Genomic DNA, 57,671 nt, shown 5'->3' on the forward strand with positions numbered 1-57,671 from the left:
TCCATCCGCCGTCGTCCTGGGACACGGGGATAAGTCGGTGATGGCCGATGTTAGTGGCAGCTGGTTCCTGTGGGTGGTCGGCACTCAGTCCGTGGCGACATCCGCAGCCATCGCCGCGGGCCGCTGGCACCCGGAGATCATGGGATCGATCGCTATCGGTCTATGGGGTGTTGGAATTGCCCTTTACCTGCTGGTCGCGACCCTGGTTACCCTCCGCATGCTCGTGCGCGAGAACGTTCCCACCGGACTGAGCCCCACTTACTGGATCTACATGGGCGCGACGGCGATCTCGGTGCTGGCAGGATCCCGCATCCTCCTGCTGCCCGCGGACCTTCCCATCATGCAGGCGACCCGGCACTTCGTCGCGGGAATGAGCTATGTGCTGTGGTCGCTCGGCTTGTGGTGGATCCCCCTGCTGCTGATTTTCGGGCTGTGGCGGCACATGGTCCGGCGCGTGCCGCTGAAGTATGAGGCGGCTCTGTGGAGCATTGTTTTCCCGCTCGGGATGTATTCAGTGGCGAGCATGCTCTACGGCGCCACGCAGGATATTGCCTTCATGATCCGCATCGGCCAGACCGGTATTTGGATTGCGGGGGTGATCTGGATGGTTTCGACTGTGGTCATGGTCAGGAGCGGACTGCGGTGGTTTGCCGGCGGGCAAGCCGGCGGTTAATGCCCGCTGCCCAGAAGGGACCCTCATAGAGGAAAGCGGTGTAACCCTGGACGAGGGTGGCCCCTGCCCCCAACCGCTCGGCGACATCCTCCGCTGTCTCCACACCGCCGACGGAGATCAGGGTTAAGTCCTCACCCGCGGCCTGTCGCAATCTCCGCAACACCTCGAGTGAACGGTCTTTCAGCGGCGCACCGGAAAGACCTCCGACGCCGAGGGCGGTCACCGCATCGGCGTCGGTCGTCAGATTTTCGCGGGTAATAGTCGTGTTCGTGGCGATGACGCCGTCAAGGCCCATATCAACTGCAAGCCGGGCGACGTCGTCAATATCGGAATCTGTTAGGTCCGGTGCGATTTTGACCAGCAACGGGACATGGCGTCCCGCCTCCTGGTCGGCGCACTCCCCCACCCTTTTCAACAGTGGCCGCAGCGAGTCAACGTTTTGGAGCAGGCGCAGCCCCGGCGTATTGGGCGAGCTGACGTTGACGACCAGGTAGTCCGCGACTGGGGCCAGCGCCCGGGTGCTGACGAGGTAGTCCTCGATGGCATCGCGCAGATTCACTTTTTTTGTCTTGCCGATGTTGACCCCGATTACAGGGCGGACGGCCCCGTAGCGGTTCTTCAAGGCACGGCCCGCCTTGGCAAGCCGAGGCGCAATGGCTGCGGCGCCGTCGTTATTGAACCCCATCCTGTTAATGACGGCGCGGTCCTGGACCAACCGGAACAGCCGCGGCTGGGGATTTCCCGGCTGGGCCTGGCCGGTAATGGTTCCGACTTCCACGCAGCCGAAACCGAGGTCCGTCAGCGCTTCAACGCCGCTGCCCTCCTTGTCGAACCCCGCTGCCAGACCGAATGGGGACGGGAACGTTAGCCCCATCGCTGTGGTCTGCAAAACCCGGGGCGGACGGGTGAAGCGGCGAAGTACCCCGCCCGCCCCGATGCGGTGTGCAGTCCGGATCAGGACGAAGCCGATGCGGTGTGCCCGTTCGGCGTCCATACCGGAAAAAACCACACGGAAGAAGGCAGGATAAAGGCGCATGGGTTAAGTGTTGCCGTTCGCACGCCTGCTGCCAAACCGGGCCGATAGGATGGCCGGATGGAAGCCGGGCAAAGCATGGAGTCACCCTCATGGGAACCTGACTTCCTGGGACACGGATTCGAGAAGCTGGACCTTCCGCTCGGCACCGATGAAGAAGGAGAAGTCCTCGCCACCCTGGTCCGCTATCGGCCAACCGCCGCCGTTGAGCCGGCCGGAGAGGATATGCCGCTCCTCCAGCAGTTACGCACCTGGTGGAACGGGAACGGGGACAACCCCACCGGGCCCGCGCGGCCGGCTCCACAGGCAGTTCTGTACGTCCATGGCTGGAACGACTATTTCTTCCATGTTGAACTGGCGCAGTTCTGGGCCAGCCTCGGAGTCGCGTGTTACGCCGTGGATCTGCGCAAATTCGGCCGGAGCCTGCGACCGCATCAGACCCCGGGATACATGACCTCACTGGAGGATTATGATGCTGACCTGGAAGCCGCTATTAAGGCAGTCGAAACGGACCAAAGAACACTCCACGGGCAGGCCAATATTGAGGGCGGTTCCGCCGAGGTGAATGTGAACCTGATGGCGCACTCCGCTGGCGGGCTGATAGCGGCGCTATGGGTTCATCGGCATCCCGGAAGGATCAGGAGTCTGATCCTGAATAGTCCGTGGCTGGAGTTGTATGGCAGCTCGATCGTGCGCAACGCGACCGCTTCCCTGGTGGAGCCCTTGGCGCGCGTAAGACCCAAGGCGAGGCTGAAACTGCCGGAATTCGGGTTGTACTGGCGGAGCTTGAGCAATCAGGCCGATGGCGAATGGGAGCTGAACAGTGACTGGCGGTGGGAATACGGCTTTCCGATCCGGGCCGGGTGGCTCCGGGCCGTGCTCGCCGGTCATTCCCAGATTGCGGCCGGCCTGAAGATTGATGCTCCGGTGCTGGTACTGATCTCGGCGCGCTCCGTGGTCAGCCCCACCTGGACGGATGATGCGATGCAGACGGACATCGTGCTCGATGTTGAGCAGATCGCCCTGCGCGCACCCGGACTAGGCCGAAGGGTGACGATAGTCCGGACCGAGGGTGCGCTGCACGATGTTCTGCTTTCCAGCAAGTCGGTGCGGCATCAGGTCTACCAGGACCTAGAGCAGTGGGCGCGCTGCTACCTGCTTGAGGCCTAGGAGGATGCAGGCCCGCCAGCCGCGTCCACAGCCGCACCATACCGCCGGTCGCGGCGGGCAAAGATCTCGATGGCCTCCCAGAGGGTCCGGCGGTCGACGTCGGGCCAAAGCGTGTCCATGAAGACCATCTCCGCGTACGCGGATTGCCACAGCATGAAGTTCGACATCCGCTGTTCGCCCGAGGTCCGCAGGAACAAATCGACGTCGGGGAGATCCGGTTCGTCGAGGTACTTTTGAATCGTCTTTTCGGAGACGCTTTTCGGACGCAGCCGTCCGGCGGCAGCATCTTCGGCGATAGCCGTCACCGCGTCGGCGATTTCGGCCCGGCCACCATAGTTCACGCACATGGTCAGGTGGCAGGTGTCGTTGTTCCGGGTGCGCTCCTCGGCTATCTCAAGTTCATTAATGACCGATCGCCACAGCCGTGGCCGGCGGCCGGACCAGCGGACCCGGACGCCCCATTCGTCGAGTTGGTCGCGCTGGCGCCTGAGAACGTCCCTGCTGAAACCCATCAGGAATCTGACTTCTTCGGGCGAGCGTTTCCAGTTTTCGGTGGAAAAGGCGTAGACGCTGACGTATTTGACGCCGATATCGATAGCGCCGGCCATCACATCCAGCAGGGCCGCTTCTCCGGCCCGGTGGCCCTCAATCCGCGGGAGTCCACGGCGGTTGGCCCAACGCCCATTGCCGTCCATGACGATGGCGACGTGTTCCGGGATGAGTTGGGCAGGAATTTCCGGCGGAATGGCACCGGAGGGGTGCTGCCAGGGCTTGATGGGGGTCCGGGCGGTACGGCTCACACACGCTCCACAAGTTTCATGGACCTCACGGCCCGTTCGAGATGCCACTGCAAATATGCGGCCACCAGAGTGGAGGCCTCCTTACGGTGTTGCGGATCGGAGCGGACTGCCTGGTTCCAGTCGCCGGCCAGGAGGGCAGCGAGCAGCACCACTGTTTCCGGAGCGGGCGAGGCTGACCCCGGCGGACGGCATTCGTGACACACAACGCCGCCCAGCGCAGGAGAAAAGGCAGAATGTGGTCCAGGTTCGGAACACCGGGCACAATCCGTAAAGTTCGGTGCCCAGCCCGCCGTCGACAATGACCGCAGAAGGTAGGAGTCCAGGATCATTTCCGGCGCATACTGTCCACGGCTCAGCGCAGCCAGTCCGCCCACGAGCAGCAGATATTGTGCCCGCGCCGATTCGCCATCGACGTCGGTCAGTCTCTCCGCCGTTTCAGTCATGGCAGCGGCCACTGTATACCGGCCGTAGTCGGCAACAATCTCCCGGCCATAGGATCCCAACGACACCGCCTGGGTGATGATGTCGAGGTTCCGTCCGGAAATCAGCTGCAGGTCTGCCACCATGAACGGTTCCAGCCGCGCGCCGAACTTGCTGCTGGTGCGGCGGATCCCTTTGGCCACCGCACGGATCTGGCCGTGATCCCGCGAGAGGAGGATGATAATGCGGTCCGCCTCACCCAGCTTGTAGGTGCGCAGCACCACGGCCTGGTCCCGGTACGTACGGGAGGCGAATGACTTGGACACGCCTCTATTGTCTCATTTGCTTTCGTCGCGGATGGCCCGGTTGACCGCTGATATGACGGCTTTCAGCGAGGACATCGTGGTGTTGGCGTCCATTCCAATGCCCCACAGCACCCGCTCCCCCACGGCACATTCGACGTAGGCCGCGGCCCGCGCGCTGCCGCCGGAGGACAACGCGTGTTCCGAGTAATCCAGCACCCGGACATCCACTCCGTCACGGCTGAGAATGTCGAGCAATGCGTCTATCGGGCCGGTCGCAATGGCAGTACGCCGGACTGCAACGCCGTCCACCAGCATGGACGCCGACAATGATGTGGCGCTGCTTTCCGTGGTCTGTGTATTGACGGAATTCAGCGTGTAGTGGCCCCACTGGCGGGCGGGATCCTTCGACTCACCCGGCAGATACTCGTCAACAAAAACGTTCCATAGTTCGGGACCGCTGATTTCACCGCCCTCAGTATCGGTGCGCCGTTGCACGACTCCGGAAAATTCAATTTGGGCGCGGCGCGGCAGATCGAGGCCATGCTCCGACTTGAGCAAGTAGGCTACGCCTCCCTTGCCGGACTGCGAGTTGACCCGGATAACAGCCTCATAGCTGCGGCCCAGGTCCTTGGGATCGACCGGCAGGTACGGGACCGCCCATGGGATCTCGTCGACAGTTTTGCCAACTGCAGCAGCATCGCGTTCCATCGCATCAAAGCCCTTTTTGATGGCATCCTGATGCGAGCCGGAGAAGGCCGTGAAAACCAGGTCGCCGCCATAGGGCGAGCGTTCCGGTACCGGGAGCTGGTTGCAGTATTCGACCGTCCGGCGCACCTCGTCTATGGAGGAGAAGTCGATCTGGGGATCGATGCCCTGACCGAATAGATTCAGGCCGAGGGTCACCAAGTCAACGTTCCCGGTGCGTTCGCCGTTGCCGAAGAGACAGCCTTCAATCCGGTCTGCTCCAGCCAGATAGCCCAGTTCGGCCGCCGCGACGCCCGTACCCCGGTCGTTATGTGGATGCAGCGACAGGATGACGTTCTCCCGGTTGTCCAGATTCCGGCTCATCCACTCGATCGAGTCGGCGTACACGTTGGGGGTAGCCATCTCCACGGTCGCCGGGAGGTTGATGATGACCTGCCGGTCTTCGGAAATCTCCAGGACATCCGTCACCGCGTTGCAGATGCGGGAGGCGAACTCGAGTTCAGTTCCGGTGTAGGACTCGGGTGAGTATTCGTACGTTATGTGCGTGTTCTTGAGCTGTTCCTCGAACTTCCGGCACAGCCGGGCCCCGCTGAGGGCAATGTCGACAATGCCGTCCTGGTCCTGGTTGAACACGACGCGGCGCTGCAGGGCGGACGTCGAATTGTAGAGATGGACGATGGCGCGGTCTGCGCCCTCCAGGGACTCATAAGTGCGCTCGATCAAGTGCTCACGAGCCTGGGTCAGCACCTGGATCGTCACGTCATCAGGAATGTGATCGGACTCAATCAACTGGCGGACGAAATCGAAATCCAGCTGCGAGGCGGAAGGGAAACCGACTTCGATTTCCTTGTACCCCATCTGCACCAGCAGATTGAACATCTTCAGTTTGCGCTCAGGCGTCATCGGATCGATCAGCGCCTGATTACCGTCCCGAAGGTCGACAGCACACCAGCGTGGTGCCTTCGTGATTCTCTTGTCCGGCCAAGTGCGGTCAGGAAGTTCGACGGTGATCTGGTCCTGGAACGGCACATATTTGGAAATGGGCATTCCGGACGGTTTTTGTGCATTACGCAATGTGTTGGCCTTTTCTGTTGGGTTTTCTAGAAGGTTGGCCGGCAACACAAAACTCCGCAGCGAGGGATCGGCCTGTCACTTTGGTGAGTGTGTGGCCCCGCTGCGGCAGCTAAGAAGGAGCATTCCTGCGCGCACAATTCCAGCCTAACATGGCGCGTAGGATGAGGGTGAAACGCGCCATAGGAGCCGCAACGCAGGGTATTTCCCGGCAGCGCGGCCCATGGCATCAGTCAATTGGGGCCCGGCCCCGGATAGTGGAGAAGCAGTGCCGAAATCGGGAATCGACTTAGCCAACATGGACCGTGCCATCCGTCCGCAGGATGATCTGTTCCGAAACATAAATGGACGGTGGATAGCGGAAACCGACATCCCCGACGACCGTCCGCTGGAAGGTTCGTTCACCTTACTCCGGGACGCCGCGGAGGTGGCAGTGCGCGCCATCATCGAAGAAGCGGCGGCGACCGGGCCGGATGCCACGGATCTTCAGCACAAAATCGGAGATATGTACTCAAGTTTTATGGACGAACGCCGGATAGATGCGCTCGGGGGCAGTCCGGTGTCGGCTGATATCGAAGCCGTCTATGCCACTTCCACTATTAGTTCGCTGATGGGTTTGATGGGCAGACTCGGCCGGGAAGGTGTTAGCGGTCTGTATCAGTTCTACATCAATAACGACGCCGGCAATCCGACCCGCTATTTGTTCCACTTGTTGCAGGGCGGGCTGGGCCTTCCGGACGAGTCGTATTACCGCGAGGAGCGGTTCGGGAGTGTCCGCTCGGAGTATCAGCAGCATCTCGGCCGTCTGCTTGAGCTGGCCGGCGTCGAAATTCCGGAGGCGGCGGCGCACGTGATGGCATTGGAGACCAAGCTGGCCGCCCATCATCTCGACAGCGTTTCCTGCCGCAATCCGCAACTGACCTACAACCTCACGCCGGCCGCTGAGCTGGCCGGGATGTCGCCGCAGCTGGAAACGTGGTTAACGAACCTGGGAGTCGGAAACGTGCAGCGGGAGGAAGTCGTGGTCGCGCAACCCAATTTCATCCGCGGCGCCGAAAGTCTCTTGAACGAGATTCCGCTGGAACATTGGCAGCATTGGCTGGCCACCCAGATTCTGCACAGTGCGGCGCCGTTTCTCGCCTCCGGATTCGTTGCGGAGAATTTCAGCTTCTATGGCTCGACTCTCAGCGGGACACCGGTGAATAGGGAACGCTGGAAGCGCGGCGTGGGACTTGTTGAAGGCGCACTGGGCGAAGCCATAGGTCAGCTCTACGTCGAGAAGCATTTTCCGCCCCGGCACAAGGAGCGGATGGAGGAACTCGTCGCGAATCTGCTGGAGGCCTACCGGCAGAGTATCTCGGAGCTGTCATGGATGAGCGGGGAGACGATTACCAAGGCGCTGGAGAAGCTTTCGAAATTCAAAACCAAGATCGGCTATCCCGAAAAATGGATCGACTACAGTGCGTTGAAAATCCAACCAGGTGATCTGCTCGGCAATATCCGCCGGGCCTCGGTGTTCGAACTGGAGCGGCAACTGGCAAAAATCGGATCGCCCATCGATACCCAGGAGTGGCTGATAACTCCTCAAACAGTGAACGCGTACTACAACCCCACGATGAACGAAATCGTCTTCCCGGCGGCGATTCTACAGCCGCCCTTCTTTGATGCGGATGCCGATCCGGCGGCGAACTATGGCGGTATTGGTGCCGTGATCGGGCATGAAGTCGGTCATGGTTTCGATGACATGGGATCGCAGTTTGACGGTGATGGAGCTCTCCGCAACTGGTGGTCGGATGAGGACCGGGCCGCCTTCGAGTCACTGACCGCGCGGCTGGTCGACCAGTTCAACGAGCTCAGTCCGGACGTTGCACCGGACCACACGGTCAATGGTTCATTGACACTGGGCGAAAATATCGGCGATCTGGGCGGAATGACCATCAGCTATAAGGCTTATGGGATTTCACTTGATGGACAGGAGCCCCCTGTCGTTGACGGGTTGAGCGGTGCCCAAAGGTTCTTCGCGTCCTGGGCGCAGGTCTGGCGTCAAAAGATCCGGGCCGAAGAAGCCATTCGGCGGCTGACTATAGACCCGCACTCCCCCAATGAATTCCGGTGTAACGCGGTGATCCGTAATCTGGACGAGTTCCATGAGGCCTTTAGCGTAAAACCCGGTGATCAGCTGTGGCTGGACGAAGAGGAACGCGTGCGGATCTGGTAGCAAGTCTCCGTTGCTGCCCCTCCTGCTCCGTCCCGAATCGGGCGGGGCAGGAGCTGCCCGGCGCTAGGCCTGGCAGGTAACCTGATCCGCCGTCTGTCCCACAAGTCCCGGCGGCAGGTTGTTCCCCTGGGAGAGCTGCGATCCTTCGGTGAAGTCCTGGCCGACGGACAGCTTTACCCCGGATAGAGAAGCCGACGCGACGACCTGTGAATCGGGGATTCCCAGTTCACTGGCGACCTGAAGGGCCATCTGCTCTGAAACAATGCCGCCATAGAACAGTTGAGTACCGGGAAGGACAGCAGCCCGCGGGCCGATGGAAGTCATCGTGTAGCCCTCGGACTGCAACACCTCCAGCAGCTCGGCGGCGCGTCCGCTCGTTCCTGAAGCATTGACTATCTCGATCGGGATGGTGGCCGGATCAAACGCGGGAGGTTCGCTGGCGGATTCCGATGGCGGGGGTGACGCCGGGGTGGAAGGTGCTGGGGAGCTGGCGGCACCAGTAGGCGATGGGCCGTCCTTGCGGTCATCGGCGGTGACGTCGCCATCCTGGCGGAGGGTCTTGAACAGCTCGTTGGCCGCAGGTTGCTGGAGCTGCAGTCGTGCAGGGTTCTGCGGCCACGGCTCGTTTGGAACCGTGATGAACGTTACATCGGAGAGATCGACCTCGCTGAGCCGTGTGGCCATGGTGACGAGCGCCGGGATCTTGGATAATCCTTCATCAACGGTTAGATTGCGCGTGACGGTCTCGGCTATCGAATAAAGCTCGGGCAGATTGCTTAGGGTGCCGTTGTCCTTGATCTTCCGGACCATGGAGGAAAGGAAGCCTTGCTGCGCACGAATCCGGCCCAGGTCGCTGCCGTCACCAAAACCATGGCGTGTCCGGAGGAAGGCAAGCGCCTGTTCACCCTTGATCTTGCTGACGCCCGCCGGCAGATTCAAGTTGGACTTTGGATCCCGGACAGGCTGATTCAGGCAGACCTGAACGCCACCGAGAGTATTGGATAATTCCTTGACCGCATTGAAGTCCGCCATCATGAAATGGTCGATGGTAAGACCGGTTATTTGGTTGATGGTGGCCACGGTGCACCCCGGTCCGCCAAAGCTCAGTGAGCTGTTGATCTGGGCGATAGGTTGAGCCGGATAGATGGTGCCCGACTCAGGGTCCTCGCATGCCGGCATCGGCACCACCAGGTCCCTGGGGAAGCTGATCACTGTCACGCGTTCGCGGTCCGCCGACAACTGCACCAGCATCATCACGTCGGCGTGTCCATAGCCTTGCGCCAGTTCGGTGGAACCGTAGCCGGAATTCCCCGTACGGGTATCCGTGCCAATGACCAGGATCTGGATCGGATCGGTTTCCTTGTCGACAGGAGGCTCGGAGACCTCTTCGGTTCCCAGATTCAACGGAGCGGTTGCCAGATTCGACTGCAGCCGCCACAACTGGACGCCGACGAAGGCAAGTCCACCGATGAGGACGACCGTCAACGATACGGCGACAATCTTCAGCCAAAGGGATGCGCCGCGGCGCAGCCGCATATGGCGGCCGGCACCACCTTGACCAGAGGAATTCCAGTCGCCCGCTCCCCCGTTTTGGAAGGTTCCACCCCTGTTCCGGGCGCCGTCGTCCCCACCAGTGCGGCGACTACCCATAGTTTGGACCTCTCAGGAAATACGAAAAGAATTGCGGAATTTCACATATTTTACGCGTTCAATCTGGACGCAGCCTCAATAAGCTCTACCGTTCAGCGTTACACCTTACCTGCTTGATGGGCATCCAAGCATCCGCCCACACCGCCTTACGGCAACGGATTAGAAGCCCAGACGCACCAGCTGTTTCGGGTCGCGCTGCCAGTCTTTGGCAATTTTTACATGCAGATCCAGGTAAATCCTCGTGCCCAGGAGTGCTTCGATACCCTTTCTGGCCGCGGTCCCAACCTCCCTGAGCCGGGCACCGCCGCGGCCGATGATGATCGCCTTCTGCGACGAGCGTTCGACAAAGAGATTGACCCGGACATCAAGCAATTGATGGTCCTCATCCCTGCCTTCGCGGGGCACAATTTCCTCCACTACGACGGCGAGCGAGTGCGGCAGTTCATCGCGCACGCCTTCGAGTGCCGCTTCGCGGACCAACTCCGCGACCATGACCATTTCCGGCTCGTCGGTAAGTTCTCCATCCGGATAAAGCGGAGGGGATTTAGGCATCTGCTGTATCAGGACGTCGGCGGCAGTGTCCACCTGGTATCCATCGGCAGCGGAGACGGGCACGATGTCCGTCCAGCCGTCTGCGCCGAGCACATCAACTCCGAGTTTGCTGACGGCCAGCAACTGTTCGGTCAACGCCGCGCGGGAAACGAGATCTGTCTTGGTAACGAAGGCGACGATGGGCTTACGCCCCAACGCTGCGAGCTGGTTGGCGATGTAGGTGTCCCCCGGCCCGATTTTTTCATTCGCCGGCAGGCAGAAACCGATCGCATCGACTTCGGCGAGCGTATCGGCGACCAGATCATTAAGCCGCTGGCCGAGCAGCGTCCGGGGGCGGTGAAGCCCGGGCGTGTCGACCAGGATCAGCTGGGCATCCTCGCGGTGCACAATTCCGCGGATGGTGTGCCGCGTGGTCTGCGGCTTGGCGGAAGTGATGGCTACCTTGTGTCCGACCAGTGCGTTGGTCAGCGTCGACTTACCGGCGTTAGGGCGCCCCACCAGAACCGAAAAACCTGCGCGGTAGTCGGGATTGTCGCCCGGCGTCATGAGAGTCACGATGCGTTCACCGGCTCATTCTGGTTCACGGGTTCCGAGTCTTCTTCCTTGTTGTTGTCCTGTTCAGGCTGGAAAGCGATGATGTGGCTGATGCGGTTACGCCGTCCCTCGATCCGTTCGCCCCGCAATGAAATCCCATGCACTTCCACTTCGCTGCCGACGATGGGTACTCTGCCAAGCGCCTTGGCCAGCAGCCCGCCAACCGTTTCCACTTCGTCGTCGTCCAGATCGATTCCAAACAGCTCGCCGAGATCATCAATGTTCAGTCGTGCGCTGACGCGGTATTGGCCATCACTGAGCTCCTCGACTTCGGGCGCCTCTGAATCATACTCGTCGACGATTTCTCCCACGATTTCCTCGATCAGATCCTCCAGCGTCACGAGACCCGCGGTACCGCCGTACTCGTCGACAACGATGGCGACGTGGGTGGATTCCCGCTGCAGCTCCTCGAGCAGGTCTGCCACGGGCTTGGATTCAGGAACGTAGCGGACGTCACGGCAGATATCGGCGGCCAGGGGCGGTTCGTCGTCGTCGTGCAAACCATGAATGGTGGCTGCGACGTCCTTGAGGTACATCACGCCAAGAATCTGGTCGGTGTTGTCGCCAATCACCGGGATGCGGGAGTATCCGGAGCGCAGGAACAGCGACATTGCCTGCCGCAGGGTTGCATCCGCGTCGATGCTGACAATATCCATCCTGGGAACCATGACCGATCGGACTTTGGTGTCGCCGAGCTCGAAGACAGAATGAATCAGCTCCGCTTCGTTATCCTCGATCATTTCGGCTTCGCTTGCGCGGTTGACCAACTCGCGGAACTGCTCTTCGGTGAAGAAGACTTCGGCAGTTGCTGCGCCCGGTGTCACTGTATTGCCAAGTGCCACGAGCCACCGGGGCACCGGTCCGAGCACCGTCCGGAGCATCCGGATGGGCCAAGCGGTTGCCTTGACGATCGCTGTGGAACGGACCCGGCCCAGCTGGCGGGGTGAAACACCCACCAGCACAAAGCCAACACCGGCCATTGCGATGGTGGCGACCAGGCCGGCAAGCCAGACGCTGTCCAAAAGGTTCAGGAACAGGATGGCGACGGCGACGGCGGCGGCCATCTCGAACCAGATCCGCCAGAACCGGAGCGCATGGATATGCGAGACCGGATCATCGAGGATCCGGCGTATCGGAGCGTTGCCCGGTTTCTTCAGCAGCTCTTCGGCCTCCTGCCGCGGCAGGAAGCTGAAGGCAGCCTCAGAGGCCGTCAGAATGGCCGCGATCAGGATGAAGGCCAGGGCCATAATGGTCATGGTTACGGTGATCACTGCTTCGTCTCCGTGGGTGCGGCCCTGCCGGTGAAACCGGAGAGCAGGTCGCGCTGCAAGCCGAACATCTCCCGTTCCTCGCCGGGTTCGGCATGATCATAGCCAAGGAGGTGCAGGATCCCGTGGGTGGTCAAAAGCAGCAGTTCGTCACCGGTGCTGTGGCCGGCCTCCGCGGCTTGTTCTTCCGCCACTTGCGGGCACAATACAATGTCGCCGAGTACACCGGCCGAGCTCGGCTGTCCTTGGGTCCCGGGTCGCAATTCGTCCATGGGGAAGGACAAGACGTCCGTGGCACCGGGTTCGTCCATCCACTCGATGTGGAGCTTCTCCATGGCCTCAGTATCGACCAGAATGATGGACAGCTCGGCCTGCGGATGCACATGCAGACGGTCCAGGACGTAACGCCCGAGCCGGGACAGCTCTTCGTCGTCCGCCGCCATCGCCGACTCATTATTGATCTCGATACTCATGAGGCTCACCTGGGCTTCCGGGACGGGCTGTGCCCGTTGCGGCTGCCAGCCCCGCGGGATTCGTAGCTGCGCTGGATCTCGTCCCAGCGGCCGTAGGCGGTGACGATTTCGCTGACCAACTGGTGGCGGACGACGTCGGAAGCGTCAAGCGTGGAGAATACGACGTCGTCGATATCCTGCAGGATCTCCGACACGATACGCAGACCGGAACGGGTGCCCCCGGGGAGGTCAACCTGGGTGACATCGCCGGTGACGACCATCTTCGAACCAAAACCGAGCCGGGTGAGGAACATCTTCATTTGTTCCGGTGTCGTATTCTGCGCCTCGTCCAGAATGATGAACGCATCGTTCAGTGTGCGGCCACGCATATAAGCCAAGGGCGCGACCTCGATGGTCCCCGCCGCCATCAGCCGTGGAATTGAATCCGGATCCATCATGTCGTGCAGGGCATCGTAAAGCGGACGCAGGTAGGGATCGATTTTCTCGTTCAATGATCCAGGCAGGAATCCGAGCCGCTCGCCCGCTTCCACGGCGGGCCGCGTAAGGATGATTCTGTTGACTTCCTTGTGCTGCAGAGCCTGCACAGCTTTCGCCATGGCGAGATACGTCTTGCCTGTACCTGCCGGGCCGATACCGAAGACGACGGTATTGGCGTCGATAGCGTCGACATAGTTCTTCTGGTTGACCGTTTTAGGCCGGATGGTTTTGCCGCGGCTGGACAGAATATTGTGGGTCAGGACATCCGCGGGCCGGCTTGAGGTCTGCTCGCTCAGCATTGTCACCAACTGCTGGAGGAGCTGCGGGGTTATCAGGGTCTGCTTGGCGGCGAGGGTCCGGATCTCTTCGATCAGGCGGACGATCCTGCCTACGTCGGCAGCTGGACCGCCGACAGAGACGTCATTGCCGCGGACGTGAAGACTAACACCGGGGAAGGATTTTTCGATAAACCGCAACGCCTCGTCCTGGGCGCCAAGCGACTGGACCATTTGTTCTGTCGAGTCAAAGGAGACTTTTTCCGTTGACGTGTCAGCCGGGTCGAGGTCGACTGGAAATTCGGTCATATGAGCGGCCGTCGAAGGCCTTTTATCTCCCCTTTAAGTATCGATTAATTAGCAACCGTTGCCACGGTTCAGATTCCACTGCCGTTTCTGCGGCACCGGCTTCCCTTTAATGGTACGGCACAGCCCGCGATTACGCCCGGAGCGAGCGGCAGGTCGGGCCAATAGGTTGCGGTCCGGTTTCAGAAGAATATCAATCAGGTCTCAGTACGGTTGAGATGGGGCAATTAGCCGGTTTTGCCGGTGGACCGTGTGCCAAGCTTGGGAGATCCTCCCGGTGCAAAGGCGCCGGGACTCTGTTCAGGCAAGGAAAGAACGGCACCATCATCGGCAAAATACAGCGGGCACGCGGGGGCGGCACCGGATCAGTGCGCAGCTTCCATGGGTGGCTCGCTACATTGACGATGTCGTCACTTCTGCTGATCGGATGCACCGCAGACGTGGCCGAACCAGTTCAAGAAACTTCGATGCCAGCCCCGTCAGCCGTGGAAGCGCCGGGAGCCAGGTCGTCGGCGCTGTCCAGCGTCCCGCTTGAATCGGCTAAGACTGCAGCGCAGACTCCGGTCTACTGGCTTGGGGAGAGCAGCCGAAGCGTATACCTCTACCGTGAATTCCGGCAGACCGAGAATCGCGGCGATCCGATTACGACCGCCGTTCACGCGATGACAAATCAGCAGCCGCTGGATGAGGATTACTTCAATCCCTGGCGGCCCGCGTCCTCCATCGGCGCTTCCATTTCAGCCAAAAACGTCATCACGGTGGACATCTCCGCCGATGCGTTCGAACAGCCACTTGATGAGGGTATGGCCCGCCGTGCCGTCCAGCAGTTGGTCTATACCGCTACTGCGGCCGCTGCCAGTTTCGGATTGACTGCGCAGAATCAACAGATACAAGTCGTTATCCTGGTCGACGGCCGCACGGGCTATAAGGCGTTCGGGCACATCCGCCTGGGAGAGCCGATGGTGCGTGAGCATTCGCTCGCGGCTCCCGTCTGGATCATCGATCCGCAGGCAGGCACCGTGTACGCCGACAGCAAGGTCGTTGTCAGCGGCCGCGGTGTCTCCCGGAACGGCACTCTTGGCTGGGAGATCAGGGAAGTCGGGACCGGCGCGGAAGAACCGGAATTAGCGGAATACCCGTCCGGTTCCGTGGCCCTTGATGGTGAAGGAATGAACTCCGGTACCTTCAAGTTCTCCGTGACGCTGCCGAGGGGAGCATACGAATTGTCAGTCTTCCAGGGCGAACCCGGTGGCGAACGCGATTTTGTCGACTCCAAGCAATTCAGGGTCGAATAGCCCGGTTTGGACCGGGCGCGTGACGGAACTAGTCCCAGCGGCCCAGCAGATGGCTGAGCACAGAAACGGCTGCGGGGCCGGCTGTCGAGGATCGCAATACATGCGTTCCAAGCCGGACAGGGATGGCACCCGCATCGGTCAATGTCCCGATTTCCTGATTGCTGATGCCGCCTTCGGGACCCACAATGAGCAGGATCTTTGGCACATCTCCTAATCCGGACGTCTCCTGCGGGTGCCCGCTCCGGCCTGCGGCCGCCTGCAGCACCGGCGACGCAGCCGAATCGGCCGACAGTGACGCCATCGTAGCGGTTGCTTCTTCATGCAGTATGAGTGCCAAGTCGGCCAGGGCGGTAAATGCGACGAGTCCGGCGCCGGTTACATGCGGATGCACCTCCGGTACGCGTGCACGGCGCGCCTGCTTGGACGCGGCCTGGACGGTCGCCTGCCATTTGTCCCGGCCCTTGGCCGCTTTCGTGTCTTTCCACCGCACAATGGAACGGTCAGCCTGCCACGGTACGACGGCGTCGATTCCCAACTCGGTGGCCGCTTCAATGGCCAGCTCGTCGCGTCCGCCCTTGGCAAGGGCCTGGACCAGCACCAGTGAAGGCGAAGGCAGAGGTTCATCGAGCACTGACAGAATTCTTACTGGCAGCGCTTCTCCCCCGCCGTCGGCGACTTCTCCGCTGACCCGCCGGCCGGCGCCGTCGACGATGTCCACCGGTTCCCCCGGTGCCAGCCGCTTGACCGTGCGGGCGTGGTGCCCCTCGGGGCCGGCGAGCTGGTAGGTGTCACCGGCCTCCAGCTGCGCCAGTTCAGATGGTGAAGCGAAAAATACGGGGTTGGTCACCCTTAGAGGTTACCGAGCCGGTCCCGGAGTTTCGCGAAGACACCGCTTCCGCTGGATACGAGCTTTCCATCGCTGTACTGCTCATTCCGGGCGGCGGCCAGCTGGCGCAACAGCTCTTCCTGTTCGCCGTCGACCTTGGTGGGGGTTTCCACATGAATATGGACCTTGAGGTCTCCCCTGCCATAGCCGCGCAGGTGGGTGACGCCGAGTCCCTTCAGCGTGATGACTTCGCCGGCCTGGGTGCCGGGCTTGATGCTCAATTCGCGTTCGCCGTCGAAGGTGTCCAGGGTGACGTCGGTACCCAGGGCGGCGGCCGTCATTGGCACGCTCATGGTCGCATGCAGATCATCACCCTCACGGACGAAGTTCTGCTCGCTGTTGACCTTGATTTCAACGTAGAGATCGCCGCTGGGTCCTCCGGCCACGCCGGCCTCGCCCTGCCTGCCCAGTTGGATCCTGGTTCCGGTGGCAACGCCCGCGGGAACCTTCACTGTCAAGGTACGGCGGTTGCGGACACGGCCTTCACCGGCACATTCGTGGCACGGGTCGGTGATGATGGTTCCGAAGCCCTGGCACGATCCACATGGTGCCGTTGTCATGACCTGGCCGAGGATGGAGCGGACCGCGCGCTGGACCTGTCCGCTGCCGCCGCAAATATCGCAGGTGCGCGGGGAGGTGCCGGGGCGGCTGCAACTGCCGTCACAGGTAGGGCAGACGACGGCGGTGTCCACCTCGATCTTCTTGTTGACGCCGAAGACGGCGTCCTTGAGGTCAATCCGTACGGTAATCAGCGCGTCCTGGCCGCGGCGCATACGCGATGCCGGCCCACCGCCTCCGCCGGCGCCGCCGAAGAACGTCTCGAAGATGTCCTGGAAGGCGAATCCTTGGCCGGAGTAGCCGCTGCCGAAGCCGTTGTCCGTACCGTTTTCGTTACCGGTGGTGTCATAAACACGGCGCTTCTGGGGGTCCGAAAGCACCTCGTAGGCATGGGTGACAACCTTGAACTGATCAGCCGCCTCCGGCCCCGAATTAACATCGGGGTGGAGCTTACGCGCCAGCTTGCGGTAGGCCTTCTTGATCTCCTCGGCGCTGGCATCCTGGGACAGGCCCAGTACTTCGTAGTGGTTACTCAACTTCTTTGGTCTCTTCCTGTATTACTGGACACTTGCCTGTGCGGGCCGCGCAGGCATTGCCGTGGAAAGTTCTTCGTGGTCAGCCGGCCAGAATCCTGGACAGATAACGGGCAACAGCACGGACAGCCGCCATCGTGGTTGGATAATCCATCCGGGTAGGTCCGAGGACACCAATTTTGGCCAGTTCATCCGGCCCATAACCAGTGGCCACAACCGAGGCCTCGGTGAGACCGCCGTACCGGTTTTCGTGCCCGATGCGGACGGATACACCTCTGGCGTCCTGTTCCATTTCGGTCAACAGCCGCATCATCACCACCTGCTCCTCCAGGGCCTCGAGGACGGGGCCGATGGAAAGCGGGAAATCTCCGGTGGAACGGGCAAGATTGGCTGTTCCCGCCAATACCATTCTATCCTCGCGGTTGATCCCCGCCAGTTGTTCCAGCGAATTGCCCAGAACAGCTGCGACCGCGCGCTCCGCCGGGGCGCACGTGGCCACTGCTGCGGTAAGCAGCTGGGGCAACGCGACGAGCAGTCTCCCCTTTGTTGCGGACAGGAAAATGCCGCGTAACCGCAGCAGGGTCTCTTCGCCTGCATCGGCCGGCAAAGACACCACACGCTGTTCGACTTTACCGGTGGTCGCGATCAGCACTGCCAGGACCTGACGAGGTGCAAGCAGGACCAACTCTATGTGCCGGACAGCAGCGCTGCCAAGCTGTGGATACTGCACTACTGCGACCTGATTCGTGAGCTGGGACAGCAGCCGCACCGTCCGGTCCAGCACGTCGTCAAGGTCGTCCGCCTGATCCAGGAATGTATGAATGGCACGCCGCTCTGCCGAGGACAGCGGCTTTACAGCCGAAATCCGGTCGACGAACATCCGGTAGCCCTTGTCGGTGGGAATTCGCCCTGCACTGGTGTGCGGGGCGGCGATGAGGCCCTCTTCCTCCAGGGCGGCCATGTCATTACGGATCGTCGCGGAGGAAACACCCAGCTGGTGACGTTCCACAAGGGCTTTAGAGCCGACGGGTTCACGTGAGTGCACGTAGTCTTCGACTATCGCCCGCAGCACTTCGAGCCGGCGCGGTTCACTCACGTTTCACCTCCTCTGACATTGCTTAGCACTCAACATACCCAAGTGCTAAGTCTAATACGTTCATACCCATTGCTAGCATGGGTACGCGCTCGGCTTATTCACCAGGCCGCTGTGGGTTATTGCGGCAAGTAATTCGGTCCGGGCGCACCCCACAGAATCCGGTTCCGGCGAAGAAGGTCGATGATATGTACAGCTATGAATGGGGACCTCAGGACCTGGCCTCCCCCGCCGGCCGTCAGTCCTTGCCGGAGATTGCAGCGGAAAATGGACTAGTGCTGGAAGACGCACAGTCAGGCTGGGTAGGCGCAATCGTCCGGGTGGAAAAGTCGGGCGGCCTCCACGTCCTGACCCTGGAGGACCGCAGGGGTAAAACGCGTTCCTTCCGGCTCGGGTACGGCTTTATGCTCGACGGCAGGCCGGTCAAGGTGGTACCGAAGGCAAAGACCGCGCCGGCGCCGGCGGCCCGAACTGCCTCCGGGTCCGTGAGGGTCGAGGGCCAGCGGGCACGCACAGCCAAGGCCAGCCGGATCTGGGTGGAGGGTAAACACGACGCCGAACTCGTGGAAAAGGTCTGGGGCGACGACCTGCGGATCGAGGGCATCGTCGTCGAACCATTGCACGGTATTGACGACCTTTCGGCGGCAGTGAAGGACTTTGCGCCCGGCCCGCAGCGGCGGTTGGGCATACTGGTTGACCATCTGGTCAACGGCAGCAAGGAGTCATCGATCGCGGCGAAGGCGATGTCCTTGCCGGGTGCGCGAGCCAATGTTCTGATCGTGGGACATCCCTACGTCGATGTGTGGCAGGCGGTGAAGCCGCGGACACTTGGGTTTGCCCAGTGGCCGGACGTGCCTCGCGGCCAGGACTGGAAGACAGGGATCCTGAAGGGCCTGGGCTGGCCGCATGGGGATCATGTAGCGGTCGCCCGCGGTTGGCAGCGGATTCTTGGGTCGGTACATAATTACGCGGATCTGGAGCCGTCGTTGTTGGGCCGGGTCGAGGAAGTTATCGACTTCCTGACCGCAGGTGAGCCGGTCTGAAGTTTGATAGCTTGTCCGCCTTGGCGCACAATAGAGCTTGAGTGCTGTGCGCTTGCAGCTATTCGACAGTGAAGATGTCCGCCGCAAATTGGCGGTCCCTATCAACCTTGAGGTCTGAAAAGTGGCAAATCCCGCACGGGGCGGTTCGCCGGAAGGCAACCAGAGCCGGCCACCCTACGCTCCGTATCAGGGTATGTCGGCGGACGCCCAGCCTTTGACGGCATCCGAAGACCGGCAGTGGGCGACCATGTCCCACTTCGGAGGGATTCTCGGGTTCCTCCCCTCGCTGGTTATCTACCTGGTGATGCGTGACCGCGGACCGTTCACAGCCCAGGAGTCCAAAGAGGCACTCAACTTCACGTTACCGCCAACTATTTTGGCGGTGCTGGCAAACTTGTTGGCCCTGATCGACGGTCTTGGTTCCATTTTCGCCGTCGTTGCGGCTCTGATTTGGCTGGCCTTGACGGTCTTCGCCGTCAAGGCCGGAATCCATGTAAACAAGGGCGAACCTCATCGTTATGCCCTCAACCTGCGGCTGATCAAGTAGTCTCAGGCGGCTGAATCAGTCGGGCAGCAGGCGGCGTACGACAGCGTCGGCCAGCAACCGTCCGTGCAGAGTCAGTATTATCCGGCCGCGGAAAGCCGCCGCCGGTTCGATCAATTCTTCGGCGATCAGCCCAGCGACTTCACCGCGTCCTTCGGCGCTCAACTCCGACATGGGCAGACCTTCGCTCAATCTGGTCTGCAACATCACCCGCTCCACCCGGCGGGTGGATGAATCCAGGGTTTCGCGTCCAGCGGCCGGCGACTGTCCGGCGGCGAGGCGGTTGGCGTACGGAACAGGATGCTTCATGTTCCACCACCGGACTCCACCGACATGTGAATGGGCCCCAGGGCCGATTCCCCACCAGTCATCGCCCCGCCAGTAGGCAAGATTGTGGCGGCATGCCTGACCCGGTTCCCGGCTCCAGTTGCTGACTTCGTACCAATGCATTCCTGCTGAACTGAGCTTCCGCTCGGCAAGCAGATATTTCTCAGCATGGTCGTCCTCATCAATGGCAGGGACCTCCCCGCGGCGCATCTGGGCGGCGAGTTTTGTGCCTTCCTCAATGATGAGCGAGTATGCCGAGATGTGGTCGGGTTGATAGCCAAGGGCAGTATCCAATGACTGCTCCCAATCATCCATCGATTCGCCCGGCGTGCCATAGATCAGATCGATGCTGACTGCCAGGCCGGCCTGACGCGCCCAACCGACGGCTTCGGGAACCCGGCTCGGCTTATGGGTACGGTCAAGAACCTTCAACACATGCGGAACGGCTGACTGCATACCGAACGAGACCCGGGTGAATCCAGCGTTGGCAAGTTGCTGCAGTGATCCGGGAGTTACCGAGTCCGGATTGGCCTCGGTGGTGACCTCGGCGCCGTCTGCCAGCGGCCACAGCTTTGCCGCATGAATGAGCAGTGCTGTCAGGTCCGCCGCGGGCAACAATGTGGGAGTACCGCCGCCGAAGAAGACGGTCTGGAGCGGCCGGCGTGGAAGTCCGGATTCCTCAAGGACACGCGCGGCAAGATCCAATTCCGCCATGGCAGTGCCGGCGTACTCGTCCTGTGAGGCGCCGGAGCCTAATTCCTTAGCCGTATAAGTATTGAAGTCGCAATATCCGCAGCGGACGGCGCAAAACGGAATGTGGATATACAGACCGAAATTCCTGCTGTCGGCTCCCTCCAGAACCTGGGCCGGCAACAGCCCATCGGACGGGGCGGGGTCACCCTCTGGTAAAACGCTTGGCATCGGTCTACTGGTGTTCTGTACGGTCGGGCAACGGCTGGGTCACTTCTTGGCTTTGTCCTTGGAGTCGTCCGAGGATAGGGCGGCGATAAACGCTTCCTGCGGAACCTCGACCCGTCCCACCATCTTCATCCGCTTCTTGCCTTCCTTCTGCTTTTCCAACAGCTTGCGCTTACGCGAGATGTCGCCGCCGTAGCACTTGGCCAGGACGTCTTTGCGGATTGCACGGATATTCTCGCGGGCGATGATCCGTGAGCCAATGGCGGCCTGGATCGGAACCTCGAACTGCTGTCGGGGAATCAGTTCCCGCAGTTTGGCGGTCATCTGTGTTCCGTAGGCATACGCCTTGTCTTTGTGCGTGATCGCGCTGAACGCATCGACCTGTTCGCCCTGGAGAAGGATGTCCACCTTGACGAGATCGGCGGCCTGTTCGCCGTCGGCCTTCCAATCGAGCGATGCGTAGCCACGCGTCTTTGATTTCAAGAAATCGAAGAAATCGAAGACAATTTCGGCCAGCGGAAGCCGGTACTGCAGTTCAACACGTTCCTCCGAGAGGTAGTCCATGCCGTTCATCTGCCCGCGGCGTGCCTGGCATAGCTCCATGATGGAGCCAACGAATTCATTGGGCGCAAGAATGGTGGCCGATACCATCGGTTCCCGCACTTCCATGATTTTGCCGGCCGGAAACTCGCTCGGATTCGTGACGATGATTTGTTGCTTATCCTCAAGCGTGACCTGGTAGACGACGTTCGGCGCCGTTGAAATCAACGCAATATTGGATTCCCGCTCAAGACGCTCGCGGATGATTTCCAAGTGCAGGAGTCCCAGGAATCCGACCCGGAAACCGAAGCCGAGGGCGACCGATGTTTCGGGCTCATAGACGAGTGCCGCATCGTTGAGCTTGAGCTTGTCCAGCGCATCGCGCAGGACAGGGTAGTCTGCGCCGTCCAACGGGTACAGACCCGAGAAGACCATGGGTTTTGGCTCCTGGTAACCGCTGAGCGACTTTGCCGCAGGCTTGGCCAGGTTCGTCACCGTGTCGCCGACCTTGGATTGGCGCACGTCCTTCACACCCGTGATCAGGTAACCGACTTCTCCGACACCAAGGCCGTTGGAAGGCACAGGTTCCGGTGCGCTGACGCCGATTTCCAGCAGCTCGTGGCTCGCTCTTGTCGACATCATCTGGATCCGTTCGCGCGGATGCAGCTTGCCGTCAATCACACGTACGTAGGTCACCACACCGCGGTACGTGTCGTAAACGGAGTCGAAGATCATCGCGCGGGCAGGAGCGTCGGCGTCGCCAACTGGAGCGGGTATCTCGGCCACGATCTTGTCCAGCAGCACTGCCACACCGTCGCCAGTCTTACCGGAGACGCGCAGTACGTCATCCGGTTCTCCGCCGATGAGGTGCGCCAGCTCTTCTGCATACTTATCCGGCTGCGCCGCCGGAAGGTCGATCTTATTGAGCACCGGAATGATGGCAAGATCGTTCTCCATCGCCAGATAGAGATTGGCCAGTGTCTGAGCTTCGATCCCCTGGGCAGCATCCACCAGCAGGACCGCGCCTTCGCAGGCGGCGAGGGAGCGTGACACCTCATATGTGAAGTCGACGTGTCCGGGAGTGTCGATCATGTTCAGTGCGTAGCTGGTCCCATCCAGCTCCCATGGCATCCTGACGGCTTGCGACTTGATCGTGATGCCGCGTTCGCGCTCAATATCCATGCGGTCCAGGTACTGTGCCCGCATGCCGCGGTCACCGACGACGCCGGTCAATTGCAGCATGCGGTCGGCCAGCGTCGACTTCCCGTGGTCGATATGAGCGATGATCGAGAAGTTTCGCAGGATCGCCGGATCGGTTGCGGCGGGCACCGGAGCAGTGCGGGCCAAGGGAGTCACGCAGTGTCCTTACGTTTGAGGGAAAATAGACCGGTCTCCAGTCTCCCACGTCTTGACCGTGCCGTGGTCATAGGGATCGAGGTGCATGATCATTCAGACCGGGTGTGAGCACACATCCATGGACTCTGATAAGCTGTATAGCTGTGTGTCCGCGCAGGTCGTCGGGCACGGCAAGCTGGTCGCCATGGTATCCCCACGCCACTCAGTCGATGTCCAGTTTGAATGCCCTCACTGACCGAAGTCCGCATTACAAAGAGAGTTTATACGTGGCCAATATTAAGTCCCAGAAGAAGCGCGTTCTCACTAACGAGAAGGCCCGCCAGCGCAACAACTCGGTGAAGGCCGAACTGCGTACGGCAATCCGTGCAGTCAAGACTGCGATCCAGTCCTCCGACAAGGAGGCCGCCAGCAGCGCCCAGGCCGCTGCCAGCCGCAAGCTGGACCAGGCCGCCACCAAGGGCGTTATTCACAAGAACAACGCCGCTAACCGCAAGTCAGCTCTTGCGAAGAAGGTTGGCAGCCTCTAAAGGTTTTGCCGCTCAAATCATTGAGCAATGGCTGTGGCCGGCACCAAAGGTGCCGGCCACAGCCATTTAAACCAACCCTGATTGATTGCATATCGAGGCCGGCGACTCCAGCCATCGGCCCCGCCCTCCAGCAGCTAGCGCCGGCTGACCGACGTGGAAATGATGGTAACGGCGCGTTCCAAAGCGTAGACAGGGTCGCGTGCAGCCCCCTTCACCTGGGCATCTGCCTCTGCGACGACTTTGATCGCCTGGATGAGCGCGCCCGGAGTCCATCCGCCGCTGTCTCTTCTGGCTTGGTCAACCTGCCACGGCGCCATCCCAAATTCACGTGCAAGTTGGGCCGAGGGCCCCCTTGAGCCGGCAACTTTGGCCACTGTCCTCAATTTCATGGCCAGCGCGGCGACGAGTGGTACGGGATCCACACCGGTGGCCAGGGCGTGCCTCAGGGCGGACAAGGCCTGCCCGCCCCGTCCGGCCAAGGCTGCATCCGCGACCTTGAATGCAGTCGCCTCAACCCGGCCACCGTAATAGCGTTCGACGACGTCGGCTGTCAGTTGTCCATCGACGTCGGAGAGCAACTGGGAACAGGCCGCCGCCAGCTCGGACAGGTTCGCTCCGACGGCGGCAACGAGTGCCTGTGCCGCCGCAGGCTCAATGCGGCGGCGTGCATCGCGGAACTCGCGGGTTACGAAGTCGATCTTCTCCGCGTCCTTCTTCAGCGGTTGACATTCAACGACTGGCGCTCCATTGGATTTGAGAGCATCCAGCAGTTTCTTCCCCCGCGCTCCCCCGCTGTGATGCAGGACGACGACGGTGCCTTCGGCCGGCTGGGCTGCGTATGCCAAGGCGTCGGTAAGGAATTCATCGTTCATGGATGCCACGGCGGAGACCTCGATGAGTTTCGCCTCACCGAACAGCGATGGATTGGCCGCCATTTCGAGCTGGCCAGCGGCATAGTCGGATGCGTCCAAACGGGTGCGTTCCAGTGCCGGTTCGTGCTCACGGAGCCGCGAGCGGATGCGGTCCAACGCCCGCGTCGCAATATACTCCTCAGGTCCTGCTACCAATACAACCGGTGCAGGTTCGACCTCCCGCCAATCAACTGTCCGGGCAGAGGATTTCGTTCCAGCGGTCTTGCGTGCTGTCTTTGCTCCCGGGCTCAATGGCGCCTCTTTGTTCGTCGGTTTCTCACTTCTCCAGCCTACCTTTCAGACCACATACGCAGGATGTCCGACTGTTTGCCAATGTAGATCCTTCCGTCCTCATCCGTTCTGCCGATGTGCGCACCCACCTGTTTCAGAGCGGAGATGATATCCGGGGCTGGATGCCCATAGTCATTGTCAGCTCCAACGGAAATGAGTGCCATGGCCGGCTGGAGTTCCAAGATCACGGCTGTTCCGCCGTTGTCCGCCCCATGGTGGGCGACTTTGAGGACATCGACGCCTCGTTGGAGGAAGCCACCGCCCAACATCAGCACCCGTGGGGCGCGGGCCAAACGCAGCAGGCGTTGCATCCCGTCCTCTTCAAGATCACCGGTCAGGAGAACTGACAGCGCCGATCCTTCAGCTTGCTTGACCCGGGCGGCGATGACGATGCTGGAATTGTTCTTGGTGCTGACAGGATGGTTGGCGGCCGGCCAGAGCACCTGCCAGTGGACCGGACCATCGTTGCCCTGCTGTCCCCGTTGGGCATGGACAATCTCTACATTGTGTTCCTCGAGCGCGGATACAACGCCAGAAGGCAGTTCGGGATCTGTGGTCGAAATCAGGGCCAGCTTCACCTCACGTCCAGCGAGGACGCCCTGCATGCCCCCGTTGTGGTCGGCATGCATGTGCGTGATGACCAGGACATCCACCGTCGAAATCTCCAGGTCCTGCAGGCATTGATCCATCAGCTCCGGGTCGGGACCGGTGTCGACGACGACCGCCGAATGTGAGCCGGTGCGGATGACGAGTCCATCGCCCTGGCCCACATCGCAGGCCACCACCGACCATTCGGATTCTCCGGGCACCGCACCGGATCCGCTGATCAGTAGGCCGGGACCCACCCCGAAGAGGACACCGAGAACCAACGCGGTGGCGCACCGGTTCAGCCCTGAAGCAGGCTCTCCCGGCGGCAGGCGGACGAGTATGCTTGCGGTCTGGCGCAACCGTGCCGGACTGGACAAGACCCAGAGCGCAGCCAACGAAGCGGTGGACAACGCAGCCATCAGGACCACTCCGGTGGCACCGCCCGGCCAGGGTATGGCCGCCGCCGGAGCAGAGCTGAAAAAGCGGGCGGTCGATCCAACCCACTCGGCGCCGGTGCCGGCGATAGCCATCAGCAACGGGACGAGCGGCGGACACAGGAATAAGGCCAGCACCGCCAGCATCCCGACGATGGTGATGACAGGTATCGCCGGTGCCACCAGTACGTTGGCGAGCACAGAATAGGTAACCAATTGCGGCTGCAGCAACACAATTACCGGGGCGCAGAAGACTTGGGCCGCGACCGGGACAGCTACCGCCTGCGCCGCCCACAACGGCATCCACCTGGCGAGCCATCGTGCACATCTGCCCCCAAAGACGATGAGCCCTGTGGTGGCCAGAACCGAGAGAATGAAGGCGTAGCTGCCGCTTAGCCATGGGTCGTGGGACAGCAGCAGAACGACGGCGATGCAAAGCAGGGAAGGTGAACGCCTGCCGCGTCCGTTCATGACCGCGACGATGCCGATCGTTCCCATCACCGCTGCCCGCAGCACGCTGGGATCGGGACGAACGAGTGTCACAAACGCGAGCAACGCAAATGAGGCCACGGTGGCTGCCAACCAGCGCGGCAGGCGTACGGCATAGCCGCAGAGGAAAACAACGCCGAGAATTATGGCGCAGTTGGCGCCGCTGACTGCTGTCAGGTGTGTCAGGCCGGTGCGTTTCATCGCTTTATCAAGGTCGGCGCCCAGACTGCTGCGGTCCCCCAGCACCATACCGGGCAGAAGCTGCGCGGCATCGGAACTCAGCGTTGCTGCATGGTCCTTGAACGTGCGTCTGATGCCGGTGGTGCGATTATCCCAATGGCTTGCCGGTTCAATGAGGGTTGGGGACGTTTCCGAAAAGAAGAGCGCCTCCACTTCGTCCCCGGCGGTTGCGCCTGCGAGCGCACCAGCACCGCCCACCCGCTGGCCCGTTTGTACCGCCGACCATCGTTCGCCGGCTATGACCAGGACGGGTGTGGCTGCTGAAAATTCGTTGCCATCAACAGTTGCCTCCACAATCGTTGCCTCGATCAGGTATTGGACAGCCCCGCTGAATTTAGCCGGTGAGTCGCTCACGGCCGGGTCGGCGGTGATGAGGAGTTCGGCTGTGATTGTCGAGCCGTCGTGGATGGCCCCGTCAATCGGTCCAGCCGTTCGTTCGGCCGACGTTTCTGCGGCTGAGAAGGAGACAAGGGCCAGACAGAGAAGCGGAACGGCCAACGTGACAACAGCGGTGGCACCCCGCCGGCGTCCTCCCAGCACCAAGGCAACAGCTGCAGTTAGGAGTGCGGCGGATCCGGCACAGTATCCCCAGCCAGGGCTGACCCGAATGAAGACGATGGCGCCCGCCCACGCCATCAGAGCCGCCGGAACGAGTCTCAGGTCCCACGTGCGCTCGGTCCGGTGACCGTCATCGTCCTTTTCGATGGCGGTCACCCGGCGGATTCCGCTCGCCGTTATCGTGGCGAGGGCAGCAACGGCCTTGGCAGGAGGGTCCTGCCGGCGCGCGCTCTGCCTGAGGCCCTGGTGTTCAACCTTTCCTGAACCCGGGCCGCCCTCCTCGGCTTGAGATGTTGTCGGCTGCTGTGCCGACGTGGCCGCGTCGACGAAGCGTTGCCACCTCGATGTTGGGCTCATCTACAGTGTCACGAGCTCCCGGAGGGTCGCCAGCATCTTCTCTCCTATTCCTGACACCGCATCCAACTCGTCAACGGTGGCGAAAGACCCATGTTCTTCACGCCATTCCACAATCCGTCCCGACAGCACCGGTCCTACGCCCGGGAGCGTGGCGAGTAGCTCGGCGCCGGCGGTATTGATGTTGACGGTGGGCGGATCCTCCCCGGCACCGGCCGCACTTCCGGCTGTGCCCGGTTGCGCCCCTTCTGCTGGTCCCGACCCAGCAGGTGCAGGCGCAGGGCCGGCAGACACGTCTGCGCTGGTGGGCACATACAGTTGTTGGCCGTCCTGAATCTGCGCCGCAAGGTTAACCGCGCTCAACTGTGCGTTCGCCGCGGCGCCTCCGGCAGCCGATATGGCTTCATGGATGCGGCTGCCCTTATTAAGACTGACGATTCCGGGCTCCTTAACTGCTCCGGCGACATGGACCACGATCCGCACAGGTCTTGGTGGAGGCTTGGCTGTCGCGGGCGCCTGGATTCCAGCCGGAGCGAACTCCGCCGCCGAAGGGACCGGGGAACCCGCCGCACCCTTCGCCTGGCTGCCGGCGGTGTGCCCGGGATAACCAGCGGTCTCCCGGGCGGAGCCGGTGGATCCTGTGGCCATGGGTCCGGTTTTGACCTCGGTGACATTACGGACAGGCTCTCCAAAGGCGCCGCCGATCCAAAGCGTGAACACCAACCCGAGGGTCAGGCCGGCCGCGACACATGCCGCGGCGGTACTGATTTTCCAGCGTGTACGGCGGTCTGGCGGGCCGTCCAGGTCAAGTCCTGCGGCCCGGGCTGAGTTGTGCGGTTCCGGATTTGATCCGTGTTCAGGAGGAGAAGACGAATCCCGCGTGACGGCGTAGCGGGAGCGGGAATTGCGCCGTGTCACCCAGTCATGCCTGCCCATGCCTTCACGCTATGACGGGCAGTGGACGGAGCCAACGGCGCAGGCGCCCTATGTGGGTTTAGCCCCCTGGGATCCGTCTTGTGGAGGAGGAGTCGCTGGAATTGGCCTGCGGCGCTCGCCGGAGACCACCACCACCAAGGCACCCAGCCCGGCGTGGGCCGCCAGAACCGCGGGAAGGGCGGTCAGCTGCGGTATCGATCCTTCCCCACTCCGCAGGCGCAGACGCATTGACAGTTCCTGGGCCAGCTGGCGGTTGCCGAAATGGTGGACGGCCCACTGCCGGCGCCGCTGATCCCGCTGCTCAAACTCATCCAGCGCCAGTTCTTCGAGCCGTGCAACCGCACGGGGCACAGACCTTACCTTCTCCAGCGGGACGACCACGCCATCGCGCACAGCAAGGATGGGCTTGACGGCCAGGATCGTTCCCAACCAGGAGGCGGCGGCACCTATCCGGCCACCCCGCCGGAGCTGTTCCAGACTCGGAACATAGAAATAAACAACGGAGCTGGCGGCGGCCTCGACTGCGGCCGCGGCAGTGTCCGTGAGGCTTTTGCCATGCTCGGCCGCTGCCAAAGCCGCCTGCACAGCGAACCCCTGAGCCATCCCCACGGTTCGCGTGTCCACCACTTCGACCTGAATCGGGACGGAGCCGGCACCCAACCGCGCAGCGTCCGTGGTTCCGGACAGCCCAGCCGAAATGTGCACCGAGACAATCCCGGAGAAACCGGCTTCGGCGAGCAGTTCGTAGACGCGCTTGAACTGCCCGGGCGAAGGTCGTGATGTGCGGACAGATTTGCCCTCGGCGAGGGCCATGCACAGGGCCTCGTCAAGGTCATCGACGCCTTCGCCAAAGATCTCCGCCGCGATCATGACGGGCATTGGCACAACATGGAAGGCGCCCCGGGCAAGCGCAGCATTGAGCCAGGGAACCGGCAGCGCGGCCGCGGAATCCGTGACAACAGCGATGCGTTGCGCTGGCACGGGCGGGGGGTTGCCGCCGTCGTCGTCCGGTTTATCCTGAACCTGTTCCGGGCGCCGCGATGCGAGCAGATCGAGCCATTTCATACCTGCTCCCTGTCTCATCGGCGCACGCACCCTCCCACGCACCCTCCCATGGCAGCCGAGCAGCCAAGCAGCCAAGCAGCCGGACTGCTTCTAGCTGGGGACGATATTGACCAGTTTAGGCGCGCGCACGATGACGGTGCGGATGTCCCGTCCGTCCAGGCTGCGGCTGACGGCGTCCGAATCCAAGGCAAGGGCGCGGAGTTCATCCTCGCCGATGTTGGCCGGAACCTGCAGACGGTCACGCACCTTGCCCTGCACCTGGACGATGGCCGTTATGGTCTCCTCCACCAAGAGTTCTTCCTCCACCTCGGGCCAGCCGGCGGCAGCCACGGATGCCTCCCGGCCCAGCTGCGCCCACAGATCTTCGGCGGTGTACGGAGCGAACAGGCTCAGAATGATGGCCACGGTCTCGGCCGCCTCGCGAACAGCCGGGTCGGCACCGCCGGGGCCGCTGTCGATGGCCTTTCGGGTGGCGTTGACCAGTTCCATCACCTTGGCGATGACGACATTGAACTTGTTGTTGCTGAGGAGTTCGGCCGCATCCGCGACGGTACGGTGCGTGACGGCCCGCAGCGCCTGGTCACCGCTGGAACGGTCGACGTCGGTGGAGCTGGTGACGTCCTGGCCCAGCCGCCAGGCACGGGCCAAAAACTTCGATGACGCGGACGGGGATACATCCGCCCAGTCGACGTCGTCTTCGGGAGGCGACGCGAAGACCATGGTGAGCCGGACGGCGTCGACCCCATACTTGTCCAGCTGCTCGGTGAGATCGACCCCGTTGCCCAGCGACTTGCTCATCGCTCTTCCGCCGTTGAGGACCTGGCCCTGGTTCAGTAAGGCGCTGAAGGGTTCGTTGAAGTCCACCATGCCCAGATCCTGCAGGACCTTGGTGAAGAACCGGCTGTACAGCAGGTGCAGGATGGCATGCTCGACGCCGCCAACATACTGGCCGACCGGCAGCCACCGATTCACCGCGTCGACGTCGAAGGGTCCCTTCGTGAATTCCGGCGACGCGAAGCGCAGGAAGTACCAGGACGAATCGACGAAGGTGTCCATGGTGTCGGTATCGCGCTTGGCCGCTGCACCGCATTTGGGGCAGGGCACGTTGACCCAGTCCTCGGCAGCCGCCAGCGGAGACGTTCCCTTGGGAGACAATGCTTCACCGCGCAGCCCATCGGGGAGCCGGACAGGCAATTCCTCGTCCGGAACCGGAACTTCGCCGCAGGTGCCGCAGTGGATGATGGGGATCGGCGTTCCCCAGAACCGCTGCCGGGATAACAACCAGTCGCGCAGCCGGAAGTTGACCGTCGTCTCCCCGGCCCCGGTTTCCTCCAGCTGTGATGATGCGGCGGCAATGGCTTCAGTCTTGCTCAGGCCGTCCAGGAAACCGGAGTTGATCACGGTGCCTTCACCGGCGGTGGCAACGCCGGATTCCGCTGGATCCGGTTCGCCGGTATCCAGAACCGCACGTACCGGCAGGTTGAAGGCGCGGGCAAAGTCCAGGTCGCGCTGATCGTGGGCGGGCACGGCCATGATCGCACCGGTGCCGTATTCGGCCAGCACGTAGTCCGCCGCCCATACCGGCAGCTTTTCCCCGTTGATCGGGTTGACGGCGTAGCGGCCGAGGAAGACTCCGGTCTTTTCCCGCTCGGTGGACTGCCGCTCGATTTCCGACAACGACTTGATCTGCTCGCGATAAGCCATCAGATCGTCATGATGCTCGTCGGAGACGATGTCCACAGCCAGATCGGCATCGGCTGCCACGACAAAGAAAGTGGCGCCGTAAAGCGTGTCGGGCCGGGTGGTGAAAACGTCCACGCTGCGGGAATCTTTGCCACCTGACGCTTCGACGTCGAACTTCACATGGGCGCCTTCGGACCGGCCGATCCAGTTCCGCTGCATGGCCAGAACGCGCTCCGGCCAGTGTCCGTGGAGCTGGTCCATATCCTCCAGCAGGCGGTCGGCGTACTCAGTGATCCGGAAGTACCACTGGTTCAGGTTCTTCTTCGTGACCTGGGTTCCGCACCGCTCACAGGCGCCATTGACGACCTGTTCATTCGCCAGCACGGTCTGGTCCTTGGGGCACCAGTTGACGGCTGAGTTCCTGCGGTAAGCCAGTCCCTTATCGTAAAACCGCAGGAACAGCCACTGGGTCCACCGGTAGTACTCGGGATCGGAAGTATGCAGGCGGCGTGACCAGTCGGCGCTGATGGCATAGCGCTTGAAGGACGCGGCCTGGGTATCAATATTGGTGTACGTCCACTCGGCGGGGTGGGCGTCATGCTTGATCGCGGCATTCTCCGCCGGCAGGCCGAAGGAGTCCCAGCCGATAGGGTGCAGGACGTCGTAGCCGCACTGGCGCATATAGCGTGCGGCGACGTCGCCCATGGCGAATGCTTCGGCGTGGCCCATGTGCAGATCACCCGAAGGGTAGGGAAACATGTCGAGGACATACCGCCGCTCCCGGGATCCGTCGTCGAGCGGTTCGAAGACCTTGAGCTCATCCCAGATGGCCGGCCATTTGGCCTCCATCGCGGCAAAACTATAGGTGCCTTCTGCAGGCTGTTCCGTATCCGGCTGCGCGCTCACAAATGCCTCGACTCTGTGCTCGTAATTCATTCAAATCCTCCCCTGCCGGGTCCAACCATCACTGCAACGGTGTGGACACACAAAAGCCCCTCGTCAGGGAGGGGCACCCCACACGGAACGTACCGCGCGGGTCAACTAAGCAGGAGCATCTTCATATGCCTACTTTAGCGCAGGATCGTGCATTATCCGCCCGGGCTGGTTCCTATGACCGATATCGGTTTATCGTCGGTCTATGACGAATACTTTTGAACCTGCGGAACCGAGGCCTGTTGATCTGGCCGACGACGTCGTCAGCATGGTCCGGCGCTGGCTGCATCTGCCCGACGATATGACGGCTCCGACCTCAGTACAGCTGACGTCGGCGAAGGCGTCGCGATCGGCTGCTTTGCTGGCCGAGGTGTTGAAAGATCCTGAGGGTCTGGAGTTCACGATCGGCTTCGTGGACAGGGTGATCCGTCCCGAGAACCTCGCTGTCGCGGCTCATGAACTGTCCAACCTGTCGAGGAATGCGCCGAGGTTCCTGCCCTGGTACATGCGTTACGCGGTCAAGCTCGGCGGCGTCATCGGCCCGGCAGCTCCATGGCTGGTCGTGCCGATCGCCCGCCGGGTGCTGCGTGAGATGGTGGCGCACCTCATTGTCGACGCCCGGCCGCAGAAGCTCGGTGCAGCCATCGCCAAACTCAAGGGTGGCGAAGACAGTGGCATCCGGTTGAACCTTAACCTTCTGGGCGAGGCAGTGCTCGGTGAGTCGGAAGCGGACGCCAGGTTGGAAGGCACCAGGAAGCTGCTGGCCCGTGACGACGTCGATTACGTTTCGATTAAGGTTTCCTCGGTCGTGAGCCGGCTGAACATGTGGGCGTTTGACGAAACAGTTGAGAAGGTCGCCGAGCGGCTCGTCCCGCTGTACAAGATGGCACTCGATGCTCCGACGCCGAAGTTCATCAACCTGGACATGGAGGAATACCACGATCTCGACCTGACGCTGGCGGTCTTCAAACGGGTCTTGTCCCATCCGGAGCTGCTGAACTTCGAGTCCGGCATCGTTCTGCAGGCCTACCTGCCCGATGCGCTGGGAGCCATGCAGGATTTGACCGAGTGGGCCAAGCAGCGGGTGGCCGACGGCGGCAAGAGCGTCAAGGTCCGTCTCGTCAAGGGCGCAAACCTGCCGATGGAGCAGGTCGACGCCGCTGTCCACAGCTGGAACCTGGCGACGTTCGATTCCAAACAGGACACCGATACTAACTACAAGCGGGTATTGGACTGGGCGCTGCGTCCGGAGAATATGGAAGCCGTCCGGCTCGGCGTGGCAGGACACAATCTGTTCGATATCGCCTTTGCCCGCCTTCTCTCGCTTCACCGCGGGGTCGAGGACAGGGTCGAGTACGAGATGCTCCTCGGCATGGCTGAAGAACAGGCACAGGAGGTCCGTAACGAGGTCGGCTCGCTCCTGCTTTACACCCCGGTGGTCCATCCTGAGCAGTTCGATGTCGCCATCAGCTACCTGGTGCGCCGGCTGGAAGAGAACGCCAGTCATGAGAACTTCATGTCGGCGGTGTTCGAGCTGACCTCCGAACCGACGTTGTTCGAGCGGGAGAAGCAGCGTTTCCTGGCCTCGCTGAACCATGTCGACACGATCGTCCCGGACCGCAAGCGGCGGCTGGAACCGGACCGCGCGGTGGAACTGGAATCCGGCGAGTTCAAGAACGAGTCGGACTCGGATTCATCATTGCCCAATATCCGGGAATGGGGCCGCAAGATCCTCGATGGCGTACCCGGTTGCACGCTGGGCAAAAAGCTGGTGGCCGATTCGTGGCTGGAGACCAAAGAAGACGTCGACAGGACTGTCGAAACCGCCCTGAACGGCCAGAAGTCATGGGCGGGACTCGGCGGGTATGAACGCGCCAAGGTTCTCCGCCGGGCCGCCCAGGAAATTGCCCGGCGCCGCGGCGAGCTCATCCAGGTCGCCGCGAGCGAGGCCGGTAAGACGATCAGCGAAACGGATCCGGAAGTAAGCGAGGCCGCGGATTTCGCCAATTACTACGCGCTTCAGGCCGAAGAACTCGAGAACGTGGAGGGTGCCCGGTACGAGCCCGTTCCCCTGACGGTGGTGACTCCGCCGTGGAACTTCCCGGTCGCCATCCCCGCCGGCTCGATGCTCGCCCCGCTGGCCACCGGCAGCTCAGTCATCGTCAAGCCGGCGCCGCAGGCCAAGCGTTGCGCCGCCGTCGTAGTTGAGGCGTTGTGGGCTGCCGGAGTTCCCAAGGACGTTCTACTCTTCACAGACGTCGAAGAGGGACCCGTCGGACAGCACTTGATCGCTAATGAAGCCGTGGGCCGGGTTATCCTGACCGGCGCCTACGACACCGCCAAGCTGTTCCGGTCGTGGCGCCATGACCTGCCGCTGCTGGCCGAGACAAGCGGTAAGAATGCCATTATCGTCTCCCCCAGCGCCGACCTGGACCTGGCCGCCGACGATGTGGCCAGGTCGGCCTTTGGCCACGCGGGGCAGAAATGCTCCGCGGCCAGCCTGGTGATCCTGGTCGGCTCGGCCGCCTATTCCGAACGGTTCCGCAATCAGTTGGTGGATGCGGTTTCCTCCCTGAAGGTGGGATATCCCGATGATCCGACGACGGAAATGGGCCCGGTTATCGAACCGGTTGAGGGCAAGCTGAAGGACGCCCTGACCACGCTCGATGAGGGTGAATCCTGGACAGTGGAGCCAAAGCAGCTCGATGACACCGGGAGGCTCTGGTCGCCAGGGATCCGGACCGGGGTAAAGCCGGGAAGCTACTTCCACCTCACCGAGTTCTTCGGACCGGTGCTCGGCGTGATGACCGCCAAGACCCTTGAAGAGGCCATCGAGCTGCAGAATGCACCGGTGTACGGATTGACGGCCGGACTGCAGACGATGGATTCGGACGAGCTTCCCGTCTGGCTGGACAAGGTCCAGGCAGGCAACCTTTACATCAACCGGGGTATCACCGGCGCGATTGTCCGCCGCCAGTCCTTTGGCGGATGGAAGCGCTCGTCGGTTGGGCCCGGCGCAAAGGCAGGCGGGCCGAACTACCTGGTTCATCTGGTGGATTGGTTCAAGGAAGACTTGCCGGAATTCGGCCACGCCGAGGCTGGGGAAGCGCTGACAGACGTGGAACTTGCCCCTGCCGTGTCTGCAATCATGCATTCCATGCTGTTCAACGACGCCGATCAGGCCTTCCTGGCCCGTTCGGTGGTGGCGGACCAGGCCCACTACGAGTCGACATTCGGCCGCAACGTTGATATCTCGGCGCTCGGTCTGGAACGGAACGAATTCCGCTATCTGCCCACTCCTGTCACGGTCCGGCTGAACGAAGCCGGCACCATCACCGAACTGGTGCGGGTCATCCTTGCAGCCGCCCGGTCGGGTGCGGACTTCGAGGTCAGTACGGCACACGTCCTGCCGGAGGAATTGGTCGGCGCGCTGCCCAGGAGCTGCGTGAACCTGACCATGGAAACCGACGAGGGATTCCTGAAGCGGGCCGCTGCGGGGCAATTGCACTATGACCGGGTCCGCCTGGTTGGCGGCGGCTACGGCACGCTGTGCGCCGCCACTGAGGGAGACCCCGATCTCGCCGTCTACGCTGGTGAAGTTACTGCTGCCGGACGGCTGGAAATGCTGCCGTTCGTGCATGAGCAGGCAGTGAGCATCACCGCTCACCGCTTCGGCAACCCGGACAGGATTTCAGATAAAGTGTTGCAGGACTGATCAGTTCCGCCTTGAGGCTCCAGCAGTGCGGGCCGCCGGGCAGGACGAATCAGGGCCGCTCTCCGCCATGGAGAACGGCCCTGATTTCTTAACTGTTGAAGAGCTGCTACTTCACGTCTTCATCGACCCAGTCGAAGGTCCGTGTCACGGCCTTCTTCCAGAGCCGGAGCTGGCGGTCGCGCTCGCCGGCATCCATCTGAGGCTCCCACCGCTTGTCCTCGGACCAGTTGGCGGTCACATCGTCGGTGCTCTCCCAGAATCCGACGGCGAGACCGGCGGCATACGCCGCTCCGAGCGCCGTCGTTTCAATCACCTGCGGGCGGATCACCGGGATGCCCAGAATGTCTGCCTGGAACTGCATCAGCGCATCGTTGGCGACCATGCCGCCGTCGACCCGCAAGTCTTCCATGTCTACCCCTGCGTCAGCATTCGCGGCGTCCAGGACCTCCCGGGTTTGGAAAGCTGTCGCTTCCAGGGCCGCGCGTGCGATGTGGCCCTTGTTCACGAACCGGGTCAGACCGACCATGGCCCCACGCGCGTCGCCGCGCCAGTACGGCGCAAACAGTCCGGAGAACGCCGGGACAATGTAAACGCCGCCGTTATCCTCGACTGTTTCGGCCAGCTGCTCGACCTCGGGGGCGGTCTTGATCAGCCCCAGATTGTCGCGCAGCCACTGGATAAGTGAACCTGTGACGGCGATGGAGCCTTCGAGCGCATAGATCGGCTTGGCATCACCGAGTTTGTAGCAAACCGTGGTGAGCAATCCGTTCTTGGAGTGGACGATTTCCTCGCCGGTGTTGACGATCAGGAAGTTGCCGGTTCCATAGGTGTTCTTGGCCCCGCCCTTCTCGAACGCTGCCTGGCCAAAGGTGGCCGCCTGCTGATCGCCGAGGATTCCGGCCACGGGGACTTCGCGCAGCAGCTGGTTTCCATGGACCTTGCCATAGACCTCCGAGGAGGACTTGATCTCCGGCAGCATGGATTTCGGGACACCAAAGACCTTCAGGATTTCGTCGTCCCACTGCAGTGTATTCAAGTCCATGAACATCGTCCGGGAGGCGTTGGTGACATCGGTGATGTGCACTCCCCCGTCCGTTCCGCCGGTGAGATTCCAGACCACCCAGCTGTCGGTGTTGCCGAAGATCAGGTCTCCTGCTTCGGCCCGTTCGCGGGCGCCCTCGACGTTGTCCAGGATCCACTTGATCTTGGTGCCGGAGAAGTAGGTCGCCAGCGGCAGGCCCACCTTGTCCTTGAACCGGTCCGCGCCGCCGTCGGCCGCCAGTTCATCGACGATGGACTGGGTGCGGGCATCCTGCCAGACGATGGCGTTGTAGACGGGTTCGCCGGTGTTCTTGTCCCAAACCACAGCCGTTTCGCGCTGGTTGGTGATGCCGACGGCCACGATATCGTGGCGGGTCAGATTGGCCTTGGACAGGGCGTTGCCGATGACTTCGCGGGTATTGACCCAGATCTCGGCGGGATCGTGTTCGACCCAGCCGGCATGCGGGAAGATCTGCTCGTGTTCCTTTTGGCCGCTGGAAACGATCTTGCCGTCGTGGTCGAAAACGATCGCTCGGCTGCTGGTGGTTCCCTGGTCGATGGCAATTACATATTCAGACATATCGTACTCCTCTGTATCGATAGGAATTCTGCTGTGACCGGTGCCTGCCCGGCCCCACAGTCAGTGGTTTGATTTTGTGCTTGGATTGCTTTCAGCCGGCCGGAGTGAACGCGATAATCGGTGCCATGAGACCGGCGACGGCACCGCCCAGAAGTGGTCCGACGACGGGGATCCAGGAGTAGGACCAGTCGCTGCCGCCCTTGCCCTTGATGGGCAGGAAAGCATGGGCGATGCGGGGGCCCAGGTCACGGGCGGGATTAATGGCATACCCGGTGGGACCACCGAGGGAAACACCAATACCGACCACGAGAAGTGCCACGGCCAAGGGTCCCAGGCCACTGGGCGACCCGCCGAACATCAGGATGACAAAGACCAGCACGAAAGTGCCGATGAACTCGGTGACGAGGTTCCATGGTGTGGACCGGATCGACGGTCCGGTGGAGAACACACCCAGCTTTGCGGCCGGATCCAGATCCTCGTCAAAGTGCTGCTTGTACGCCAGCCAACAGAACACTGCGCCGATGGTGCCACCGACCATTTGGGCCGCGAAGTAGACGAGCGTGCTGGCCAACGTGACGGCGACACCCGGTGCGTACTCGGTAGCTCCGTTGGCCAACAGCCCCACCGTTACCGCCGGGTTGATGTGTGCCCCGGACTGTGCCGCGACGTAGACGCCGGCAAAGACGGCAAACCCCCAGCCGAAGGTCACCATCAGGAACCCGCCGTTATTGCCTTTGGTCTTGGCCAGGGCGACGTTCGCGACAACACCACAACCCAACAGCGTCAGCATGGCGGTGCCGAATGACTCGGCTAAGAACACTTCCCACAGAGACATCTTTGACTCCTCTAGTTTTGTCGAGTGATCGACGTTTCAAACCGCTCCACAGTCTGTGGAACCGCTGTGCGGATGACTGACCATGCCGGTCCGCCACCGTACGCACTCACCAGCATCCGGATGTGGCGCCCGGATGTTGGTGATCCTGCTCCCCCGTTCCTCATGGATCAGGTGATCAAGCTTTGAACATGTACGCCATGGGTCTCGCTAAGCACCCGCTGGGCGTACTCGACTTCGTAATTCCTGCGGGTGTTGTCCCAGTCCAGAGCTGCGGCCAGCACAGCGGCCAGTTCGTGCAGCAATTCGGCGGTGACCAGGCCGCGGAAGGCCAGAGAGGTACGGCGGATCAGGACGTCGGCCAAATGGCCCACTTGCTCATGTTCGACCATGTACAGCACTTCGCCGGTACTCAATTCGCCGGTGGAATGGAATGCCTGGTCCTGTGCCGCCTGGAGGAATTCAACGACGTCAGCCGCCCTGGTGCCGTAGCGCTCCAACAGCACACGCACCCGTTCAGCGGGGACGGCGGGAGCAGCATGGTCCTGCGCCCACGCTTCCGCATCCGCGGTCGTGGAGGGGAAGTCTCTGCCACCGCCGATGGGCAGGCCTGCCGTGGATACTTTGCGGGTGCGGTCCAGCAGGAGGAGGACATCATTGGTGATGTGTTCGGCCAGGGCACGGAAGGTGGTCCATTTGCCGCCGACCAGGCTGAGCGTGGTGACCGTCCCATCCGGGCCGGCGACGTCCCGGCGTTCTATCCGGTAGTCCCGGGAAACAAAACCGGGCTGCGTGTCATCGTGCCTCGGCAGTGGCCTCACTCCGGAGAAGGAGTAGACAATGTCATCCCGGCTTACTGGCACGGAGGGGAACACATGCCCGATCAGGTCGAAGAAGTAATCGATTTCTTCGTTCGTGCAGACGACCTGGCCCGGATCGCCGGCGTCGATATCCGTTGTTCCTACCAGGACCCGGTCACCGATGGGATAAATCAGTACTATCCGTCCGTCGGTGTGTTCAAAGAACAATTCCCGTCCGGCGCAGGCCTCCAGCAGTTCCGGATGGTCAAGGACAATATGCGAGCCCTTGGTCCCGCCCATGAACTGCGACGGCGATCCAAGGGCTGCGTTGGTCTGGTCCACCCAGGCTCCGGTGGTGTTGATGACGACGTCGGCAGCGAAGCTGAAGGTTTCCCCCGTCAACTCGTCCCGGAGCTCGACGCCGTCGGAACCGGAAGAGACGAGGCTGACATAGTTCGACGCTCTGGCATGCATGTTTGCCGACTCGCCATCCCGGAGAACATCAAGAGTCAAACGTTCAGGGTTGTGGACAGATGCATCAAAATACGTGGCTGCGTATTTGATCCCTGGATTTAATCGCGGCAGTTCCTTCAAGGCGCGTACCTTGCCGGCGAACTGGTGCCGGGGAACCATCCCTCCTCCGCGTGAGAACGCGTCATAGATGCTCAGGCCAAGCTTTATCAGGACGGCGCCTCTCTCGGTCGGTTTACCTTGCCGGTGGGTGAGGAACCGCAGCGGTGCCGAAAGAATGCCGGAAAAAGTCGAATAGATGGGAATGGTTGTTTTTAACGGCTTGACGTAATGCGGAGCTGTTTGCAGCAAGCCATTGCGTTCCTGTACAGATTCCTTCACCAGCCGGAATTCGCCATTTTCCAAATACCGGATTCCGCCATGAATCATGTGCGAGGAGGCGCCGCTTGCACCGGCGCAGTAATCCCCGCGCTCGACAAGCGCGACATCGACACCTTGCAGCGCCAGATCGCGGAATGTACCTACCCCGTTGATGCCGCCGCCAATAACAAGTACGCGTGCCGTGGGCCGCGACTTCAGGCCCTCAACCGCTTCACGAGTGTGTACCGTTGGCCCCGGCTCGAACGCTGTTGCTGCGGATTCATTACTTTCCAAAGCAGATCCCCTGATAAACGATGTGCGCCTATAACGCCTTCCTCCATTATTGTTGGAATGGCTGGAAATACTAGTCAACTCAATTGCACAAATGTGCAAAAGGTGAATTCAATGATCGGTCCCACTGCTTCACGTCCATTTACCGACAGGCGCCGCGCACGGACGGCCAAGCCGCCGGGTCCGGCCAGCAGCGCAACATCTTCGTCCCGGACGCTGGACGCATTGCGGGCTGCACAAATGTATTACCTCCAGGACATGACAATGGATGCCATCGCCAGGGAGCTGCGCACATCGCGTTCCACGGTCTCGAGGCTGCTGTCGAGCGCGCGGGAAACCGGCGTGGTGCAGATTCAGATCACGAGCCCGCACGAGCGTGCACCCCAGCTGGAGCAACAGATCAGCCGCCACTTCGGCGTCGAGGCGCATGTGGTGCCCGTGACCGAGTCCGGCCACGAAGCCGAAGTGCTCGAGCGGGTGGCCATCCAGGCTGCCCGGACTATCGGTCCGCTGCTCGGCTCGAATGCCATCATTGGAGTTGCCTGGGGTTCCACTATCAGCGCCGTGAGCCGGCACCTGACGCGCAAGATCACACACGACAGCACGGTCGTCCAGCTCAACGGGGCGGGCAATACCCAGACGACGGGAATCACCTACGCGAGTGAAATCCTGCGGCGGTTCGGAAAAGCGTATGGCGCCCGGGTCGAACAATTTCCCGTTCCCGCCTTTTTCGACCGTCCCTCAACCAAGATGGCAATGTGGGGCGAACGCAGCGTGCAGCGGGTCCTGGATTTGCAGTCAAGAATGACGACGGCGATTTTCGGCGTTGGTTCGATTGGCTCCGAGATCCCCAGCCATGTTTACAGCGGCGGATACTTGGACCCTGATGCATTGGATTTGCTCGCTGCCGACGAAGTGGTTGGCGATGCCGCTACGGTCTTCTTCCGGGCCGACGGTACTGATCAGGGAATTGCCATGAACGAGCGTTCCAGCGGACCGGACTTCAGTGTCCTCCGCGCTGCCCGGCGCCGGATCTGCGTTGTCTCCGGCGAGTCCAAAATCAATGGCCTGCGCGGAGCATTGGCTGCCGGGCTGGCCACGGACCTCATCCTTGACGAGGTTACGGCCCGGCGGCTCGTGCAGGGGGCAACAGAGAGTGGGTAGAGTCGTTCCCATGCACACAGTCCCCAGATTGTCCCTGGCCAACGGCGTCAAAATGGAGCAACTAGGTTATGGCGTCTACAAGGTTCCGCCGGCTGAAACCGCCGGACTCGTGACGTTGGCCATCGAATCCGGTTACCGCAGTATCGACACCGCGGCACTCTACGCCAATGAATCGGGCGTGGGAGAGGCTGTGCGTAGCGCCGTCAGAGATGGGCTCAGCCGTGAGGACTTGTTTATCACCAGTAAGATCTGGAATGACCAGCACGGTTACGACCGGACTCTGCGCGCATTCGATACCTCGATGTCCGAGCTGGGTCTGGAATATATCGATCTGATGCTGATCCATTGGCCCTGCCCCGCCAAGGACCTCTACGTGGAAACCTACCGTGCCCTGGAAGCCATCTACCACGAGGGCAGGGTCCGGGCGATCGGCGTCTCCAATTTTGAGCCTGAGCATTTGGAAAAACTGTTGGCTGAAACGGACGTTCCGCCTGCGGTGAACCAGGTGGAGCTGCATCCCTTCAATCAGCAAAACAGGTTGCAGGACTTCCACGCCACGCATGGGATCCGTACCGAGGCGTGGAGCCCGCTCGGCCGCGGTTCACTGTTGCAGGAGCCGGTATTCCTTGAGCTCGCTGCGGAGTATGGCAAATCAGCGGCGCAGGTTATTCTGCGCTGGCATGTCCAGGTGGGCAATATCGTTATTCCCAAGGCAAGTTCGGCTGGCCGGATCAGGGAGAACATAAACGTCTTTGATTTCACCTTGGACGAGACTGCGATGGAACGAATCACCGCCCTGGAGCGTGGCCAGCGGTACGGTTCACATCCCAACGAGGTGAACTAGTGACTCTGCGGCTGCAGGACAGAGCGGTGGCCCGGGAGTTCCAGCACCAGGGCGCCCCGGTGCGCTATTGGGACTACTCCCCCGCCGAACCGGACCAGCCACATCCCACTATGGTGATGCTGCATGGCTTCCGCGGCGACCACCATGGACTGCTGAAGATCGTCGAGAGGTTGCCGCAGGCACGGGTTGTCGTCCCGGATCTGCCGGGCTTCGGCGAATCCGCCCCGCTGGAAAGCGAACACAACGTAGCGAACTACGTCCGTTGCGTTGAGACAATGATGAAGTCTCTTCAACTGCCGGCGGATACCGTTCTGCTCGGTCACTCCTTTGGATCCATCGTCGCGGCGCATTACGCTGCATCCTCCTCCCTGCCACTGCAGGCGCTCATCCTCATCAATCCAATCTGTGAGCCGGCCTTGGCCGGTTCGAAGGCTTTTCTGTCGAAATTGACCGCGTTTTACTACCTGCTCTGTGCCCGGCTGCCGGAACGGGTTGGCTTGTTCCTGCTCCGCAACCGGTTGATCGTCCGGGCCATGAGTATCCTGATGGCACGGACGAAGGACCCGGTTCTGCGCCAGTGGATCCATGCTGAGCACGGCCGCTATTTCAGTGCATTTGCCAACCGGACAGTGGTCTTGGAGGCGTTCCGCGCGTCCATCGGGGGCACGGTCCGCGAGGCTGCGAGCCGGTTGAAACTTCCCGTATTGCTGATTGCCGCGACCGACGACGATCTTGGTTCGGTCACCGGGCAGCGGCAGCTTCAGGAATCCATCGAAGGGTCCAAACTGGTGTTCCTCGACGAAGTGGGACACCTGATCCACTACGAAAAGCCCGCTGAAGCCGCTGAACTCATCCAGGAATTTCTTGGATCGCTACGGTTGGGGGGTAACGTATGAAGCTTCTCATCGACGCGCGGTTTACCCGGACAGGGCATCACGATGGCATCAGCCGCTACGGGGCGTCCCTGATCGCCGCGGCCGCGGAATACGCCGATGTCGTCATGTTGATTCACGACGAGCGGCAGCTCAGTCTTTTGCCGGATGTACCGTACGTGAAGATCAACAGTCCATTGTCGCCGCTGGAACTGTTTGTGGCATGGAAGATCAACAGACTCGGCCCCGATGTCGTGTTCTGTCCGATGCAGACGATGGGCAGCTGGGGCCGGAAGTACCCTCTGGTCCTGACGCTCCACGACCTGATTTACTACGAGAATCCCGCGCCGCCGGGTTTCCTGCCCCTGCCGGTGCGGATACTGTGGCGGCTCTATCACAAGGCCTACTGGCCGCAGCGGCTGCTGCTCAACCGGGCCGACGTCGTCGCGACCATCAGCGAAACCACCAGGTCTTTGATCGACCGCTACCGGCTGACCAAGCGGCCGGTCCGGATCGTGGGTAACGCCCCGCAGCCCGGCCAGGTTCCGCGGGATACCTCCGCGGTACCGGATAAGACGATCCTCTATATGGGCTCCTTCATGCCGTACAAGAACGTCGAAACGCTGATTCGCGGTATGGCGGAATTGCCCGGCTATACCCTGCACCTTTTGAGCAGGATCTCCCCGGAACGGCAGGCGGAGCTGGAAGCATTCATCACCGCGGGAACGCAGGTGGTCTTCCACAATGGCGTTTCCGACGACGAATACCAGCAGCTGCTCCGGCGGACGACGGCGCTGGCCATATTGTCGCGGGCCGAAGGCTACGGACTGCCGGTGATCGAGGCCATGTCTGTCGGTACGCCCGTGATCGCGAGCGATATTGCTATTTTCCGGGAGGTTGGCGCTGACGCCGCGGCCTATGTCGATCCGGACAGTCCTGAAGAGTTTGCCGAGGCCGTAAGGAGCCTTGCGAAGCCGGGACACTGGACGGCGATGGCTTCGGCAGGACTGGCACGCGCCTCGAACTACGACTGGGACACCTCGGCGAAGCAGCTGCTGGTGACGGCCGAAGAGGCGTTTGACCGGCGTTGGACCGGATCCGATCGCCGCGTTACATCAAACCGGGCGCAATAGCCATACCGGACCCTCGCTAGAGCAGATCCACTCCATCGCACCGTACCTGCACGGAACCGCCGGTTTTTTTAGCCGACATGGCCGAGCGGGCCGCGCGCAGGCTGGACGTAACTGCCGCCGCTGCGCTGTAGGGGAAGAACACCAGAATGCGCTGATCAGGAACGTTGACTTCCCCGGTCGAGGAGGGACGGTCCTGTGGGCTTTCGGGCAGCGGAGCCGGCCCGATAACGCGCACCGTCGAGGGCAGCTCCGCACGCTCCAGCAACTGCTTCAGAGTCGTGTGCTGACCAGTTAATGCGGCGACCCTGACACTGGGCGGTAGCGAGAGTTCCTGCCGTTGTGCAAGCTCCCGGTCGGCGGCGCCGGTTGCGTCCCAGCGGATGAGCTGGCCGACGATGCTCTGGTCATCCGCGGTGATCACCACCTTGCCACCATCTTTGGCGGAGCGTACGAGGGCGGCAGCGGTGAACCAGCGGCGCAGCGCGTCCTCCCCTGCCCGCAGCGATTCACGACTGAGCAGTGATTGCCCATCCAACAAGAGCGCCGCAGCATATCCTGCTGGAGCCACCGGCTCAGCACCAGGGGTGGCGACAACAAGGGCTGAAGCATCGGAAACCGCGGCACGGACATGGTCGCCGGCCGAAGAAATGACGGGCACCGAGGGAAATGCCCGCCCCAGCTCCTCCGCTGTGCGGCCCGCGCCGACCGCCGAGACGCGCAGCTGCTGACCGTTGCAGTTCTGACAGTGCCAGGAATTCGCCGGCCGGGCGCACCACCGGCAGGCCGGCACAGCGTCCCGGCCGGCTTTGGCCAGTGGACCCTGGCACTGGGTGCATCTTGCGGGTTCCCTGCACTGCTGGCATGCGATGTTTGGTGCGTAGCCGGTGCGCGCCACCTGGACCAGGACAGGGCCGGTCTTAAGTCCCTCCTGTGCTGCACGCCAAGCGGTTCCAGGCAGCCGCGCCTTGACCGCGAGCGGGTCCCGTTCACGCTCATAACTGTCCGCCGTATTGATCACCCGGGGAGTGATTTGCCGCAGCATCGTTCGTTCCGGGTGGATGGACTGGGCCCACCCGTTTCGCACCAAACGCTGGGCTTCGCTGGTGCGGGAAAGTCCACCGATTATTGCCGCTGCTGTTGACTGCCCGGCACGCAGCAGCAGCACTTCGCGGACGTGCTGGTATGGGGCGCGCTGTTCAATGTGCAGGTCGTCGCCGTCGTCCCAGCAACAGACGAGCGCCAGATCCTTGACGGGCGCGTACGCGGCAGATCTGGTTCCGATCACCAGCTTTACCCGTCCGTGCAGGACGTTCAGGAAATTCCGGTACCGCGGCGTCGGCCCGTCATCGGCATTCAGCCTGGCGAATTCCTCCTTGGGCAGGACGGCCAGAAGTGCCTGCTCCAGCCGGTCGAGGTCCTTTTGATCAGGCACAACGACAATAGCGCCGCGGCCCATTCCATGGACGGCAAGCAGTACATCGGCCAACTCATGCGGCCACGCCCGGGGACCGTAACCGCGGGCCGAGGTGAAGACAGCACGGGGCGCGTCCAGCCGCCGCAGTCTTTCAAGGAAGCCACCACCGTTGCAGTAATCGGCCAGCAGGTCCGACGACTGATGGACGGCTGCTGCGTCCTGCCCGGCAGAAGGGTCAGTCTCCTGGCCCGGGGGTGGTTCAGGCGCCCGGGCCGGAGCTTCAGGCACCGGATCGAATTCCTTCTCCACTCCGGCGACCCGGGGCGGAACAGCAACCCGAATCACGTCGCTCACCGTGCCGACATAGCGCGCGGCAATCTGGTTCGCGAGCTCGGCAATATCCGGAGCGAGGACCGGCTGCGGGGACACCACTTTGCCGAGAAAGCTTAGCTTGGCGGCAGTCGAAGGACTCTCGAGCCGGCGCACCAGAAAGCCCGGCAGCTCCTGTCCGCTGAACCGTACTTTCACGCGCGCACCGGGACGGGCGCGGTCGTCGAGTTCAACGGGAACCAGATAGTCGAAGAGCCGATCCAGATGTGGAAGCGGCGAATCGATCAGGACCTGGGCCACGGGCAGCACCGCTGCGGGACGCAGACCCTTGGAACTCTTGACCGGAGCGCTGAAGCCCTGCAGTAATGACAGTTGCTGTCCCGCGTCATCCATGGCCAGCCCCTCCTTCAACCCTGTCAACTGTCCGCATCAGCCACTGACATTCAATCAGGGCGCACCGACAAAGATCGATGCGTACCGGCGTCAGGCGTTAAAGTAGGCCTTTAGCTCGGCAACCCGGTCCGTGCGCTCCCAGGAGAATTCCTCGGCGTCGCGGCCAAAGTGCCCGTGGGCGGCGGTCTTCTGGTAAATGGGACGCTTCAAATCGAGGTCGTGGATGATGCCCAGCGGCCGCAGGTCGAAGATTTCACGGATCGCGGTTCCAATCCGGTACGGGTCCACAGTTTCGGTACCGAAAGTTTCAACATAAATGCCCACCGGATTTGCCTGGCCGATGGCATAGGCCACCTGGATCTCCGCCCGCCGGGCCAGGCCGGCCGCGACGACGTTCTTCGCCACCCAACGCATGGCGTAAGCCGCCGAACGGTCAACCTTTGACGGGTCTTTGCCGCTGAAGGCTCCCCCGCCATGGCGGGCCATGCCGCCGTAGGTGTCCACGATGATTTTCCTGCCGGTCAGTCCGGCGTCGCCTACCGGCCCGCCAATGATGAAGGCGCCGCCGGGATTGAGGATGTGCCTGACGTTGGAGGAGTCAAGATTGGAGCCGGCCAGTACAGGATCAATCACATGCGTGGCCAGATCCGCCCGCAGGGTATCGAGGGATACCTGCGCCTCGTGCTGGCTTGAAACGACGACGGTGTCGACGGAAACCGGTACATCGCCGTCGTATCCAATCGTGACCTGTGTCTTGCCGTCGGGACGAAGGTAGTCCAGCAGGCCGTTTTTGCGGACTTCTGTCAATCGTTCGGAGAGCCGGTGTGCCAGCGAAATCGGCGCCGGCATCAACGAGGGGGTTTCGTCCGTGGCATAGCCAAACATGATGCCCTGGTCGCCGGCGCCTTGGGCGTCGAACGGATCCTTGCTGCTGCCCTGGCGGGTCTCGAGCGAGGTGAATACTCCGCTGGCGATTTCGGCCGACTGCTGACCAATGGAGATGGAAACCCCACAGCGCGCGCCGTCGAAGCCTTTATCCGAGGAGTTGTAGCCGATATTCAGGATCGTGTCCCGGACGATCTGCGGAATCTCGACGTATCCGTCGGTCGTTACCTCCCCGGCCACATGGACCAGACCCGTAGTGACAAGGGTCTCGACGGCAACCCGCGAGTTGGGATCGGCGCGCAGCATGGCGTCGAGGATCGCGTCACTGATTTGGTCGCAGATCTTGTCCGGATGTCCCTCGGTGACAGACTCGGAGGAGAAAAGGCGCAGGGCGGTATTAGCTGAAGTCACTTGATCACTCTACTGGTTTCGCGTGTTCCGGATGGATGATGTGACCTTGCGTTGAGAGCTGCAAGGATCAGCGCTGTGTTTTGAGTTCCACCGCGATGCGCTCCATGATCGCGACGGCGACGTCCGCCTTCGAGCCAGACGCGGCTTCAGTGTCCTCGGTGCCAGGACTCAGGATTTGAACCGCCGTTTCGTCTTGTCCGAAGACGACACCGGTACCAACCTGGTTGAGCACCAGCAGATCGCAGCCTTTCCGCTCGACTTTGCGGCGCGCGTAACCGAGGATGTCGGACTCTTCGTCGCCCGTTTCCGCAGCGAAACCCACGATCAGCGGCACCCCGGTGGAACCGGCGGCGTCACGGTCCTGCACGAGTTCCTGCAGGATGTCCGGATTGCGGACAAGCGTGATGACGGGATCCTGGCCGTCGTCGCGCTTCTTGATTTTGCTTCCGGAAAGTTCAGCAGGGCGGAAATCCGCCACAGCGGCGGCCATGATGACGACGTCGGCAGACTTCGCGGCAGCCTGTGCCGCCTCCCGCAACTCAAGGGCGGTTTCGACGGCGGTGACCTCGGCACCGGCGGGTGGCTGGACTTCCATGTGGGCTGCGATGAAGTGCACGGCGGCTCCCGCGTCCAGGGCTGCTTTCGCCAAGGCGGCGCCTTGTTTGCCGGAGGACCGGTTGCCCAGATAGCGCACGGGATCCAACGGTTCGCGGGTGCCACCGGCGGTGATAACAATGGTCCTGCCCGCAAGCGGACCGGCTGCCGGTTGAGCGTCAGCTCTTTGGGCTGCTGCGGTTTCAAAGGCGGTAGCTTGAGTGGCCGGCCGGGCTTCGGCAGGTGCCTTGGAAGCTCCGTCGGCGGTATTCATCGCCGCGGCGTAGATTTCGTCCGGCTCCGGCAGCCGGCCCGGACCGGAATCGACGCCCGTCAGGCGCCCTGATGCTGGCTCCATTACGGCAATCCCGCGTTCGCGCAGCAGCTTAACGTTGGCCGAAGTGGCCGGGTGACGCCACATTTCCGTGTGCATGGCGGGGGCCATCAGGACCGGGCAAGCCGCCATCAGCAACGTGTTGGTCAGCAGGTCGTTAGCCAGACCGGCCGCGGCTCGCGCCAACAGGTCTGCCGTCGCCGGGGCGACCACAATCAGGTCGGCCTCCTGGCCGAGACGCACATGGTTGACCTTGTCGACGTCGTCGAATATTCCCTCCGGTACTTTATGTCCGGAGAGCGCCTCCCAAGTGGCGCGGCCGACGAACTTGCCGGCCGACGCCGTCGGGATGACAGTGACGGAATGGCCGGCTTCGGTGAAGAGCCGCAGCAGCGTGGCTGACTTGTAGGCGGCGATTCCGCCGCCTACACCCAGGATGATACGCACGCCGCCGCTGCTCTTTTAGTTCCGGTACTGCTACTCGCCCGAAGGCTCGATCGGAGTGGAAACCAGCATTCCTTCGTCAATTTCGCGCAGTGCGATCGAAAGGGACTTCTCGTTGAGCTTGGTGTCCACCAGCGGGCCGACGTACTCGAAGAGACCCTCGTGCAGCTGCGCGTAGTAGGCATTGATCTGGCGCGCGCGCTTTGCACCGTAGATGACCAACGCGTACTTGGAATCAGATGCTTCCAGCAGCGAGTCGATCGGCGGGTTGATGATGCCTTCGTTGTGTGTCGACACAAAATCTCCAAATTCGGTTGGGTAAGGCCGGGGCGCGCCGCTGCCCGTGTTCAGGTGCGTTCGCTGGGGGCCAGTCCCATGAGTGATACAAGCTCTGCTGCCGCCCGTTGGACGTCGTCATTAACGACGGTATGGTCGAACTCGGATTCGGCAGCAAGTTCCAGTTTAGCGGTTTCCAGCCGTCTTTGCTGTTCAAGGGCTGTTTCAGTGCCCCGTCCCACAAGCCGGCGGACCATTTCGTCCCAGCTCGGCGGCGACAGGAAGACGAAATTCGCCTCGGGCATTTTCTCCCGCACCTGGCGGGCTCCTTGCAGATCGATCTCCAGCAACACCGACCTGCCTTCGGCCACGGCCTGCTCGACGGTGCTGCGGAGGGTCCCGTAGCGGTTCCTGCCATGCACAACCGCCCATTCCAGCATTTCTCCGGTGGCAACCAGCTCGTCGAACCGTTCAGGGCTTACGAAGTAGTAGTGCACGCCCTCCTTCTCGCCTGGGCGGGGTGGGCGGGTGGTTGCGGAGACGGAGAGCCAGACGTGCGGATAGTGGTCCCGGATGTACGTCGATACAGTTCCCTTGCCCACGGCCGTGGGACCGGCGAGGACCGTGAGGCCATGTGCCACATTTCCCGCTGCCACTTAACGCTCTCCCAGATGGGCGATCAGGGCCGCCCGCTGATGCACACCCAGGCCGCGGACCCGGCGGGTGGGGGCGATTCCCACCTCTTCCATAATGGCGGTGGCGCGGACCTTGCCGACACCCGGCAGGGACTCCAGCAGGTCCGACACTTTCAGCCTTCCGATAGCTTCGTTTTCCGCGCTGCGGGCAATCACATCCGCCACAGTGGTTTCACCCGATTTCAGTTCAGCTTTGACTGTTGCCCGTGCCGCCCTGGCCGCTGTTGCCTTGTGGCGTGCCGCGTCGCGTTCGCTGTCGGACAATGGTCGAAGACTCACGTATGACTCCTGGAGGCAAGAGTAAGGCGCTGCCGATCGAGGGCGCGTCGGTGGTTGGACTTGAACTGAACCTATCCGCAAGGCCGCACCAAAATCAACAGGACAGGTGTGCCCGCGCTAGTCACGCAGGGCTGACAGTTCGTCCCGGACGGCTGTGGCGGCGGCGAGCAGACCCCGCTCAGCGGGACCGGCCTGCAGCACGCCGCGGCTGGTGCTCGCCAGTACTCGGTCAAAGACGGGTCCGAAGGTCGCCTTGATGTCCGACGGCGTGGCGCCCTGGGCTCCGAGCCCCGGCGCCAGGATCGGTCCATTCAGCCGTTGCAGGTTGATGCCCAGCTGTTTCAGGGCGTTGCCGGTGGTGGCACCGACGACAAGTCCGACCGAGCCGAGCGTCCCGCCGTCCCCGCCGCCGTCGTCGTGGTTTTCGGCCGCCGCTGCCCGGACAATACCCTTGGCGACCGAGCCCGGCTCTCCGCGGTGCTGAACGGTGGCGCCCTCCGGATTGGAGGTCAGGGCCAGCACAAACACCCCCCGCCCGGTCTGCCGGGCAAGGTCAAGCGCCGGACGCAGCGACTCAAAGCCCAGGTAGGGGCTTAGCGTGACGGCGTCCGCGGCCAGGGCGGAACCATCGCGCAGCCAGGCGTCGGCGTAGGCAGCCATCGTCGAGCCGATGTCGCCGCGTTTAGCGTCCGCCAACGTCAGGGTTCCGGCTTCCGCCGCGGCGGCGAGAGTCTTTTCCAGCACGGCGATGCCAGCCGATCCGTGCCGCTCAAAGAGCGCCACCTGCGGCTTCAGGACGGCGATTTCGCCGGCCAGCGCCGAAACGACGCGGAGCGAAAAGCTCTCCAATCCGGCTGGCGAATCCTCCAGTCCCCAATCCTTCAGCAGTTGCGGGTGCGGGTCGATGCCGACACAGAGATTTCCCCGGCCGGCCATCGCCTGTTCCAGCCGCGCCCCGAACGGTAGCCGGTCCGCTCCGCTCATTCGGCCGCCGCGGCGAAGGCAGCCGCGAGCTTGGCGGCGTGCTCCTGCAGGGGCGTCACGTTCCACTCGAAAGTGCGCATCGCTTCGATGGCCTGTACGGCAGCACCGAATTCTGCCACCGTCGTGATCACCGGTCGTCCCACCGAGATCCCCGCTGCACGGATCTCGTAGCCATCGCCGCGTGCCTGTCCCCCGGAGGGGGTGTTGAAGATCATGTCCACACCGCCGGCATTGATAATGTCGACGATCGTTCTCTGGCCGTCCTCGCTGCTGCCTTCGGCCACCTTGCGCACGGTCGTCGCCTGGATGCCATTACGGCGCAGGACGTCCGCGGTGCCCCCGGTGGAGAGGATCTCGAAGCCAAGATCGGTCAGCCGCTTGACCGGCATGATGATCGAACGCTTGTCCCGGTTGGCAACGGAGACAAAGATCTTGCCCGACGTCGGCAGCGGGTTGTTCGTGGCGGCCTGGCTTTTGGCGAAGGCAGTGTCGAAGTGCTGGTCGATTCCCATCACCTCGCCGGTGGAACGCATCTCCGGCCCGAGCAGCGAGTCGACGACCGTGCCTTCGGGAGTGCGGAACCGGCTGAACGGCATCACCGCCTCCTTGACGGCAACAGGGGCCTGGGCCGGCAGGCTGCCACCGTCGCCGGTTTCCGGCAACAACTTGTAGACGCTGCGCAGATGCGTGATGCTCACGCCGGTGCCGATCAGCGCCGCCGCCTTGGCCATCTGCACCCCGGTCGCCTTGGAGACGAACGGCACTGTGCGGGAGGCCCGCGGATTTGCTTCAAGCACATAGAGAACATCCGAGGCGAGGGCGAACTGGATATTGATCAGCCCGCGGACTCCGACGCCGGCCGCAATGGCTTCGGTGGCCGTGCGGACCCGCTCGAGGATGTCTGCACCGAGGGTGATCGGGGGCAACACACAGGCGGAGTCGCCGGAATGGATCCCGGCCTCCTCAATGTGCTCCATGATCCCGCCCAGATACAGATCCTTGCCGTCGTAGAGCGCATCGACGTCGATCTCCACCGCGTCCTCCAGGAAGCGGTCGATCAGGACCGGATGCTCTGTGGTGATCTCGGTGGCGTTGGCGATGTACCGGGACAGACTCGGCTCGTCATAGACGATTTCCATACCGCGTCCACCGAGGACATAGGAAGGCCGGACCAGGACCGGGTAGCCGATCTCGTCGGCAATTTTTTTCGATTCCTCGAAGGAGACAGCCGTGCCGTTCTTCGGCGCGATGAGGCCGGCTTGATCCAGCACCCGGCTGAACGCGCCACGGTGTTCGGCCAGGTCAATGGCCTCAGGTGAGGTGCCGAGGATGGGGATGCCGGCGTCGGACAATGCCTGCGCGAGCTTCAGGGGTGTCTGCCCGCCCAGCTGCACAAATACGCCCATCACTCCCCCGGTCCGTTCCTCGGCTGCGATAACCTCCAGTACGTCCTCGAGGGTCAATGGTTCGAAGTAGAGGCGGGAGGAAATGTCGTAGTCGGTGGAGACGGTTTCCGGGTTGCAGTTGACCATTACGGTTTCGTGGCCGGCTTCGCGCAGGGCCATCGACGCGTGCACACAGGAGTAGTCGAATTCGATCCCCTGCCCGATCCGGTTGGGACCGGAGCCGAGGATGATCACCGAGGGCTTCGAGTGCAGTTCCACCTCGTCCTCCTCGTCGTAGGACGAGTAGTGGTACGGGGTGTAGGCCGCGAATTCAGCCGCGCAGGTGTCCACGGTCTTGAAGACCGGGCGTACGCCGAGGGCGTGCCGGACGCCACGGACGACGGCCTCGGGGGTGTGCGTCAAGGCGCCAATCTGCTCGTCAGAGAAGCCGTGCCGCTTGGCGAGACGCAGGATATTCTCGTTCAGCCCTGCGGAGGCCTTGATCTGCGCGGCGACTTCATTGAGCAGCTGCAGCTGGTCCAGGAACCACCGGTCGATCCCGGTGCTCTTGTACAACTCCTCGATGTCAGCCCCGCCCAGCAGCGCCTGCTGCACCTGGGCGAGCCGCTCCGTCGTCGGACGTGCCGCGGCAGCCACCAGATCGGGAACATCGAGTTCATTGACGGAATCGAACCGGAAGGAGGCGCCCTTCTGCTCGAGTGACCGCAGGGCTTTCTGCAGCGCCTCGGTGAAGTTGCGGCCGATTGCCATCGCCTCGCCGACCGACTTCATGGTGGTCGTCAAAGTCGGATCGGCGGCGGGGAACTTCTCGAAGGCAAACCGCGGCACCTTCACGACGACGTAGTCCAGCGTCGGCTCGAAGGAGGCGGGCGTCTGCCGGGTGATGTCGTTCGGGATCTCGTCCAGGGTGTAGCCGAGCGAGAGCTTCGTGGCGATCTTGGCGATCGGAAAACCTGTGGCCTTCGAGGCCAGCGCAGAGGACCGCGAGACACGCGGATTCATTTCAATGACGACGACGCGGCCGGTGTCAGGTTCGATGGCGAATTGAATGTTGCAGCCGCCGGTGTCGACGCCGACCTCGCGGATAACCGCAATGGAAATGTCGCGCAGCCGCTGGTACTCGCGGTCAGTCAGGGTCAGGGCCGGAGCAACGGTGATCGAGTCGCCGGTGTGCACGCCGACCGGGTCAACGTTCTCGATTGAGCAGACGACGACGACGTTGTCATTGGTGTCGCGCATCATCTCCAGTTCGTACTCCTTCCAGCCGAGGATGCTCTCTTCGAGCAGTACCTCGCTGGTCGGGCTGTACTGGATGCCGGCGCCGGCGATGCGGCGAAGATCCTCGGCGTTGTAGGCCAACCCGGAGCCCAATCCGCCCATGGTGAAGGAGGGCCGGACCACCATCGGATAGCCGAGCTCGTCTGCGGCGGAGAAGGCCTCATCGAGCGAATGGACGATGGTGGAGCGTGCCGATTCCGCGCCGCAGCGGGCCACGACCTCCTTGAACTTGAAACGGTCCTCACCCGCCTCGATAGCCTCGACGTTGGCACCAATCAGCGCGACGTTGTACTTGGCCAGCACGCCGTTCTTATCCAACGCGATGGCGGTGTTCAGCGCGGTCTGTCCACCCAGAGTCGGCAACAGCGCATCCGGGCGCTCCTTTTCGATGATCTTCTCGACCACCTCGGGCGTGATTGGCTCCACGTAGGTGGCGTCGGAGAATTCCGGGTCCGTCATGATGGTCGCCGGGTTGGAGTTGACCAGAATGACCCGCAGGCCTTCTTCCTTCAGCACACGCAATGCCTGCGTGCCGGAGTAGTCGAACTCGGCGGCCTGCCCGATAACGATAGGCCCCGAGCCAATGACGAGGACGCTGTTCAGATCGGTTCTCTTAGGCATGGTTCTCCTGGCTGGGCTGGTTGTTGCCCGAATGGTGCTGGTCCGGCTGCGCGCCGTTTGCGCGATTGCCGGCCATCATGTCGATAAAACGGTCAAAGAGGTAGGCGGCGTCGTGCGGTCCGGCAGCGGCTTCGGGATGGTACTGGACCGAGAACGCGGGGATGTCGAGGCAGTTGAGTCCCTCGACGACGTCGTCATTGAGGCAGACGTGGCTCACTTCCACCCGGCCGAATCCTGGTTCTGGCGCCTCGACCGGCCCGTCCAGCGGGGCGTCGACGGCGAAACCGTGGTTCTGGCTGGTGATTTCGACCTTGCCGGTGTGCCGGTCCATCACCGGAACGTTGATGCCGCGGTGCCCGTAACGGAGTTTGTAGGTGCCGAAGCCAAGTGCCCTGCCAAGCAGCTGGTTGCCGAAGCAGATTCCGAAAAAGGGAATCCGTTGGTTGAGGACCTGGCGCAGCAGCTTCACCTGGTGCTCGGCCGTGGCGGGATCGCCAGGCCCGTTGGAGTAGAACACGCCATCCACTTCGAGCGCGTCGATGTCCTCCAGCGTGGCCGTCGCAGGAAGCACGTGCACCCGCACGCCGCGTTCGGCGAGACGCTGCGGCGTCATGGACTTAATGCCCAGGTCGACGGCGGCAATGCTGAATTTCACGTCGCCATCCCAGCCGTTGGCGGACGGCTCGACCACGTACGACCTGTCGATACTGACTTCCTCGGCCAGCCTCGAACCTTCCATCGACTCGCTGGCGGTCACTTCGGCCAGCAGTTGGTCCACCGGCCGGGCTGCCTCCGCTCCCGAGAAAATTCCTGCACGCATTGCACCGCGTTCGCGCAGATGCCGGGTGATGGCACGGGTATCGACGCCCTGGATGCCGACGATGCCCTGATTTCGCAAGTCCTCGTCGAGGCTCATTTCGGAGCGCCAGTTCGATGGCCGGCGGGCGGCATCGCGGACGATGTAGCCGGCCACCCAGATCTGCCGGGATTCGGCGTCGTCGCGGTTGACTCCGGTGTTGCCGATATGCGGTGCCGTCTGCACGACGAGCTGGCGGGCATAGGAGGGATCGGTGATCGTCTCCTGGTACCCGGTCATGCCGGTGGCAAACACCGCCTCGCCGAGGGCGGTTCCGGTGGCGCCGTAGCTGTGTCCGCGGAATGACCGCCCGTCCTCAAGGACCAGCACTGCGCCGGGGGTAATGGTTGCTTGTTCTGTCACTGTCTGTCCTTGATGTCGCCGTTGTGCGGTTCTGTGGGTAGGAGTTCGGCCAGGGCTTCCACCAGCGGTGTCTTCTCCGCTGCGTGCCTGGTCCGGAAGGCCGTGTCGACGCCGCGCCCTGCGAGGTTCCAGCTGAGGACCACGAGGCCTTCCTTTTCGACGAATTTGCCGGCCATGCCGCTCTCGGTACGTACCCGGGTCAGCGCTCCGATTGGAATGAAGACATCCCGGGCGCCGGTACGTCGCAGCAGGACGCCCTGGGCATGGATACTCAAGGCAGCGTTGGATTTTACGCCGAGGCTGTGCACCGCGATGCGGTCCAACCAGTCTCCTTCGGTGGTTGTCACCACGTACTGCCCTTCGACGAGCAGCGACGCCGGTGAGAGTACGGCCGGTGCCGGGGGCAGTTCACCAAACTGCTGCTGCCGCTTGAGCCGGGAGCGCCAGCCAAGACCCACCAGCGCCAGCAGGGCCGCGATGACGCAGATGCTCAGGAGAACGGCGGTTACTCGTTCCATGCCGGAGCTCCTGACCGCGGAGTGCCGAGCTTGCCCTCGAGCACGGTTGGATGGCCGTTGAAGAACGTGGCGACGACGGCGCCGGGCAGTCGCCGTCCCGCGAACGGGCTGTTCCGGCCCTTCGTCGCCATCGTCGAGGGCTCAACCGTCCAGCGGGCGGCCGGATCGATCAAGGTGATGTTGGCGGGCTCCCCCACCTGCAGCGGGCGGCCCTGGTCCTTCAGTTGCCCGATGACGGCCGGCGTCGTCGAGGTTATGCGTGCCACGCCGGACCAGTCCAGCATTCCGGTTTCCACCATGGTTTCCTGCACCACCGACAATGCAGTTTCAAGTCCGGTCATCCCCATCGCGGCCTGCGCCCATTCGCAGTCCTTGGCTTCGGTGGGATGCGGGGCGTGGTCTGTGCCGACGACGTCGATGGTTCCGTCCGCGAGTCCCTGGCGGAGGGCGCGAACATCTTCATCAGTCCGCAGCGGCGGATTCACCTTGTAGACCGGGTCGTAGCTGCGGACCAGTTCGTCCGTCAGCAACAAGTGATGGGGCGTGACCTCGGCGGTGACCTTAATGCCGCGGTCCTTGGCCCAACGGATGATTTCCACCGATCCGGCCGTGGAGACATGGCAGACGTGCAGCCGGGAGTCGACATGCTTGGCCAGCAGGACGTCCCGCGCGATAATCGACTCCTCGGCGACGGCCGGCCAACCGCCGAGGCCAAGCACGGCCGAGACCTCGCCTTCGTTCATCTGGGCGCCTTCGGTCAGGCGGGGCTCCTGCGCGTGCTGGGCGATGACGCCGTCGAACGCCTTGACGTACTCAAGCGCCCGGCGCATCAGCACCGGGTCGGAGACGCAGATGCCGTCGTCGGAAAACACCCGGACCTTTGCGCGGGAATCCGCCATCGCGCCCAGCTCGGCCAGCCGCTCCCCTGCGAGGCCGATAGTGACGGCTCCAACTGGACGGACATCCACCCAGCCGGCCCTTCGGCCCAGGCTGTGTACTTGTTCGACGACGCCGGCAGTGTCGGCGACCGGGGAGCTGTTGGCCATGGCATGCACGGCGGTGAATCCGCCAAGCGCCGCGGCCCTGGTTCCGGTTTCCACCGTTTCGGCGTCCTCGCGTCCGGGTTCACGCACATGCGTGTGCATATCGACCAAACCGGGCAAGGCGACCAGCCCGTCGGCGTCGATGACTTTTGTGCCATTACCGGTGGCCCCGCGGCCGGTCGCTGCGATCCGTCCGTCTTCGATCAGCAGATCCGTACGGCCGGCGCCGGCAAGGTCGGCTCCCTTGATCAGGTAACGGTCTTGCGCTGTCATAGCACCGCGCCTTTCTGTTCAATCGGTGTGCTCTGCTGGTGCGAATCGCCCGCGAGCAGCATGTAGAGGGCGGCCATCC

Annotated in this window: 46 protein-coding genes (2 of these 46 cut by a window edge); 12 read left to right on the forward strand and 34 right to left on the reverse strand. The window is 62.3% G+C overall.

Translation table 11 applies throughout. From position 1 onward, the window contains the following. A protein-coding gene (locus ACX80B_RS14535) for a tellurite resistance/C4-dicarboxylate transporter family protein (RefSeq protein ID WP_459297391.1) crosses the window boundary here: on the forward strand, positions 1 to 673 show its 3' portion. It extends 395 nt beyond the left edge of the window; the window shows 673 of its 1,068 coding nt (coding positions 396-1,068); its start codon lies beyond the left edge, outside the window; the stop codon is at positions 671 to 673. On the opposite strand, the gene ACX80B_RS14540 is transcribed toward ACX80B_RS14535, so the two are convergent. Next, complete coding sequence (locus ACX80B_RS14540) at positions 627 to 1,709, reverse strand: quinone-dependent dihydroorotate dehydrogenase (protein ID WP_459297393.1); 1,083 nt, start codon at positions 1,707 to 1,709, stop codon at positions 627 to 629. The genes ACX80B_RS14535 and ACX80B_RS14540 overlap by 47 nt on opposite strands. Positions 1,710 to 1,766: 57 nt before the next feature. Here ACX80B_RS14540 and ACX80B_RS14545 point away from each other — a divergent pair, with 57 nt between their 5' ends. Continuing rightward, entirely contained in the window at positions 1,767 to 2,876 is a 1,110-nt protein-coding gene (locus tag ACX80B_RS14545) for an alpha/beta hydrolase (RefSeq protein WP_459297395.1), read from the forward strand. On the opposite strand, the gene ACX80B_RS14550 is transcribed toward ACX80B_RS14545, so the two are convergent. Genes ACX80B_RS14550 through leuA form a run of 3 tightly spaced genes read right to left on the reverse strand, consistent with a single transcriptional unit; the run spans position 2,873 to position 6,180 of the window. Next, on the reverse strand, positions 2,873 to 3,676 hold the full coding sequence (locus ACX80B_RS14550) for an isoprenyl transferase (RefSeq protein ID WP_459297397.1): 804 nt from the start codon (positions 3,674 to 3,676) through the stop codon (positions 2,873 to 2,875). The two genes, ACX80B_RS14545 and ACX80B_RS14550, sit on opposite strands and share 4 nt — an antisense overlap. Then, positions 3,673 to 4,422: a DNA repair protein RecO gene (gene recO / locus ACX80B_RS14555; RefSeq protein WP_459297399.1), complete on the reverse strand. Its 750-nt coding sequence runs from the start codon at positions 4,420 to 4,422 to the stop codon at positions 3,673 to 3,675. The genes ACX80B_RS14550 and recO overlap by 4 nt, the downstream gene beginning before the upstream one ends. 12 nt (positions 4,423 to 4,434) lie before the next feature. Beyond that, the gene (gene leuA / locus ACX80B_RS14560; protein WP_459297401.1) at positions 4,435 to 6,180 is read right to left on the reverse strand and encodes a 2-isopropylmalate synthase; all 1,746 of its coding nucleotides are present in this window, start codon (positions 6,178 to 6,180) and stop codon (positions 4,435 to 4,437) included. 265 nt (positions 6,181 to 6,445) lie between these two features. Between leuA and ACX80B_RS14565 the strand changes: the two genes are divergently transcribed. Beyond that, on the forward strand, positions 6,446 to 8,395 hold the full coding sequence (locus tag ACX80B_RS14565) for a M13 family metallopeptidase (protein ID WP_459297403.1): 1,950 nt from the start codon (positions 6,446 to 6,448) through the stop codon (positions 8,393 to 8,395). Between the two features lie 63 nt (positions 8,396 to 8,458). Here ACX80B_RS14565 and ACX80B_RS14570 read toward each other — a convergent pair whose 3' ends face one another. From ACX80B_RS14570 to ACX80B_RS14590, 5 genes are all read right to left on the reverse strand, one after another. Next, the gene (locus ACX80B_RS14570) at positions 8,459 to 10,045 is read right to left on the reverse strand and encodes an LCP family protein (RefSeq protein ID WP_459297405.1); all 1,587 of its coding nucleotides are present in this window, start codon (positions 10,043 to 10,045) and stop codon (positions 8,459 to 8,461) included. A 159-nt stretch (positions 10,046 to 10,204) separates the two neighbouring features. Then, positions 10,205 to 11,143 (reverse strand): GTPase Era, encoded by a 939-nt coding sequence (era, locus tag ACX80B_RS14575; protein WP_459297598.1) that lies wholly within the window; start codon positions 11,141 to 11,143, stop codon positions 10,205 to 10,207. 5 nt (positions 11,144 to 11,148) lie between these two features. Next, positions 11,149 to 12,462, reverse strand: coding sequence for a hemolysin family protein (locus ACX80B_RS14580; RefSeq protein WP_459297407.1), 1,314 nt, complete (start codon positions 12,460 to 12,462; stop codon positions 11,149 to 11,151). Continuing rightward, entirely contained in the window at positions 12,459 to 12,932 is a 474-nt protein-coding gene (ybeY, locus tag ACX80B_RS14585) for an rRNA maturation RNase YbeY (protein ID WP_459297409.1), read from the reverse strand. The genes ACX80B_RS14580 and ybeY overlap by 4 nt, the downstream gene beginning before the upstream one ends. A gap of 5 nt (positions 12,933 to 12,937) precedes the next feature. After that, positions 12,938 to 13,993 carry a PhoH family protein gene (locus tag ACX80B_RS14590; RefSeq protein WP_459297410.1) on the reverse strand — a complete coding sequence of 352 codons (1,056 nt, stop codon included), beginning with the start codon at positions 13,991 to 13,993 and terminating at the stop codon, positions 12,938 to 12,940. Between the two features lie 464 nt (positions 13,994 to 14,457). Between ACX80B_RS14590 and ACX80B_RS14595 the strand changes: the two genes are divergently transcribed. Beyond that, on the forward strand, positions 14,458 to 15,285 hold the full coding sequence (locus ACX80B_RS14595; protein ID WP_459297412.1) for a GerMN domain-containing protein: 828 nt from the start codon (positions 14,458 to 14,460) through the stop codon (positions 15,283 to 15,285). 28 nt (positions 15,286 to 15,313) lie between these two features. Here ACX80B_RS14595 and ACX80B_RS14600 read toward each other — a convergent pair whose 3' ends face one another. From ACX80B_RS14600 to hrcA, 3 genes are all read right to left on the reverse strand, one after another. Beyond that, entirely contained in the window at positions 15,314 to 16,132 is an 819-nt protein-coding gene (locus tag ACX80B_RS14600; protein ID WP_459297414.1) for a 16S rRNA (uracil(1498)-N(3))-methyltransferase, read from the reverse strand. 2 nt (positions 16,133 to 16,134) lie between these two features. Then, positions 16,135 to 17,265 carry a molecular chaperone DnaJ gene (gene dnaJ / locus ACX80B_RS14605; protein WP_459297416.1) on the reverse strand — a complete coding sequence of 377 codons (1,131 nt, stop codon included), beginning with the start codon at positions 17,263 to 17,265 and terminating at the stop codon, positions 16,135 to 16,137. Positions 17,266 to 17,344: 79 nt separating this feature from the next. Next, positions 17,345 to 18,358 (reverse strand): heat-inducible transcriptional repressor HrcA, encoded by a 1,014-nt coding sequence (gene hrcA / locus ACX80B_RS14610; RefSeq protein ID WP_459297418.1) that lies wholly within the window; start codon positions 18,356 to 18,358, stop codon positions 17,345 to 17,347. A gap of 185 nt (positions 18,359 to 18,543) precedes the next feature. On the opposite strand from hrcA, the gene ACX80B_RS14615 reads away from it, so the two are divergent. Both ACX80B_RS14615 and ACX80B_RS14620 read left to right on the forward strand, forming a co-directional pair. Then, on the forward strand, positions 18,544 to 19,398 hold the full coding sequence (locus ACX80B_RS14615) for a DUF3097 domain-containing protein (RefSeq protein ID WP_459297420.1): 855 nt from the start codon (positions 18,544 to 18,546) through the stop codon (positions 19,396 to 19,398). A gap of 193 nt (positions 19,399 to 19,591) precedes the next feature. After that, complete coding sequence (locus ACX80B_RS14620) at positions 19,592 to 19,945, forward strand: DUF4870 domain-containing protein (protein WP_459297600.1); 354 nt, start codon at positions 19,592 to 19,594, stop codon at positions 19,943 to 19,945. Between the two features lie 15 nt (positions 19,946 to 19,960). Here the strand turns inward: ACX80B_RS14620 and hemW are convergent, their stop codons facing one another. Both hemW and lepA read right to left on the reverse strand, forming a co-directional pair. After that, positions 19,961 to 21,190: a radical SAM family heme chaperone HemW gene (hemW, locus tag ACX80B_RS14625; RefSeq protein WP_459297422.1), complete on the reverse strand. Its 1,230-nt coding sequence runs from the start codon at positions 21,188 to 21,190 to the stop codon at positions 19,961 to 19,963. Between the two features lie 39 nt (positions 21,191 to 21,229). Next, on the reverse strand, positions 21,230 to 23,083 hold the full coding sequence (gene lepA / locus ACX80B_RS14630; protein ID WP_459297424.1) for a translation elongation factor 4: 1,854 nt from the start codon (positions 23,081 to 23,083) through the stop codon (positions 21,230 to 21,232). Positions 23,084 to 23,349: 266 nt separating this feature from the next. Here lepA and rpsT point away from each other — a divergent pair, with 266 nt between their 5' ends. Beyond that, positions 23,350 to 23,610 (forward strand): 30S ribosomal protein S20, encoded by a 261-nt coding sequence (gene rpsT, locus ACX80B_RS14635; RefSeq protein WP_459297426.1) that lies wholly within the window; start codon positions 23,350 to 23,352, stop codon positions 23,608 to 23,610. 134 nt (positions 23,611 to 23,744) lie between these two features. Here the strand turns inward: rpsT and holA are convergent, their stop codons facing one another. The 5 genes from holA to leuS form a co-directional block, all read right to left on the reverse strand. After that, positions 23,745 to 24,773 carry a DNA polymerase III subunit delta gene (gene holA / locus ACX80B_RS14640; RefSeq protein ID WP_459297428.1) on the reverse strand — a complete coding sequence of 343 codons (1,029 nt, stop codon included), beginning with the start codon at positions 24,771 to 24,773 and terminating at the stop codon, positions 23,745 to 23,747. 38 nt (positions 24,774 to 24,811) lie between these two features. Then, on the reverse strand, positions 24,812 to 27,478 hold the full coding sequence (locus ACX80B_RS14645) for a ComEC/Rec2 family competence protein (protein WP_459297430.1): 2,667 nt from the start codon (positions 27,476 to 27,478) through the stop codon (positions 24,812 to 24,814). Then, positions 27,479 to 28,411: a helix-hairpin-helix domain-containing protein gene (locus ACX80B_RS14650; RefSeq protein ID WP_459297432.1), complete on the reverse strand. Its 933-nt coding sequence runs from the start codon at positions 28,409 to 28,411 to the stop codon at positions 27,479 to 27,481. A gap of 48 nt (positions 28,412 to 28,459) precedes the next feature. After that, on the reverse strand, positions 28,460 to 29,476 hold the full coding sequence (locus tag ACX80B_RS14655; protein WP_459297434.1) for a DegV family protein: 1,017 nt from the start codon (positions 29,474 to 29,476) through the stop codon (positions 28,460 to 28,462). Between the two features lie 90 nt (positions 29,477 to 29,566). Next, complete coding sequence (gene leuS / locus ACX80B_RS14660) at positions 29,567 to 32,095, reverse strand: leucine--tRNA ligase (protein ID WP_459297436.1); 2,529 nt, start codon at positions 32,093 to 32,095, stop codon at positions 29,567 to 29,569. Between the two features lie 202 nt (positions 32,096 to 32,297). Here leuS and ACX80B_RS14665 point away from each other — a divergent pair, with 202 nt between their 5' ends. After that, positions 32,298 to 35,807, forward strand: coding sequence for a proline dehydrogenase family protein (locus ACX80B_RS14665; protein WP_459297438.1), 3,510 nt, complete (start codon positions 32,298 to 32,300; stop codon positions 35,805 to 35,807). Positions 35,808 to 35,913: 106 nt separating this feature from the next. On the opposite strand, the gene glpK is transcribed toward ACX80B_RS14665, so the two are convergent. The 3 genes from glpK to ACX80B_RS14680 all read right to left on the reverse strand — a co-directional run bounded on the left by glpK (position 35,914) and on the right by ACX80B_RS14680 (position 40,185). Further along, positions 35,914 to 37,428 carry a glycerol kinase GlpK gene (gene glpK, locus ACX80B_RS14670; RefSeq protein WP_459297440.1) on the reverse strand — a complete coding sequence of 505 codons (1,515 nt, stop codon included), beginning with the start codon at positions 37,426 to 37,428 and terminating at the stop codon, positions 35,914 to 35,916. Between the two features lie 91 nt (positions 37,429 to 37,519). Next, positions 37,520 to 38,263 carry an MIP/aquaporin family protein gene (locus ACX80B_RS14675; RefSeq protein WP_459297442.1) on the reverse strand — a complete coding sequence of 248 codons (744 nt, stop codon included), beginning with the start codon at positions 38,261 to 38,263 and terminating at the stop codon, positions 37,520 to 37,522. Between the two features lie 167 nt (positions 38,264 to 38,430). Next, the gene (locus ACX80B_RS14680; RefSeq protein ID WP_459297444.1) at positions 38,431 to 40,185 is read right to left on the reverse strand and encodes a glycerol-3-phosphate dehydrogenase/oxidase; all 1,755 of its coding nucleotides are present in this window, start codon (positions 40,183 to 40,185) and stop codon (positions 38,431 to 38,433) included. A gap of 237 nt (positions 40,186 to 40,422) precedes the next feature. Here ACX80B_RS14680 and ACX80B_RS14685 point away from each other — a divergent pair, with 237 nt between their 5' ends. Genes ACX80B_RS14685 through ACX80B_RS14700 form a run of 4 tightly spaced genes read left to right on the forward strand, consistent with a single transcriptional unit; the run spans position 40,423 to position 44,195 of the window. Further along, positions 40,423 to 41,346 carry a sugar-binding transcriptional regulator gene (locus ACX80B_RS14685; RefSeq protein ID WP_459297602.1) on the forward strand — a complete coding sequence of 308 codons (924 nt, stop codon included), beginning with the start codon at positions 40,423 to 40,425 and terminating at the stop codon, positions 41,344 to 41,346. Between the two features lie 10 nt (positions 41,347 to 41,356). After that, positions 41,357 to 42,190, forward strand: a complete 834-nt coding sequence (locus tag ACX80B_RS14690; protein ID WP_459297446.1) for an aldo/keto reductase — start codon at positions 41,357 to 41,359, stop codon at positions 42,188 to 42,190. Continuing rightward, positions 42,190 to 43,086, forward strand: coding sequence for an alpha/beta fold hydrolase (locus ACX80B_RS14695; RefSeq protein WP_459297448.1), 897 nt, complete (start codon positions 42,190 to 42,192; stop codon positions 43,084 to 43,086). The genes ACX80B_RS14690 and ACX80B_RS14695 overlap by 1 nt, the downstream gene beginning before the upstream one ends. Then, complete coding sequence (locus ACX80B_RS14700; RefSeq protein WP_459297450.1) at positions 43,083 to 44,195, forward strand: glycosyltransferase family 4 protein; 1,113 nt, start codon at positions 43,083 to 43,085, stop codon at positions 44,193 to 44,195. Before ACX80B_RS14695 ends, ACX80B_RS14700 begins: the two co-directional genes overlap by 4 nt. A gap of 16 nt (positions 44,196 to 44,211) precedes the next feature. On the opposite strand, the gene ACX80B_RS14705 is transcribed toward ACX80B_RS14700, so the two are convergent. The 12 genes from ACX80B_RS14705 to ACX80B_RS14760 all read right to left on the reverse strand — a co-directional run. Then, the gene (locus tag ACX80B_RS14705; protein ID WP_459297452.1) at positions 44,212 to 46,332 is read right to left on the reverse strand and encodes a primosomal protein N'; all 2,121 of its coding nucleotides are present in this window, start codon (positions 46,330 to 46,332) and stop codon (positions 44,212 to 44,214) included. Between the two features lie 90 nt (positions 46,333 to 46,422). Continuing rightward, complete coding sequence (metK, locus tag ACX80B_RS14710; RefSeq protein ID WP_459297454.1) at positions 46,423 to 47,628, reverse strand: methionine adenosyltransferase; 1,206 nt, start codon at positions 47,626 to 47,628, stop codon at positions 46,423 to 46,425. Positions 47,629 to 47,695: 67 nt separating this feature from the next. After that, a complete protein-coding gene (locus ACX80B_RS14715; protein ID WP_459297456.1) occupies positions 47,696 to 49,003 on the reverse strand; it encodes a bifunctional phosphopantothenoylcysteine decarboxylase/phosphopantothenate synthase in 1,308 nt (435 codons plus the stop codon). A 30-nt stretch (positions 49,004 to 49,033) separates the two neighbouring features. Beyond that, complete coding sequence (gene rpoZ, locus ACX80B_RS14720) at positions 49,034 to 49,297, reverse strand: DNA-directed RNA polymerase subunit omega (RefSeq protein WP_459297458.1); 264 nt, start codon at positions 49,295 to 49,297, stop codon at positions 49,034 to 49,036. Positions 49,298 to 49,347: 50 nt separating this feature from the next. Beyond that, positions 49,348 to 49,932, reverse strand: a complete 585-nt coding sequence (gene gmk / locus ACX80B_RS14725; protein WP_459297460.1) for a guanylate kinase — start codon at positions 49,930 to 49,932, stop codon at positions 49,348 to 49,350. After that, the gene (gene mihF, locus ACX80B_RS14730; RefSeq protein ID WP_459297462.1) at positions 49,933 to 50,250 is read right to left on the reverse strand and encodes an integration host factor, actinobacterial type; all 318 of its coding nucleotides are present in this window, start codon (positions 50,248 to 50,250) and stop codon (positions 49,933 to 49,935) included. Between the two features lie 117 nt (positions 50,251 to 50,367). Next, positions 50,368 to 51,234, reverse strand: a complete 867-nt coding sequence (gene pyrF / locus ACX80B_RS14735; RefSeq protein ID WP_459297464.1) for an orotidine-5'-phosphate decarboxylase — start codon at positions 51,232 to 51,234, stop codon at positions 50,368 to 50,370. Then, positions 51,231 to 54,539 carry a carbamoyl-phosphate synthase large subunit gene (gene carB / locus ACX80B_RS14740; RefSeq protein ID WP_459297466.1) on the reverse strand — a complete coding sequence of 1,103 codons (3,309 nt, stop codon included), beginning with the start codon at positions 54,537 to 54,539 and terminating at the stop codon, positions 51,231 to 51,233. The genes pyrF and carB overlap by 4 nt, the downstream gene beginning before the upstream one ends. Continuing rightward, positions 54,532 to 55,758, reverse strand: coding sequence for a glutamine-hydrolyzing carbamoyl-phosphate synthase small subunit (carA, locus tag ACX80B_RS14745; protein ID WP_459297468.1), 1,227 nt, complete (start codon positions 55,756 to 55,758; stop codon positions 54,532 to 54,534). Before carA ends, carB begins: the two co-directional genes overlap by 8 nt. Further along, a complete protein-coding gene (locus tag ACX80B_RS14750) occupies positions 55,755 to 56,276 on the reverse strand; it encodes a PH-like domain-containing protein (protein ID WP_459297470.1) in 522 nt (173 codons plus the stop codon). Before ACX80B_RS14750 ends, carA begins: the two co-directional genes overlap by 4 nt. Beyond that, complete coding sequence (locus tag ACX80B_RS14755) at positions 56,264 to 57,592, reverse strand: dihydroorotase (RefSeq protein WP_459297472.1); 1,329 nt, start codon at positions 57,590 to 57,592, stop codon at positions 56,264 to 56,266. The genes ACX80B_RS14750 and ACX80B_RS14755 overlap by 13 nt, the downstream gene beginning before the upstream one ends. Continuing rightward, positions 57,589 to 57,671, reverse strand: the 3' portion of a protein-coding gene (locus tag ACX80B_RS14760; protein WP_459297474.1) for an aspartate carbamoyltransferase catalytic subunit. It continues 922 nt past the right edge of the window; the window shows 83 of its 1,005 coding nt (coding positions 923-1,005); the start codon falls outside the window, past its right edge; the stop codon is at positions 57,589 to 57,591. The genes ACX80B_RS14755 and ACX80B_RS14760 overlap by 4 nt, the downstream gene beginning before the upstream one ends.

The sequence above is a fragment of the Arthrobacter monumenti genome, from assembly GCF_054511255.1.

Bases quoted from the DNA above. Each gene is read 5' to 3' on its own strand.
- ACX80B_RS14655 (WP_459297434.1), bottom strand. From the start codon at position 29,476: ATGAAATGGCTCGATCTGCTCGCATCGCGGCGCCCGGAACAGGTTCAG.
- ACX80B_RS14590 (WP_459297410.1), bottom strand. From the start codon at position 13,993: ATGACCGAATTTCCAGTCGACCTCGACCCGGCTGACACGTCAACGGAA.
- pyrF (WP_459297464.1), bottom strand. From the start codon at position 51,234: ATGAGCGGAGCGGACCGGCTACCGTTCGGGGCGCGGCTGGAACAGGCG.
- leuS (WP_459297436.1), bottom strand. From the start codon at position 32,095: ATGAATTACGAGCACAGAGTCGAGGCATTTGTGAGCGCGCAGCCGGAT.
- ACX80B_RS14545 (WP_459297395.1), top strand. From the start codon at position 1,767: ATGGAAGCCGGGCAAAGCATGGAGTCACCCTCATGGGAACCTGACTTC.
- era (WP_459297598.1), bottom strand. From the start codon at position 11,143: ATGACGCCGGGCGACAATCCCGACTACCGCGCAGGTTTTTCGGTTCTG.
- ACX80B_RS14755 (WP_459297472.1), bottom strand. From the start codon at position 57,592: ATGACAGCGCAAGACCGTTACCTGATCAAGGGAGCCGACCTTGCCGGC.
- hemW (WP_459297422.1), bottom strand. From the start codon at position 21,190: ATGCCAAGCGTTTTACCAGAGGGTGACCCCGCCCCGTCCGATGGGCTG.
- carB (WP_459297466.1), bottom strand. From the start codon at position 54,539: ATGCCTAAGAGAACCGATCTGAACAGCGTCCTCGTCATTGGCTCGGGG.
- ACX80B_RS14750 (WP_459297470.1), bottom strand. From the start codon at position 56,276: ATGGAACGAGTAACCGCCGTTCTCCTGAGCATCTGCGTCATCGCGGCC.
- ACX80B_RS14690 (WP_459297446.1), top strand. From the start codon at position 41,357: ATGCACACAGTCCCCAGATTGTCCCTGGCCAACGGCGTCAAAATGGAG.
- ACX80B_RS14570 (WP_459297405.1), bottom strand. From the start codon at position 10,045: ATGGGTAGTCGCCGCACTGGTGGGGACGACGGCGCCCGGAACAGGGGT.
- ACX80B_RS14685 (WP_459297602.1), top strand. From the start codon at position 40,423: ATGTATTACCTCCAGGACATGACAATGGATGCCATCGCCAGGGAGCTG.
- ACX80B_RS14615 (WP_459297420.1), top strand. From the start codon at position 18,544: ATGTACAGCTATGAATGGGGACCTCAGGACCTGGCCTCCCCCGCCGGC.
- ACX80B_RS14650 (WP_459297432.1), bottom strand. From the start codon at position 28,411: ATGGGCAGGCATGACTGGGTGACACGGCGCAATTCCCGCTCCCGCTAC.
- ACX80B_RS14595 (WP_459297412.1), top strand. From the start codon at position 14,458: ATGCCAGCCCCGTCAGCCGTGGAAGCGCCGGGAGCCAGGTCGTCGGCG.
- ACX80B_RS14705 (WP_459297452.1), bottom strand. From the start codon at position 46,332: ATGGATGACGCGGGACAGCAACTGTCATTACTGCAGGGCTTCAGCGCT.
- ybeY (WP_459297409.1), bottom strand. From the start codon at position 12,932: ATGAGTATCGAGATCAATAATGAGTCGGCGATGGCGGCGGACGACGAA.
- ACX80B_RS14675 (WP_459297442.1), bottom strand. From the start codon at position 38,263: ATGTCTCTGTGGGAAGTGTTCTTAGCCGAGTCATTCGGCACCGCCATG.
- ACX80B_RS14700 (WP_459297450.1), top strand. From the start codon at position 43,083: ATGAAGCTTCTCATCGACGCGCGGTTTACCCGGACAGGGCATCACGAT.
- ACX80B_RS14540 (WP_459297393.1), bottom strand. From the start codon at position 1,709: ATGCGCCTTTATCCTGCCTTCTTCCGTGTGGTTTTTTCCGGTATGGAC.
- ACX80B_RS14665 (WP_459297438.1), top strand. From the start codon at position 32,298: ATGACGAATACTTTTGAACCTGCGGAACCGAGGCCTGTTGATCTGGCC.
- ACX80B_RS14620 (WP_459297600.1), top strand. From the start codon at position 19,592: ATGTCGGCGGACGCCCAGCCTTTGACGGCATCCGAAGACCGGCAGTGG.
- glpK (WP_459297440.1), bottom strand. From the start codon at position 37,428: ATGTCTGAATATGTAATTGCCATCGACCAGGGAACCACCAGCAGCCGA.
- ACX80B_RS14645 (WP_459297430.1), bottom strand. From the start codon at position 27,478: ATGAGCCCAACATCGAGGTGGCAACGCTTCGTCGACGCGGCCACGTCG.